Genomic DNA, 47,908 nt, shown 5'->3' with positions numbered 1-47,908 from the left:
TCCAAAGGAAGAAATTTGTATACCAAGTAACTTCAAATGGAGATGATATCCGTTGGGACTACAAAACAAACCCTATAAGATTTTCACAAGAAGGAGAAGCACGTTTGTTAATTGTTACATGTTATCCTCCTGGTAGAAAGCAAGCTGCTTGGATAACTCACTTTAAACTTGTGTCAAGTAGTGATTTTTAACTTAAAAGTGATTTTTCTATCTTCAAATGCAATTAAAAAATTAATGATTCAAATTATTAATTTATAAAACTATTTAAAAGAACCATTATGCCTATAAAAGTTATAATCCACCTAACACATCTAAAAAAAAAAGTCAATTTATAATATGGTTTTTAGTATCATTCTGTATTTTAATTAACTCAAACTGTTCGAGTTACACAATACTTATTAGTGATAAATATTTATAGTAATAACGAATATTTATCACCCATTCGATGTGTAGTTATAACACTTATTAATGAGAAGTTCCCAATAGATACATAATGATATTAATTTTAAAAAAAACCGAATCTTAGAAAACCAAAGGAGAAATAAATTAACTATCCAAAAACCAAAAAAGAGGCGTTAAAATGGTTGAAATCATAATAGATGAAGATGCATGCGTGGGATGTGCGTCCTGTGTGGAAGATTGTCCCAACGATGTGTATGAAATGGATGAAGCAAAAAATAAAACCAAAGTGGTAAATGAAGTAGACTGCATGGCTTGTCTTTCCTGTCACGAGATATGCCCTGCCCAAGCCATGGAACACCGCGATATTCACGTGGCCAAAAGGCTCTATATAGACCGTAAAGTAAATTATGCACTTAAAAGAATTATCTGAGGGATAAAAAATGGATATGAGGGAGATAACAGACACTGTAGGCACATTCAAACCAGAATTAATTCCCAAAGAAACTGGTGGAAACCTGGATGACTATGAAGATGCACTACATGTACTGATGAAATTCATGGGATCCATGTCCAGTGCACTGGAACAAGTTTCAGGAAGAGGTGCCAACGCAATTGTATACCAAGCCGGTAAGAGGATGGGACACGAATCTGCGAAAATGATGGACAAAACCGAAGATCTAGAAAAAGCCCTTTACGAACTTAGTGAAGTTCTGGGAGAGGAATTTTACTTTATAAAATGGAAACCAGACGCTCAAGACAGTTATGTTGTCCAAAAAGATAATCAGGTAACAGTGAAACTTCTTTTCATGGACTGTGTTGTAAGACAAACACTCCGAAGAACAGGTTTACCACAAAAAGGACCATTATGTTACCTATTATATGGTTACATGGTTGGAGCAGTAGAAGAAGTGATGGACCTGAAAGCGAAAGTCGACATTGACCATGTTGGACCTAACGCGTGTCTTAAAACCTTAACAATCAAATGGAGTGCGAAATAATGGTAAACATAGCAATAGAAACACTGGCTAGTTGTTCAGGCTGTGAAATATCTATACTCGACTTGCACGAAGATATTATCAAACTTCTAGATCAAGCTGACTTAGTATCAGCCCCAATACTCATGGATATCAAAGAAATACCAGACAACATTGATATTGCCATTGTAACTGGATCTGTTCGAAACGAAGAAAATAAAGAACGTTTAGAAGAATTAAGGGAAAAATCAAAAATATTGATAGCATATGGTACTTGTGCCTGTTACGGAGGCATAACTGGAATGGCTGATTTATACACACCGGAAGAAGTTAACTCCCGAAGTTTTACTGACAACCCAAGTACCGAACCTGCTGAGCTGCCAACCGAAGTAGTTCCTAAACTTTTAAGCATTGTACACCCTGCAGCCGATTTTATCAAAATCGACGGATTCATACCCGGATGCCCACCCAAAGAACAATTAACACATGATATATTAATCCCATTAATCAACAACGAAGCTCCTGATGTTCCTAAAAAAAGTGTATGTGCAGACTGCACAAATGTAATGGAACACGTGGAATTCGATGAAATTAAACGCAGAATTGAAGGTGAACCAGAACCAGGAAAATGTTTCTTAAGCCAAGGATACGTTTGTCTAGGTTCAGTAACTTTAGGACGTTGCGGTGGTCTTTGCACATCTGCGGGAGTGCCTTGCCACGGATGTGGAGGTCCATCCTTAGATGTTTTGAGGGAACCAAGCCATGACATCTACAATGGAGTTATTAAGAGAATAGCACACCTTTCTAAAATGCCAGAAGAAGAAGTTGAAAAACAACTATATGATATTGGGCACATTATTTACGGATTTGTTATTGGAAGCACCATAATGGAAGAGAAACAGGTTTCCCTGATTCCCCAATTGGTGAAAAAATAGGTGATAACATGAAAAATATTGAAATAGCCCCGGTTTCAAGAATTGAAGGCCACGCAAAGATAACTGTACAAGTGGACGATTCTGGAAATGTGTCTGACGCACATTTCCACGTAATGGAAATCAGAGGGTTTGAAAAATTCTTGGAAGGTGCTGCTGTAGAAGAAGCACCCAGAATAACACCAAGAATATGTGGTATATGTCAAACTTCTCATCACATAACAGCCGCTAAGGCAACAGACCAAGTGTTTGGATTAGAACCACCGGAAACAGCCAAAAAGTTAAGGGAATTATTGCTTCTGGGACAGTTCATAATGTCACATTCCCTGCACTTTTACTTCCTTGCCGCACCAGATTTGGTTTTGGGACCGGAATCAGACCCAGCTTTAAGAAACGTTGTAGGAATTCTGAAAAAAAATCCTGACTTGGCTATGATGGCCATCAAAACCAGGAAAATAGGGCAAGAAATCACTGCCATTGTGGGTGGTAAACCCATCAGCCCAGTAACCGCAGTTCCAGGAGGACAATCTCGAGGAATAACAACAGATCAACAAGCAGAATTATTATCCAAAGCTAAAGAAGCAACAGAACTAATTGAAAAAGGAATTGAATCAACTGTACCACTTTTCACCCAATATAGTGATGCAATTGAACTTTTAGGTCCTGTTGAAAGTCATTTTGCTGCTTTAACTAATAATGGAGATCTAAGTTACTATGAAGGAAATGTGAAGGTTATTGATTCTGAAGGAAACCCTGTAACTGAATTCTCACCAGTTGACTACTTAGACTACATTGAAGAAAAAGTCCAACCATGGTCCTATATGAAATTCCCGTACCTGAAACAAGTTGGATTCCCAGAAGGAAACTATCGTGTTGGACCATTAGCCCGGCTCAACGTGGTTGATAATATTCCAACACCTAGGGCAGCAGAACTATTCGCTGAGTTCAGAGAAAACTTTGGAATCGCTCAAAACCCACTGTTATATCATTACGCCCGCCTGATTGAACTGATGTACTCATCTGAAAGAGCAATCGAACTATTGGAAGATAACAGCATAACTGGAACCGATATCAGACAACCACTATCCGAACCATTAATGACAAAAGATGAAGCCAAAGAATCCAGTGAAACCAGAAGGGGAGTGGGAATGATTGAAGCTACTCGTGGAATACTCATACATGACTATGAAACTGATGCCGGTGGATACATTAACCGAGCCAATTTAATAGTTTCAACTAGTCAAAACAACTTATCCATGGACATTGGTGTACGAGAAACTGCTAAAAAGTTGATCCACGGTGAAGAAGTTTCTGAAGGATTGAAAAATCAGCTAGAAATGATTATTCGAGCCTATGACCCTTGTCTATCTTGTGCAACTCACGCCATAGACGGAAGTTCACCACTAGAAGTAGACATCTACGACAGCCAAGGTATACTAATTAAAAAACACCTAATCTGAGGTTTCGAAAAAACCTCATAATTTTTTTTTTGCAAAAATCATTTTATTTATTGAAGAATTATACTTCCAGATCTATACAGTTTGTAACAGTTTTTATATTGTAAAAAAATTATTACTTGTTATTAATTGTATTTCAATAAGCTGATTATTGTACCTCCTTTTTGGGGATGAAATTGTAGATTAATTAATCATATAACCAGTTATCCTCAATCTATAAAAAGCGATAAGCATAATAAATATTAGAGAAAAAAAATGTTTATATTAATAAGAAATTGATTTTATTATAATAGATTTTCATTACTAATATATTACCATAATCAGTGATCAAATGATAGACACCCCTCTGAAGACACAACTGGAAAAGGCCACATTAGACTTAGATAAAACCACCGATGTTGAAGGCATTCTAATTGTGGCTCGCGATGGCCGAATTTTACATCACAACTTAAGAGTAGATGTAGATATTAATCTATTTGGCCCTATGTCCCAAGTGATTTCCAATTCTTCACACCGCCTTTTAAGTTCATCAGGCCAAGGAGAATTAGAAAGAGTGCTGGTTGAGTCTTCAGGAGGAAAAGCACTTTTTTTAGGCTTGAAAAATGCACATTTAATCATCTTGATGTTGGATTCTGCAAATGTGGGCTTGGTTATGGTCAATGCCAAAAGAGCATCCAAACTAATTAATGAAGTAACCCAAGACCTTGAATTAGAAGTTCCGGCAGAAATTCCGGAAAAAGCCCCGGAAAAAATCCCCGAAACCACAACAGAAGAAATACCCACAGAAAAAATCCCCGAAACCACAACAGATGAAGTACCCCTAGAAGAAGTTGCTGAAATATCTGAAACTGAGACAGTGGTCGAAGAAGTTCCAGAAGAAAAGGCACTTGTTGAAGGAATAAAAGCTGAAGATGAAGCTGTTAAGATTCCAGAAGAGATAGTTTTAGAATCTGAAAAACATGTTGTAGAAGAAGTTACAGCAACAAAAGACACTGCAACTAAACTTGAAGCTCAAGAATTAGAAAAACCGGCAGTGGATGAAACAATTATTGAAGACGCAAAACCAAAAGCCATAAAAACAGAACCCCAAGAATTAAAACCACCCATACCCTCAGTTAAACCACCAATATCATTTCCATCACTGCCTAAGGATGTTCAAGTTTCTGATGAGCCTGAAAAACGTTCGGAGCTCATATTGGACATTTACGAGGCTATTTTCTTGGCAATGGCCTTAGGTGCAGCCAAAATAATGGGAGTTGCTCCAGCCAGAGGACTTACCAAACAGTTCCTACCCTTTAAAAAATGTCAGCGGCTGCTTCATAATGTTGAACTGAAAAGCAATGCCACTATTGATTTTGCCCAGATCAAAGAAAACGCTGCAGAAATACCACTCAATGAGAGAGAAAAAGTATTTATTCAGGATTTTAGTAGGATGATTGATGTTATAACTGAAAATTACGGTAGGGTAATGGGTTATGAAGCATTCAGAGGAATGGTACGTACTGAATTCTTGGAAATAAAAAAATCTTATGGTAATGCTATGGATGTGCTAAACATCAAAGAGAAAATACATCCAGAAATTGCTCAATTGTTCAATTAATCAATGAATCCAGCCCAAAAAGGTACATATCTGATTATTTTCTGATTTTTTGAACAAAATTATAATAAATTTATTTTTTTTTAAAATTTCAAACAACTTTAGATTAATTCAAAGCTTATTTAGTTTTTTTTTAAACGATTTAATAAAATTAGGAGATGTTATTTAAAAAAATGTATTAATAAGGAATAATATAAATTTCAAAACTTTTTAAAATAACACTAACATACCAACAACCAAAGAAAAATCTTATAAAAAAATAAAGAAAATGAAAACGGTGAAAACATATGAATAGACCATGGGTGGAGAAATACCGACCTCATACTCTAGATGAGGTTGTGGGTCAAGAACACATTATACAAAGACTCAAACAATACGTAAATGAGGAGAGCATGCCTAATCTAATGTTCACCGGCCCGGCAGGAGTTGGAAAAACTACCACAGCCATTGCCTTGGCCAAGGCCATGTTGGGAGAATACTGGAAACAAAACTTTCTGGAGTTAAACGCATCTGATGCCAGGGGTATCGATACTGTACGTAAAGACATTAAAAACTTCTGCCGTCTGAAAGCAGTTGGAGCACCATTTAGAATCATATTCCTGGATGAAGTGGATAACATGACTAAGGATGCGCAACACGCACTTCGTCGGGAAATGGAAATGTACACTAAAACATCCTCATTTATATTATCTTGTAATTACTCCTCCAAAATCATAGATCCCATCCAATCTAGATGTGCAATATTCAGATTCACACCAATTAAAGGACACCATGTAATTCAGAGACTGGAAAAAATCGCCAAAACAGAAAACATCCAGTACACAGCTGGAGCACTGGAAAGCATAGTCTACTTTGCTGAAGGTGATTTGCGTCGTGCTGTGAACATCCTACAATCCACAGCCTCAATGGGAACAGAAGTAACAGAAGAACATGTTCATGATGTGGTTTCCAAAGCAAAACCAAAAGATGTGCGAAGAATTATTAACATGGCACTTGACGGTGATTTCATGGGTTCGCGTGACCTTTTACGAGAAGTTATGGTAGTCCAGGGAACCAGTGGTGAAGACATGATTACTCAAGTTTATCAGGAAGTGTCTAGAATGGCCATGGACGATCTTATCAGCAGTGAAGAGTACATTTTCCTGGTGGAACACATTGGAGAATACGATTTCCGTATTCGGGAAGGTGCAAATCCCCGAATACAATTAGAATCCCTTTTAACTAAATTTTTACCAAAAGAAAAGGCAGATTAGATGTTGTGGACCGAGAAATACAGTCCCCAGAAGTTGGATGATGTTCTGGGCAATAAAAAGGCCATTGAAGAGATCGAAAGTTGGGTAGAAAGCTGGGAACATGGCGAACCAGAAAAATGTATTTTACTCATAGGTCCTCCAGGCACTGGGAAAACCACCCTGGCCCATTTAATAGCAGTTTTCTTTTCCGACCATATTGAACTGAATGCAAGTGATAAACGATCATTTGACATCATCACAAGCACTATTGGAGAAGCATCAGCCTCCACATCCCTTTTCGGGGAAGGGAAGAAACTTATAATCCTAGATGAAGTAGATGGACTTCACGGTAATGAAGATCGTGGGGGGATCCGTGCTATAAACAATATCATAAAAAAAGGCCATCATCCCATGATTATGATGGCTAACGACCCCTACAGTAAGCGTATTGCCAGTTTGAAATCCAAATGTCGAGTTATAACCCTCCGAAAAGTGCATACGAATTCTATTGTGGCTTTGCTCAAAAGAATTTGTATTAATGAAGGAGTTGAATTCGAGGAACATGTTCTTCGAACCTTGGCCAAAAGGTCTAATGGAGATCTGCGCTCAGCAATTAATGACCTACAAGTAATTGCCCAGGGGAAAAATTCTATTACCTCCAAGGATTTGGAAATCATATCTGAGAAGGATGATGTTAACAACATTTTTGACTCAGTACGTGCTGTTTTGAAAAGCAAAAATCCAAAAAGAATCAAAGATGCCTTACGTTTGGAGTCAGAACCGGGATTTATATTGGAACAAATCACTGAAAACATCCCCCGGGAATACGAAAAGCCAGAAGAAATTGAAAAGGCCTACGATATGGTTGCAAAAGCTGATATGCACTTGGGAAGGGCCTTCCATACCAGGCATTATGGATATTGGAAGTATACCTATGACTTGATGGGTGTGGGAGTGGCATTGGCCAAGAATGAAACCTACAAGAAGTTCAGCCGTTATGCTAGTTCCACATTTTACAGTAAATTATCCCGGAACCGGGCCAAGAGGGACTTAAGAGATAGAGTAGCTACAAAAATGGGGGAAAAAATGCACACTTCCCGGAAAGTGGCCATTGAACAGTTCCCTTACTTTGAGATCATGTTCCAAACCGAAGATTTGGCTCGAGATCTGGCTGATTTCTTCGAACTGGATGATGCTGAAGTAAAACAGTTCAGGAAACGAAAGATAAAAAAGAGGAAGACCAAAAACGTTTCAAAATCCAAAACAAAAGTACATAGAACTAAGTCTACTCGCACTAAGGTTTCTAAGAAGGCCAATTCGTCTTCAAAATCTTCTAAAGCTATTAATAAAGTAGATAAAAATGATTTTCCTGAAAAATCCAAATCCAAAAATGAAAAAAGTAATAAGAAAGATCATAATTCAAAATCATCATCCAAGGATAATGGGGATTCTGGAAAATCTGATGTGAAAGATAATGGTAAACAAGTTTCACTTTTTAGTTTTAAATAATAATTATGGATTTTACATTTTTTTCCTCTATTAAATTTAATTTTTTAATATTATTCTGTTTCACTAATAACAGATAAATATCCCCTCCATCCATAGTGTTTTGATGGATATGACCATGGATTAATACTAACGGGTGCCCTTTGAATCTTATATTCTGGAAATAACTAAAAATATTTAAAATTATGAAAAAAAAGTTTAGAGAGACTAATCTCCAAATAAGTAGTTTTTGGTGACAACTCAATAGTTTTTGTGGGCAGTATGTTGTGATTAAAGAGTTAATCCTAGTGTAAACATTACCATCAGCACTAGGAATGTGTTAGCCACTGGGTCGGTTATGCTGGTGGATAGTGGTATAACAATGTTGTCGGGGTCAAGACCTTTTTTGTAGGAAATAGTATTCAGATAGAATGCAATTAGTAGCATTAAAGGTGTGAGCATTAATCCGGCAGCGGTGCTGATGAAAACCATTTTACTAAGCCCCACTGACTCCACACCAATAGCTAATGATCCGAAGTACGACAAAAATCCGATTAAGGGATATATGATTACAGCCAAAATGACGATTATAACAAAGTTTCTTAATACTTCTCCAGTTGGTCTTAAAGAAGATTCTATGGATCCTATGTGTAATCCTGAAGATAACCGGGCCCCTAAAATACTAACCAAGTCTCCACTCTCACCGGAGAATAATGGCACCAATGCCAAAATACTGGGATTACTTAAAATAGTTGAAAAGCTGCTGTTTAAGATGGTACCCGCAGTAGTTCCAAAAAGTGATGATAGAAACAGTGTAGGAGTACTGTGCATTATAATCTTTTTAAGTTGACTTCCCCTTTTTATTCCATAAATAAAGCCCATTATACCCATTATGAGGAATATTACAAACAATATTGTTTCCACATATCCGTTCCTTACCCATAATAATATTTGCACAGCTAAAAGAATGGATGGAATTGTAAAAAGGTCTCCAGAAGCTGCTATTAATGGTGTTGTTACATTATCTGGATCCCATCCGTTTTCATAACTTTTAATGGATATTAGGAGGGTTGCTGGTAGAAGCACTGCACCTGAAAAAATTCCTCCCAGTACAGAAATTACTGTGAAGTCCATGATACTAATACTTTGAAAACCCAACAGGATACAAAATCCCTTAGCCGTAAATGCAAGGAAAATAGACATTATTACAGTCAAAACCATTGCTGAAATAATATTTTGGTTTAAAACAGGCGATTTTTTTAGTTCAGGAGATAAAATACCTATGTGGAGGTTCGAACCCAATCTAGACCCTAATGCGCCAAATATATTTCCTCTCATCCCAATAGCTCCGGGAATTAAAACTAAAAGCCCGGGAAGCATTTCAAGAGTGTGAGTCATTCCACTTAGCAATATACCTGCTATTAAATCCCCTATAGCACATATAAAAAGAGCTGTGAACGTTTCACCTAACACTCGTGATACTTCTTTAAAAAAGTTCGTAATAGTACCGCTTATGATGAACGGGATCTGGAAAATGTTTAAAGACCTTTTTGAAATTAGGACTGCTAATTTTACCATCCAATTTAGAATGATATGTATTAAATCGCCAATCTTCTTCAACAGTCTCCCAGTCCATTTCACCTAACCACCCGAAAATTACGGTATGGGCTGTTATAATAAACATCCTAATCAATTTATTCGATGAATGATTTAATTATATAGGTTCCTATCTCATGTGCCCATTAAAGTATAGGAATATCTTCTTTAACTCGTTCCATCACTATCATTTCAGTTAAATCTTCAACACCATCAATTGAACGGATTTTTGAATTAATCAGTTGATTTAAGTCGTCAATACTCTTTACCCAAACTTTAATTAGGATGTCATACTCCCCTGATACACTGTATACTTCTGATACTTTTTTAAGCCTTGAAAGTTCCTCTTTAACTAATTCGTGCTTTTCAGATTCAGTCTGGATAATGATAATAGAAGTTATCTCCAGACCAATTTTCTGCCAGTCAGGTATCAAAGTGTAACGTTTTATTATGTTTTTTTCCAATTTTTTTAGCCGGTTGGATATTGTTGCATCAGGAATGTCAATTTCCTTTGACATTTGAGATATTGTGATCCTGGAGTTTTTTATTAAACAACGGAGTATAGCTAGATCTACATCATCCATTTTTTACCCAACACCTTTTCATTAATACAAAAAATAGATATATCCACATATTATATAAAAGTTTGGGAATATTACCAATAATTTTGATAAAAGTTAGTATTTTTCTAAATTTACACTCGGGATTTAGAAATTTCAAAAATATTATCAGTGGACTATTGTCAAAAAATCATCAAAAAAAATAGTAAAAGTAAGGAATTTTAAAAAAAAACACTTCTAATCTTCAGTGAACTCTTCATATTCGAGATCTTCTAGTTTGGTTTCACCATTGGCAAGTTGTAGGAGTAGAGATCCGCCAGTTACGTTTCCTTTAACAATTAGTGAATCATCTGTTGAAAGTATTGTGTTTTTGTCTGGACCATAAATCCAGGACTCATTTCTCCTTATTGCAATAACTGTCATCCCAGTCCTAGTAGCAAGTAAAAGTTCACCTAACGATTTATCAGACAATTCAGAACCTTCAAGTATTTTAATTCGAGTTATAACCTCGTCTGATTCTTCCATAACCATTTTAAATACAGGATGAGGCTTTATGCCTTTTAAAACCAAGTCGGCTATATCTTTTGCTGAATCTGCTATGGTTTCTGTAGCTTCCCCCACTTCAAGAAGAGCGGTTAATTTTTCTGCATCCTCAACAGTCCTCGCAGCAAGGAGTGACTCCTTTTTAATTTGATAATTAAGTCTATTAACTTTGTTTTCAAGTTTTATAACTTCTTCTGCAGCATCTTTACTGTTAAAAAGTAGTGCAGAATACGCTAAATCAACCATCAATTCGGACATATTCTTCATTTCAATTAAAATGTCCTTAATATTCTTAGGCACCTTTCATCCTCCAAGTGTTATGATAATGAACTATTTCCAATAAATGTACTTTGCTAATTTCTATCTTTAATTTTTTATGTTTTTTTGGTTTTTTATTTAGGAATCCCCATAAGATAAACAGCCGAACGCATCATTTTCTCCCTTACATCTGGAATAAAACCCTCTAAAAACTCTAACATCTCTCGAGGAAGCTTTTTTTCCTCCTTGAAAACAAATTTCAACCCTTCAATATCAACCCAAGACTCTATCCATGACATTGGAACACTTTTTAATGGATAAATAATTTTAACGCCATCATATAAACTTTGAGAACTTAAAAGCTCTAATTTCTCTCCTTGAATCATGAGGTCCAGAATATTTTCCACCTCCCCATCCATAGTAAGGGGTAAGGCAACTGCATCAATGTTAAATTCTTTTTTGACATCATCACACATTTTTATGTCTTTGAAGTCTAATTCAGGGATAATCATAAACTCCACGCCATACTTACGGCTGTAAGGTTCCAAGACAATTTGCATGGTTTTATTAACACAATTCACCGGGCTAGGAATTAATATTATATCACCAGGAGTCAATGCATATTTTAGCACTCTAGAAGCACGAGTACAAATTCTCTGAAACACCTTAGAACGCCTCACATCATAGTGAGGATAGTTAGCCAGGAATAATTCCTCCTTTTTACGAGAAAATCGGGATAACTTAAGATTATTTACATAAACTTTCTTCCCAAGTATGCTGACAAATCTAGTTTCAACACCATTTTTTTTGAGGAATTTCAAAACATCTTGTTTTTCTGTCATGTTAATGCAACCAAATCCATTAAACTAAAAAATTTTACTACAAGAACCTTTTAAAACCAATTATTATAAATTATTTTATTCTCTAAATAGTTATAATCTCTCCACTATAATAATTATTATTCAAACCAACTAACTTGGAACGTGAAAGATATCAAAAACATGACAAATATTGAATTATTGAAAATCCCAAATATCATTTGTAAAAGTATAACATCGTAGTATCATTTCTCATATCCCCATGCTTGGGCCAGAACATAGCAAAAAAAGATGAGATTCTAAGATGATGGTTAAAAATAAGAATAAATGGTTTTTTTTTGATTAGTGAAAAAGTCAAAATGTGACAACCGATTAATCATGATATAAGAGTATAAGAGGGGGTTAAATATATGTTTAATATCTTTGGCCGTAAATCTGATGATAAAAAAGAGCAAAAATTCTTAGAAATAGATGTAACTGAACCTGTAGATTGTTTGGGTGACTTTACCTTCAACTTCCACTGGCAACATAAGGGAGAAAAGTTAGACCCGTCCTGGAAAATCCCTGGAAACGATTTAACCTTTGGTGAAGTGGTGGAACACCTTAAAAATAAGGGAAATATACGGATTAATGGTGATGCCGGACACCGCCTGGCAAGTAGTATGGGTGTGGACCTACAATACTTTGGAGGAACAGGAAAAGACATTCCGGTTGGGGATATCTATGTTGAAGGAAATGTTGACACTCGTATGGGCATCAGCATTACTAGAGGAAGTATTTATGTCAAAGGAAAAGTGAAAGAACCCATGGGTAACTTGGTGGAAGTTAAATCAGATGTTAAAGGTTACAGACAGTTTAAAAGCATAACTGACATTTTGACCAATGGTTGGCATGGAAACGAGTTGATTGGTTGTCAGTTTACTGGTCACAAAATCATAATCAATGATGGGACGGTGAAAGATACAGTAGGCGCCCGTTTAGATGTTGAAGCAGAAATTGTTAAAAAAGGAGATGTTGACCTATCTACTGGGATACTAATGCGAAAAGGAACAGTCCTCATAAAAGGAAATGCTGGTAAAAATACTGGTGCACTCTTAAATGGCGGCACTGTTATCATTGAGGGGAATACTGATGACTTCACTGCCATTGATATGATTAAAGGAAAAATTATTATAAATGGAAATGCAGGAAAATTTTTAGCGGCAAACAAAAAAAATGGAACTATTTTGGCTAAAAACGGAAGTCCTATACCTCCAACTGAAAAAAAAACTCTTCAAAGTGTAGATCAACAAGTCTTAATAGCTCATGGATTTAATCCACGTGATTTTAAGAAGTATGAATAAAATAGTTTTTTTTGATTTCCAAAAAAAAAGAATTTTCTAAAATAAAAATGGTTAAAGAGGTTTTAAGCCTCCCATTGCAAGTGGTATTTTTCAAACTGTCTTTCCAGGATGACTACCAAAAGAAAACCAAACACTCCGGCTACAATAACTGGTACTATAGAGTCCATGGTTGTAATTATTCTTTCATAAGGCAATCGGAGGGTTCCGATCATTAAACCCACTAAAAACGCCATGGTTATGGATTTGTGGTGTTCTAACAAATAATCCAGTAGACGTGAGAAGGAAAGAATGCCGATCAACGCACCTAAACAAAATGTGATAATTTCGGCAAATTTAAGCTGGTTCAATGCTGCCAACATGTATTCATATTGATTTAAAAGGAGCAATAAAAATGCTCCTGAAATACCTGGAAGGATCATTGCACAAATAGCCACCATCCCTGAAAGGAAAATGATGGGAAGAGTATGATTGGTCTGTATTGGATTTAACCCGACAAAAATTACTGCAAAAACCAACCCGATTACCAGGAAAATAACATTCTTGAAATTGAGTTCATCGACATGTTTGAAAACAAAACCTGCCGATGCCAATATGAGACCGAAGAAGAAAGCAAAGGTGAGTGCAGTGTACTCAGTAAGCATCACTGTCATGACCTTAGACATGGTTAAAACTGCAAGACCAATACCTGCCAGCAGGGGTATGAAAAGGTTAAAATCCCATTTTAGGAGTTCTTCCTTGGATTTTGCAAAATCCCCTTTCAAAGCCGCGACAATGAAATTAGCATTTATTTGACTGATAGCATGGACCAGCCTTTGGTAAATACCAGTGATCAATGCCATAGTGCCCCCTGAAACTCCGGGTATCACGTCAGCTGTTCCCATTAATAATCCACGTAGAAATATTAGAATAGTGTCCCTGTATATCTCAATTTTCCGCATAATGTTAATCTCCTGAAAATATTTAATTTTAAGTTTCTAATAGGCAGATAATCTTGTAGAATATTTAATAAATAACATCTGATATTAGATAATTTGAACTATTTGTTATAAATCAATGATCTAGTTAATTAATTGACTTAATGTTTAAAAAAAAACATTAGGTTATTCATATAATTCATTATTAAATTTTGATTGATCCCCACTATCAAGTTTTTTTAGTAACCGTGAATATATAAGAAAGTTGTAGTTAATGGTTTATTTGCTACTATTTAACGCTATTCATGAAAATATGAAAAAAGTGTATTTAATTTGAGAAAGTTTTTATTCACATTGCGGATCTGGTTTGCTACTGCATTACTTTTTGGTATTTTATATGCCATGATAACATTGATTTGCACATATCTAGGCTTTGGAACCACATTACTATTTGCCATGTTTGCGGTGGTGGTTGTGTTGGTCCAGTACATTGTTGGCCCCATAATTGTAGAGAAATCCATGGGTGTGCGCTATGTTTCACTTCAAGAGGCACCTAATCTCCGCGCCATGGTGGATGAACTAGCCATGAATGCAGGGATTCCCAAACCTAAAGTAGGTATTTCCAAAACTAACATTCCCAATGCCTTTGCATTTGGTAAAACCAAGAAAGATGGGAGGGTATGTGTGACCAGAGGTATCTTGAATATCTTGGAAGAGGAAGAAATTAAAGCTGTTCTGGGACATGAAATCAGCCATATACGACATAACGATATGGCAGTTATGACCCTTACTAGTGTAGTGCCACTGATTTGCTACTGGATTTTCATCAGCACCCCTTTTAGTGGAGATTGTGACCGTGAAGCTGGAATTATAGGTGTTGTTGCATTGATTGGATATCTTCTGGGTCAGTTGCTGGTGTTATTCGTGAGCAGAGTACGAGAATATTGTGCAGATCAGGGTAGTGTGGAGATCGGTTGTAAACCCCATGAACTGGCCAGTGCTCTTTATAAACTGATCTATGGATCTGCAAATATGGATCAAAAACAAGTGAAAGAAGTTGAAGGAGTTAAAACCTTCTTTGTAAATGATATTTCAGACGCATCCAATGAAATCAGTGATTAAAACAAATAGACCGTGATATGGATGGAGTTATAAGTGAAACAGAGCTAGCAGAATTAAAAAACACCAAAACCAGTATTGGGAAAGGCAGTAGAATCACCGAACTAATATCCACCCATCCCAACATGGTTAAAAGGATTAAAAGGCTTCCTGAGTTAAGTGATATCTAAATTATCGCTGGAAAAAGAGTTAAAACTTTTTTTATTTTTTGGTAGAGTTATTTAAATATTATTCTGGTGATAACTTGAATAGTGATGTTGATTATCTAAAAGGGATTTTTTCACAAATAAATTTTTCATAACATATTCTCTTTTTTGTCAACAAACATGGAGGATTAATATTGAGGGAAATTACAAACACTTTTCAGACTGAAGACAAACATTATGCTTCTTTTGCAGATAAAACAAAAATATCAATAGAAAAAGGGAAAGGAGTCTATGTTTACGATGAAGATGGTAAAAAATATTTAGACCTAACAGCAGGGTGGGGGGTGACTAGTATCGGTCATGCCAGTCCTGTAATTACCGAGGCTCTTTGTGATCAAAGTAAAAAAATTATACAAAATCCTAATTCCGGAGCAACATATTCCATTGAACGGTCCAAACTTATATCTCTAATGCAAGAAGTACTTCCTGATAATTTATCCCGTGTATTTTTTGTCAATAGTGGGGCTGAAGCAAATGATGCAGCAATAAAGCTTGCCAGAAAAGTAACTGGAAAATTGAATATCATTTCCATGAATAAAAGTTTCCACGGGCGAACAATTAATACAGTGTCTGCAACCGGCCAAAATAAACACAGAGATAGGTTCAACCCCTTAATCCCCAACCATATATTTGTTCCATATAATGACATCCCTGCAATTGAACGAGTTATTGGAAATGATGTTGCTGGGGTGATTGTTGAACCAATACAAGGTGAAGGTGGTGTTAACATACCTGATCCTGATTATCTTAAAAATTTATCTAACCTATGTGCAGAACATAAGGTTCTTTTGATAGTTGATGAAGTTCAAACGGGATTTTGCAGAACCGGCCCAATGTTCATGTCAAATAATGTTACAATTGACATTTTGACCATGGCCAAAGGTATCGCAGGAGGATTTCCTTTTGCAGGATTCGCTATAACTGAAAAGATTCATGATAAAATTGAAAAAGGAGATCATGGTGGCACCTACTCTGGTAACCCTCTGGGCTGTGCAGTGGCCTATTCAGTTATCAAATATATTTTAGACAATAAAATGTGGGAAAATGTTGAATATGTAGGCAAATATGCGATTACTAAACTAAGGGAATTGAAAAAAGAATATCCTCATATTATTAAAGACGTCAGGGGAAAAGGATTATTAATTGCTGTTGAATTAGCAGATGAAGATATTGCTGCATCCATCAATTCTAAGTGTTTGAATGATGGGCTTCTCTTAAATGTAATACAAGGTAATATCATTAGGATGTTTCCGGCTTTGAATATATCAAAAGAAGAAATGGCTGAAGGATTGAAAATATTCAAAAAAAGTCTTAGGTGATCATGCGAGATAGGGCTCAAAACAATCATTTTGAAAATAAAATTCATCCTAAAAATAAAAAATAATAAGACACAGTTCGTCATCTAATAATTCTTGACCACACCTATTATATTGCTTCTAGGGACCCATGTGTTTAGAGGTGTCTTTTGGATGGTGACAATCTTTTTCATTCCATTTTCATAGCTTACGTGGTTTTGTATAATTTCCACTTTCTTATTGTCACTTTCTAGATAAACTTGGTCACCATTTATTTTTCCGACACGTTTTACAATTAGTTTATAATCAGGGTGATGGGCAACAACTATGTCTCCCACCTCGAAATCATCAGTTTTCAATACTACAATTCTTTGACCATCCTTTAAAGTAGGAACCATGGATGTTCCCTTTACTGTGGCTGGCATTGGTAGTTGATCCTCACCAAATTGGGATGAAATCTTAACCTCAACTGTGTAATTATACTTTTTGGCAATGTTTTGCATGTTGGTCTTGACGGAATCTACATTACTATCTGGATCCTCCACATCAGCCCAAGCTTTGATATTCATCTCTTCAATCATGGTTTTAGGTACATCGAACCATGAAGTAGAATAAACCAACGTATCTGTACCATTAGTTTTCACTATGATTCCAATGTTATGCTGATTAGCTATTAAGTAGCTGGTAGTCCCGATTAATGCAGTTAAGACAAGTAAACTTATTATTAATCCTGTTTTCAATCTCATTAATCTCTCTCCACAATTAACTTGTCAATGATTTGTTTAGTATCTGCTATGCTTAATTGTCCAGGAGCTGATCCTCCATTTAAAGAAGCGTATGTGATAGGTGATCCAAAAAGTGATGCCAACACCCGAGTGTATCTCCCCATTTCACCCATGGCAATTCCAATGGTGTTATCTGATTGGTTAACTACTTGCAGCACATTGAGCGTGTCTTGCATATTGTTGGGGGTAACCGCAAATTTAGCTATGTTACCAAGTTTTTTTTCTTCATTGACGATTTGTAGAAGTTCATGAATCGGCGGAGTCTTTTGGAAGTCGTGGAATGATATTATTGCAGATTTAGATGCATTAATAACTTTTAACTTGTATTTAGCATCAGTATGAAGTTCTATATCAATAAAATCCACATAGTCAGCTGTTTCAAGGAGAATATCCGTTCTTTCTACTTCAGATCCTCTGAAATAACCGCCTTCCTCTCTGGTTCTATTGGTGGCAATTAATGGAAAGTTAATTTCCTCCAACAGATGAATCACCTTTTGAGGATCTGGATCCAATAGGAAATCAATTCGTAGCTCTAATAAATCTGCCCCCAATTTAATAGCCTCATTAGCTATTCTTAAAACATTTTGACGGTCTTTTTGAAGTATTGGAACACAAATTAGTGGTTTAGAAGTCATGACAAGCACATCTTTACGTTCTAAATCAAACCTTTAACTATTTCGGTTTATAGATATAGACGATTATTGGGTAGAATAATTCTTGAACATTCTCAGATTTTATGATTGTATTTCTATAATAAATATTTGATAATTTATGTTTTTAACCTTTGTTTAACATCAGATTCATAATTTGTTTTTTTAGTTAACAAGAATTTGATAAAAAGAAGACAGATAAAAATCTATAAGAACAAGTATTCACCATATCATTGCTTGCTATTATTTAATTTATGGAATTACATCTGGGCAGTAACCATAATCATAGATCCTAATTCAGGTGATTAATTGAAAATTACATCTATAGGTGCAGATATCTCAGGGAACGATGTGTCGTGTAGTAAAACTCTGATTGAAAATATCAAAAATGATATTCCGAATTTACTCAAAATAGGTGCCTATAAAGCAGATCTTACCAATATTACCGGTGATGATATGGTAATCAGTGCCTTTGTTCCTGATGAAAAACTAGCAACAGTTAATAAGGGTATTGTGGACATTTTAAGAAAAAATGCCGAAGATTTAGGAGATATTAATGGAATTTCATCTACCCCGGAAGGAGCCAGTGAAGGAGTTTCCTATGCAGAGGCTAAGATCAGGCAAGATAGATACCCTGATGCTATTATCATGGCTTTTGACACCTATGGTGGTGAATCATTTGTCCATGAAGTTGCTGATTCTGTTATGAAAGCTGCTAGAGGTATGGATCAAGTTACAGATATAGGAAGTAGCAGTTTTAACCATGGCCAGAAAATACCAGGAGTGGGATATGTTTCGGATGAAACTGATGATCCAGTGGTGGTAGTGACTGTGGAGGATATTGAAAGCATTGGTGTGATAGCTGGTGCCATGATGGGAGCTGCACTTGGAAATAAAAATGTTTATCTAGTGCGAAGAGGATCACCATCCTATGTTATTCCTGGAAGCGTGATTATGTCCATAACTGCCTATATGAATGGTAATGTAATGGATATGGCTGTGCCTCTCTCTGATAAGATGAAAATTTTGAGGGTTTAAAATTTTAAAATCAATAATAAGGTTATTAATAATTTAAATCATAATACAGTCAAAACCATAATTTGATAGGAAGTGGTATAGTGATTTTTCTTGATAAGGATACTAAATGCGTTGTTCAGGGAATTACAGGCAAACAGGGTTCTTTTCACACAAAAAGTATGCTGGAATATAATACTAATATTGTGGCAGGCACATCTCCAGGTAAAGGAGGTCAAGAGTTTGAAGGAGTTCCTGTTTATAATTCCATAGAAGAAATAAAAGAAGAAATGGATGTTAACGCATCAATTATATTCATTCCAGCCCCATTTGCTAAAGATGCTGCTTTTGAAGCCATATCACAGCTAGATCTGGTGGTTATCATCACTGAACACATACCTGTACATGATTCTATGGAAATAGCCCAGTATGCCAAACAAATGGATTGTAAAGTAATAGGCCCAAACACTCCAGGTATAATAACTCCCGGAGTTGGTAAACTTGGAATCATGCCAGTTCATATTTTTAATCCAGGCGATATCGGGATAGTATCACGTAGTGGAACTCTAACTTACGAAGTGGCAAGTCAAGTTACTAAGGCAGGTTTAGGGCAGAGTACTTGTCTTGGAATTGGAGGTGACCCTGTGGTGGGTATGGATTTTGCAGAAGTTCTGCAAAAATTCGAAAACGACAAATATACCAAGGCAATGGTTATGATTGGGGAGATTGGAGGTAATGCCGAGGAACAAGCTGCAGAATACATTGCCGAGAACATCACCAAACCAGTTGTAGCCTACATTGCTGGTAGAACAGCACCGCCAGGGAAAAAAATGGGACATGCTGGAGCTATAATTGAAGGTAATGCCGGAACAGCTGAAAGCAAAATGAAAACACTTAAAGCATCAGGAGTGGAAGTTGCAAAACAACCTTCACAGATTGCTTCCATTATGAAAGAAATACTTTAACTTGAATTATTATTTAGGATTAACCAAAGTAGACTCAGACAAATTAAAATCGATCATTTCAAAAAAATGGCTTTAATAAATAAATAAAGATGATTTTATGGCGGGAAACGAAGAAATTATAAAAAAACTAGTCAAAGGAGAATTGAAACTCCATCAAATCGACAATTACACTGAAAATACTCAAGAAGCAGTGGAAGTTAGGAGAAAATTTGCTGAAGAAATTTCAGGAGCCAATTTAAAGCATCTTTCCCAACACTCAATGGATCTGGAGAAGGCCATGAAAAGGAATATTGAAAACCCCATTGGAACTGTGCAGATCCCAGTGGGACTGGCCGGACCACTCCATATCAATGGAGAACATGCTCAAGGAGATTTTTATGTTCCCTTAGCCACTTCAGAAGGGGCATTAGTTGCTTCAGTCAACAGAGGATGCACAGTAACCAAAGCAGTTGGCGGAACCACGGTGCGCATAATTGATGACAAGATGACACGCGCCCCAGTGATAAGAGCAAATTCAGTTACTGAAGCCCTTAAAATAAAAGAATGGATTGAAAGACATTTTATTGAACTCAAAGAGGCATCGGAGAGTACAACACGTCACGGGAAATTGTTAAAAGTCGATCCAGTGGTTGTGGTAGGTCGTTACCTTTATCCTCGTTTCACCTTCACCACCGGCGACAGCATGGGTATGAATATGGTCACCATCGCCACAGAAAAAGCTTTGGAAATTTTAACCCGGGAAACAGGAGCCCATGTAATTGCCCTCAGCAGCAACCTCTGTGTTGATAAAAAACCATCTGCATTAAACTTGATTGAAGGCCGTGGCAAGACAGTTGTTGCTGAAATCATAATCCCCCCAGAAATTGTTGAAAAAAAACTTAAAACCACAGTTAAAGCTATCACCGAAGTTAATCTCGCTAAGAACATGATTGGTTCTGCTATATCTGGAAGTATGGGGTTCAACGCCCATTATGCCAACATGATCGGTGCCCTATTCCTGGCCACAGGACAGGACGAAGCCCATATTGTAGAGGGCAGTCTGGGTATAACCACTGCTGAGGAACAGAATGGAGATCTTTACTTCTCTGTAACCCTCCCTGACCTTCCCCTAGCAACTGTGGGTGGAGGAACCAGTTTAGAAACAGCCCGTGAATGTCTGGAAATTATGGGAGTATATGGGGGAGGGAACGTGAAAAAATTTGCTGAGATCGTTGGAGGAACAGTATTAGCAGGCGAACTTTCACTCATGGGTGCACTAGCCGCCGGACACCTTGCAAGGGCACATAAAGATCTGGGAAGAGGATAAAAACTGTTATTTTATGAGATCATTATTAACTTGTTTTATATGGAGATAACAGCTAATGAATATTCGTGAATTTATTGAAGAATATTTTAAAATGAGCCGTTACGTTGCTCTGGGAACTATGGATGGGATACTGGCAGTTATGGGAGTAACTCTAACTGCAAGCGGTGTGGCTGGTGCGGCTGGAATAGAAATTAGCAATTTCGCTGTGGGTTTAACTGGTCTTGCTGGAGGCATAGCCTTGGCATTGTCTAATGCATTCGGATCTTTTATTGGTGAACGGGCTGAAGAAGTGCGGACCATCCGGGAATTGGAACAGAAAATGATGTTGGATGAGGGTAAACTGGATGACACCCATATTCATCAACAAGCCAAGAAACGTATATACATGAGCATGTTCACCCATGGATTCAGCAGCTTCGCAGGTTCATTCGTGCCAGTGGTACCTTTCCTCTTAATTTCTGGTAGGGTGACTGCTATTTTATGCACCCTCATGCTCTGTTTCAGTGCTTTGATCATGCTTGGTGTATATTTAGGTCGTGTGTCCCGTGAAAGTATTATTAAAACAAGCCTTGAAATTGTGATCATCGGGATATTAATTGGTGTGGTCAGCTTCTTAATTGGTGGAGGTCATGGTTAAAATCAAATTTTTACCAATTCTTAGGGAATTAAAAAAAATTCTCGAGTTTTTTCTTCAATTTGCTTAAACTCCCCCATAATTTTTGAAATAATTCATTAACTCCAGGAAACATTTTCGGCTGATTCTACCCATGATGTCCCCTACACTAACAGTTATGTTTTTTAGGTGCGATGCATGAAATTTACACTGCCCCTTATTCTTTGATCATTTAATTTACGCACAGTCTCCAGTCTTCTTAAAGAAGAGGGTGCTAAGGGCTCAATGGTATGATAATGAGTTTGATATATTCTTAAAAAATAATGGTCATGTTAGTTACTACCCAACTAATTTCTTTGTCACGATACGATTCATCACTATTTAGGTTCAAAGGCCTTTGCTGGACAATCATCAGCGTTCATATCTGCTTTTACTTCAACACCAAAACAATTACCTGTTTTTTCATCAACTGGGTTGTAATGTTTACAATCTTCACATGTTGGCATATTGTCACCTCCAGAAACCTTTTTGAAGATTTTTTCATCTTGCTGGATTTCAAACATTAATTCATCCATTTTATCTATCTTCAAAAGGGTTAATCCTGCATTATCTCCCCTTTTTAAAACCATGAATCTGTCTCCAGCAGATATATCCAAGTTTTTCCGTATATTAGCTGGAATTACTGCTTGTCCACGTTCACTGACTGTCGTCATGCCATAGACAACTTGGTTGTAATTACAGAAACCTTTCTTTTCTTTCTTTTTGACCATACCACTTCAAAAAGTAAGATATATCTTACTTATTTTATATTTCATACTATACCATTAAATAATTCTCTGTAATTTTCATATAACTCATAGATATCTCAGGGCAATATCAAAATTAAAAATAGAAAAAAACCAAAGATATTAAATGAATAATAAGTTGTCAAATCTAATTTTAAAAAAGAAATGATCTTAATTTAAAAATCCAATTCAACATTGTAAAGCTTTGCTGGCCTTTCCACATGGATCTGGTAGGCATCTTCTTCAGTGATCAACCCGGAATTCAGCAGTTTTCGAGTTCTTCTAGGAACTGTTTTAGGACCTAAAACTGCCCCTGGCCTTGTAAGATCATCAAGGTAATCAGTTTCCATCATGAAATTCTTACCCTTCCTCAAAGCTTGTCGCATAACATCTCCACTAGCAATAAGTGAAGGTGTCAACCCATAATTTTCTTCAGGAAGGACAAGTGGTCCTGAAAAATGTTTAATAACCTTCTCTTTCTTCAAACCAGCTTTAACAGCCATTTGGGCAAATTCTTTGAACTGTTCTTCCCCAGCACTCTCAGTGTGCAACTGTACAGGGCAGTCCGCCTCACGAGCCAGTTCCATGGCAAAGATCATTAGTCGGTTGTGGGCTTCCATCTCTTCTTCCGATACTGGATAATGTGGTCGGCCTATTTCACCTATCCCCACTGCTCGACCCTCCAAAACCATGTTCTGAGCAGTTTCCAGAGCACTTCTCATTAACTCTTCCGCTTGATTTAGTTCCATTCCGGCCTCAACACGGCGGCTAAGTTCTGCTGGATGAGCCCCCACCACTGCAAAGGCTTTGACATCAGTTTCACTATTTATTTTGTCCACATACCCTATTACAAGTTCCATAGCTTCATTAAAATCACATTGCGAACTTACAGTCCAAGTGGGCTTGTTGGGAATGATCATGGCAGTTCCACCTGACCTTCCAAACTTAAGGGCAACTTCTAATGGCCCTTCACCGTTTATGGGATCTACATGGATGTGATTATCTGTGGATGGTATGTTATCCATTAAAATAACCTCTAATTTTTTAATGTCTGATCTTATGACTTACTATCTATATCCCAATCCAGTCATTAATGCCTTTTCAAATATTTCAACAGATGGAGAGATTCCAGTCCATATTTGGAATGACTCCATTCCTTGATAAATTAGCATTTTTGTACCAGTGATGGTTTTTGCACCTGCTTTTTCAGCTTCCCGCAATAAACCAGTTTTAAGTGGGTTGTAAACGATATCATTCACTATTAAATCACAGTGCATCATATCCCTAGTTAGGATGGGTTTTTGATCCTCGTTAGGATACATGCCTACTGGAGTGGTGTTAATTAATACATCAGCATCTTTTAACTCTTCATTAAGTTTATCATTTAACCCTAAACAACCAATTGAACCACTGAAATTTTTTTGAAGGTCTTCAGTTAGTTTACATGCGTTTTTCATGGTTCTGTTGGCAATTAAAACCTCACCTGCACCATTATAAAGAAGTTGGAATGATATTGCCCTTGCTGCACCCCCAGCACCCATTATAATTATTTTTTTCCCATGAATCGATGTTTTTTCTTCAATAGCTTTCACAGCACCTATACCATCGGTATTATAACCACTTATCACGGTTTGATCAAATTTTATGGTGTTAACCGCCCCTATTAGTTGTGCTGTCTGTGTAATTTCATTTAGGTAATTGATTACTTCTGTTTTATGGGGGATTGTTATGTTAAGTCCCTTGATGCCCATGGAACGGGCCCCATCAATAGCACTCTCTAGATCACCTCGTTTAACATGGAACGGAACGTATGCATAATCCATTTTAAGGTGTTTGAATGCAGCATTGTGCATGAGCGGGGATAAACTGTGTTCTACTGGATCTCCTATAATACCAACCACTGCAGTTTTACCAGTTATCAATTTCTTCACCAATACATAATTAATACATAATTATTAGGGAACATTTTATATTAATGATTTTAGAAATTTAATTATGTTAAGAGTTATCTTAGTTAAAGTAAAGATGTTAATTTAAGAGTTATCTTAAATTAAAGATAATTTGTTCCAAGTTGAAGGATTAGGGTATTATATTTTACTCCCTATCTCTAGACACGGAAAACGAGTAGTATACAATTAAATGTTTTAAATGTTTTATGGGGGTTTAATTGTGATCGCCAAACAGAGGTTCGTTTTGGATACAACTGCCTTTACTGATAATAAGTTAAGGGATGATTATGGAGACGGAGAATTACATAAAACTGTTGATGTCCTTTTGGACTTGATAGCCCGTTCCAGGATCAAACTCAACATGAGTTGCCATATGCCCCCCATCACTTACAAAGAGTTTTCAGACTACATAACTCGCTATGAATGCCCTCAGGAAACAATGATTAAAGCAGAAACTTGGATTGTTAAAAAATCTCCTAACCGTTATGACACTAAAATTCCTTCAGAGATTTTCTACGAATATGTGCAGGACATGAGGGAAAGGATGAATAAGGGTATGCGCATCTCGGAAAGTGCTGTTTGGGAGGCAGCAGTGGAATCCATGGTCATGATGTCCCGTGGGGAGAAAAAAACCCAGATAGAAATGGAAGTTATTGGAAAAGCCATTAAAGATTTCAGGAAACGTTACCGGGCAGCACTTCGTAAAGGAACCTTGGACAGTGCCCCTGATCTTGATGTGCTCCTTTTGGCCAAGGAATTGGGAGCAGGAGTTGTGGCAGCCGATGAGGGCATTAAAGTCTGGGCAGAAAGGTTGGGACTGAGATTCTTAAGTGCCAAATCATTCCCTAAAATGTTAAAAGAGTATTTGAAGTACTATGAATAATATATAACTCGTTTATACTGTTGAAAAGAAAAAAAACGGTTGTAAAATATTTTTTTCCTATGTTTGACTCTAAATCTAAGTTGTACTTATTCATGACAAAAATGAAGAATAAATTTTTAATAATACGTTTTTAAAAATAAACATTCGTGTTTAAAATCAAGGAGAATTATAATGGAACTACAAAAACCAAGAGGAACTCGTGATTTCCTCTTTGAGGAGATGAAAGAGCGAAAATTCGTTGAAAAAACAATGAAGAAGGTGTTTGAAACCTATGGTTATCAGGAGATTAAAACTCCCATATTTGAAGACCTATCCCTTTTCACTCTGAAATCAGGTGAAGGAATAATAGAAGAAATATACCACTTTCAAGATAAAGGCGGGAGAGATTTAGCTCTTAGACCAGAATTAACAGCCCCTGTAGCTAGGATATATTTAAACCAATTACAAAAATCACCAAAACCCATTAAAATGTATTATTTTGGCAGTTGTTTCCGTTACGAGCGGCCTCAAGCTGGTCGTTTCCGCCAGTTCTGGCAGTTGGGATGTGAACTTATTGGGGGCAAATCTCCAGATTGTGAGGCAGAGATCATTGCCCTGGCAAGTCACTGCTTGGAAGAACTGAAACTGGAAGATTACCAGATACACTTAGGTAACTTAGGAATTCTCAGGGGAATACTAAACCAAGAAGGTGTTTCAAACCATCAACAAGACCAAATAATGGCAATTGTAGACAAGGGCGATGTTTTAGAACTCAAAAAATTATTAAAAGAGTTTAAAATAGATGAAAAGTCAGGGAATATCCTTTTAGAATTAATTGGCATGCATGGACATCGTGAAATAATTGATGATGTGAAAAAAATAATAGCAGATTATCCTAGTGCCTTAGAATCCTTGGAAGAATTGGAAAAACTTCTCACAATGCTGGAATCCTTTGGTTTTAGAGATTACCTCGTAAATCTGGGAATTGCACGCGGACTTGATTATTATACGGGATGTGTTTTTGAGATCTACGTTGAAGGTTTGGGAGCTCAGAAACAAATAAGTGGTGGGGGCACCTATAATTTAATAGAAGTTTTCGGTGGAGAGAAAGTAGAATCCACAGGATTTGCCTTTGGTTTTGACCGGGTGATGGAAGTCTTGAAAATACAGAAAACAAAACCTCCTATAAAAAGTAGGTTGGAGGTTTTTGTCGCTCCTATATCTCCAGAAACAAAATTAAATGCCTTCGAAATTGCTCAACAAATAAGGAAAAAAGGAATTCGTACCGATGTGGAATTGGTTGGTCGGAAGCTTAAAAAGATTCTTTCCTTTGCAGATAACTCTGGGGCGCGATTTGTGGTTCTGGTGGGTGCTCGAGATCTGAAAAATGGCGAAATAACTCTTAAAGATATGAGGTCCGGAAATCAGGAACAAATACCAATTGAAACTATTGCTGATGTTCTAATCCAACGAATTAACAGTTTAAAATGATTTAATAGGATTACTCTAATTGATCAAATCTTGGATGAATCAAGTTATAATTAAGGATTGATAAAATGGATTTACCTCAACTAAACTACCGCCATGTAGTTAATGGAGAAAAATTGGTTATTGCCATAGCACAGGACCAGGAAACTGGAGAAGTACTAATGGTTGCCTATATGAATCATGAAGCTTTTATGAAGACTGTTGAAACTGGTAAGGCTCATTACTGGAGCACCAGTCGCAATCAACTCTGGTTGAAAGGGGAAAGCTCAGGACACGTCCAAGAGGTTAGTGAGATTTTTACTGACTGCGACCAGGATTCAGTGCTCCTTAAAGTAAAACAGATAGGGGCGGCATGCCATGAAGGATATTACTCTTGTTTTTTCAGGAAAATATCTGATAAGGATGGATTTAAACTTGAAATAGTTAAGAAAAAAGTTTTTACTCCTGAAAAAGTTTATGGAGATAAATAAGATGAGAATTGTTCCAGATACAAGTGTTATAGTGGATGGTAGGATCACCCGCATAGTGCAAGAAGAAGATTACAAAGGATGCGAAGTTATAATTCCAGAAGCAGTTGTATCTGAATTAGAAAATCAAGCAAATAAAGGAAGAGACAGTGGATACAACGGCTTAGAAGAACTTAAAAATTTGCAAAAACTGCATGGTCAGGGTAAAATACATTTGAGCTATGTGGGACGTAGACCAACCCTTGAAGAGATATCACTTGCCAGGGGAGGGGAAATTGATGCCATGATCCGAGATACTGCTGGAAAAAATAAAGCAACTCTCATAACCAGTGACCGAGTTCAAAGAGAAGTTGCAGAAGCCCAAGGCCTTAATGCAGTTTATCTCAAACCAGAAATGTTAGAGTACGGTGATATTGAAATAACCAAATATTTTGATAAAAACACCATGTCTGTTCACCTTAAGGAGAACGTAGTTCCTCTGGCTAAAAAAGGAAAACCTGGTAAGATAAAACTTGTTAAAATAGGATCAAAACCCTTAACACATGGACAAATCGAATATATGTCGCGCGAAATAGTCGAAAGGGCTAAAAGTGATTTTAAAAGTTTTATTGAGATAGAAAGGGAAGGGGCCACCGTGGTGCAGTTCCGAGAGTACCGTATCTCCATTGCCAGACCACCATTTTCTGATGGAATGGAAATAACCATTGTCCGACCAGTGGCTAAGGTTTCAATTGACAATTACCGACTACCAGAGAAACTTATGGATAGATTAAAAAACAGTGCCAAAGGCATACTTATAGCTGGACCCCCTGGGGCTGGTAAAACTACTTTTGCCCAAGCAGCCGCTGAATTCTACCAGAAAATGGGTGCTATTGTAAAAACCATGGAATCACCACGTGATTTACAAGTGGGAGACGAAATCACCCAATACGCGCCACTGGAAAAAGATATGGGAAAAACCGCCGATATATTGCTGTTAGTTAGGCCTGATTTCACAATTTACGATGAACTGCGTAAAACTAAAGATTTCCGTATCTTTGCAGATATGCGTCTAGCTGGAGTGGGTATGATTGGAGTGGTGCACGCCACCAGACCCATTGATGCTATACAGCGAATTATTGGCCGAGTTGAACTAGGCATGATTCCATCCATAGTGGATACCACCATCTACATTGATGAGGGAAAAGTGGCAGCAATTTACGATGTGAAACTAACAGTTAAAGTTCCCAGTGGAATGTTGGAGGCAGATCTTTCCCGACCGGTTATCGAAATAAGAGACTTTGAAACCGGGAACTTAGCACATGAAATCTACACTTATGGAGAACAAACCATTGTCATGGATGTGGGAAGCACACAATTAGAGAAGACCCCTATTCAGAAGATGGCAGAAAGAGAGATCATTAAAGAAGTTAAAAAAATGGTGAGAGGCAGAGTGGAAGTGGAAATGAAATCAGACCGTCGGGCCACTGTATGGGTGAATGAAGATGCAATTCCACAACTTATCGGTAAAAGAGGTAAAACTATTGAAGAATTAGAGGCTAAAGTTGGAATTAGTATTGGTGTGGAGTCTCTGGAATCCAAAAAAGGAAAAGCAAAACCCCGACAAAGAAGTGGTCACATCCCAGAATTGTTATCCTCAGATTACATGCTAGTTAAGTTGGAAATGTCAGGTAATTATATTGTTTTGAATTTCGGTAAAGATGTGGTTGGAACTCCTTTTGACATACTGGTGAATGAAGATTATCTTTTCACTGCCACTGTGGGTAAAAAAGGCACCATTAAAATAAAAAAGGATATTGAATTAGCCAAGATTATTATAAATGCTGAAAAAAATAATCTCCCAATTCAAGCTAGAATTAGAAAGGAATAAAATATCTTTTTTGAAAAAGTATTCCCTCAAAATGTCTTAAACATGATAATTGAGATTTAATCAAAGATTTGAATATGTTATAAACATTATAGGAGTATGATCCATGAAAATTGGAGTTTCAACACTGGCATTTTACCCCCAACCACTTGATGAAGTATTAGATTTTCTTGATACTTGGAACATTCAATACTGTGAAATTATTAATGAATATCCCTACGATGAGTTAGATGAAGATATCCTGGGATCATATCAAGTACATCTTACTGTCCATGCACCCTTATCTGACATTAACTTGGCATCTCACAACCAAGCCATTCGAAAATCATCTGTTGCCGAAGTTAAAAAGTCCCTGGACCGGGCTGTAAAGTGGAATGCGGAGTTATTGGTGGTTCATCCAGGGAGCATGCCAGTCATGGGCCGTAAGATAGCTGAAAAAATTTTCCAGTACAATTTAGAATCTTTAAAAGAACTTTCTTCCTACGCCCAGGATTGTGGGGTTTGTATGTGTGTTGAAAACATGCCAAAGATAGATGGCCTATTATTTCAGGACTTAGAGGATCTCAATTTATTATTAGAAGAAATAAATGCGTATATGACTTTAGATGTTGGACATGCCCATAATTCAGGGTTTTCAGCTAGTGATATGTTATGTTACCCCTTGATAAAGCATGTTCATCTTAGTGATAATGATGGAACTTGGGATCAACATAATGCACTGGGAACTGGAAACATAGATTTTGTTGAATTATTCAAAAGCTTGAATGATGTTAAATACGATGGCGTCTTGGTAGTAGAAGTGAAAAATACCACTGATGTTGTTAGAAGTCTGAAATTCAGTGAAAATATGATTTGAAATGTATGTAACTAGGCCACCTAAGATGTCTTCTAGGAACAAATTTAATTAAACAAGTTTCAGCCAGTGATTTGGTTAAAAATTGATTATTCTCATTACAGAATCTTTGAATCAAATTATTTTTATCACAATTACTTAATATAAAATGAAGTAAAGAAAAAAATGAATAGACGATGAATAAATAAAAAAATATAAAGGGGATGTTTTTCTTTGAAAATCGGAATAATAGGTGGAACTGGTGATCAAGGACTTGGATTGGCCTTGAGGTTTGCAAATGCTGGTGAAGAAGTAATTATCGGATCTAGAGACGTTAAAAAGGCTGAAAATGCTATCAATCTTATTAAAAATATGTTAAAGACTGAAGAGTGTGCCAATGTGAAGGGGATGACTAATCAAGAGACTGCCCTTGAAGCCGACTTGTTGATCTTAACTGTGCCATTACAAGCCCAGATGGTTACCCTTAATAGTATCAAAGACCATGTGGAAGGCATGATCCTGATTGATGCTACTGTTCCTATGGAAAGCTGTCTAGGTGGAAGTCCAGTGAAATACGTGAATGTTTGGGATGGTTCAGCAGCAGAAAGAACTGCTAATTTCCTTAAAGATAAAAATGTAAGGGTTGTATCTGCTTTCAATAATATCAGCGCTGCTAGCCTTACTAACATAGAAAAAGATATAGATTGTGACTGCCTAATCTCTGGAGATGACCAAGAAGCAAAACAAGAAGTAATGGTCTTGGCAGAGAAAATACCTGGAGTTAGGGCTATAGATTGTGGTGCACTGGAAAATGCTAGAATTGTTGAAAAAATTACACCACTCCTGATAAACCTCAACATCCGGAATAAAATCAAACTAGCAGGAATAAGAATAACTGGTCTTTAATAATTCTTTTAGAATTAGTGGATTATAAAATTAAATTGAATTTAAAGTTCGAATAACTGCCTCTTTAAAAAATAAAAGGATATATTGATATGGAATACATTAAAAAAACCGCTGAAGGAATTGCCAAACATGCATTGGAGGTTATTAGCCGTGTTGACAAAGAACAAGTTGAATTGATGGTTGAATGCATTAATGAGGCAGATTCAACGTTCATTGTGGGAAGCGGTAGGTCGGAATTGGTTGGAAAGGCATTTGCCATGCGCTTGATGCACTTGGGATTCAGGGTCTATGTGGTGGGAGATGTAACCACTCCTGCTCTCACTGATAAAGATTGTTTAATAGCCATTTCTGGGTCAGGGGAAACCAAAACCGTGACTATTGCAGCCGAAACTGCTAAAGAAGTTGGGACCAAAGTTATTGGTGTGACCACGGATATTAGTTCTACTCTTGGAAAAAATGCCGATGTTGTGGTTAACATTGACAGTAAAAGTAAAGTGCCTTGGAAATATTACACATCCCATGTTCTTAAGGGTAATTATGATGATTTAACTCCTATGGGTACTCTTTTCGAGGATAGCACCCACCTCTTTTTGGACGGTCTTATAGCATCATTTATGGTTCGATTGAACAAGAAAGAAACTGATTTGGAAAAGTTACACTCCCAAGATAGATAACCCTCCCAAGGTCATGATTTTTCTTATCCCGAATTATATAATACACAATTTAAGAGTTTTTTAAAAAAAATATTACTGGAAACAAAGATAAGAAGGTAAAAAATGGACTCGGTGTTAAGAGGAGAATTGGTTGTTATCAAGGATCATAAGAAAGCTGCCGCCCTCCATGAAAAAAGCCATTACGGTAAATTCCACCAGAATGAATTACAACTTTCACCACTGGAAGCTTTATACCTTCTTGAAAAAGGTAAGATCAAAATACTGGACAAAACACCCCATGGGAAAGTATTATCTGTAGATGAAATATGGGAAATGATCCAAGACAAAGGTCTACTATATAAATACATTGTCTTCAGAGACTTACGAAACCGAGGATATGTTGTTAAAACCGGTTTCAAGTATGGTTCAGAGTTTCGGCTATACGAAAGAGGTAAGTCTCCTGGTGATGGTCATTCTGATTATGTGGTGAAGGTAGTAACTGAAGATCAGAACATACCCATCTTTAACTTCTCCAGTTATGTCCGTGTTGCACATGGAGTTAAAAAAAAGCTCCTCATGGCAGTAGTGGATGATGAACAGGATATAACCTACTACAATGTTGAGTGGACCCGGCCATAATGCTCTTCGCAATATTCAAAACTTTATTAATTGAGCATGCCTATTAACTATAATGATATAAAGGTGATTTATTGATAGATCCATGGAGTTCAGCCATCTTAAACTATGAAAAACTCATAGAAGAATTTGGAATCAAACCATTTCACGATCTTTTAGATGAAATAGAAAGTCCTCACATTCTCATGCGCAGAGGTGTGATATTCGGACACCGGGACTACGGTAGAATAGTAAAGGCTATGCGAGAAAAAAACAAATTCGCTGTGGTAACCGGTATGATGCCCAGTGGTAAAATGCATATAGGCCACAAAATGGTTGTAGATCAATTAATCTGGTACCAAAAAAGAGGTGCCGAAATTTACATCCCCATTGCTGATATGGAATCATATTCAGCACGAGGAATTGATTTTTCAGAGGCTAAAAGGATTGCAATAGAGGAGTACATCACCAACTACATCGCCCTAGGTTTAGATCTTGATAATGATAATTTGCATATATATCTCCAATCTGAAAATAAAACTGTGGGGGATTTAGCATATAAACTGGCTAAAAGAGTTAATATGAATGAGATGAAAGCCATATATGGTTTTTCAGGCTCTACTAACATAGCACATCTATATACACCACTAATTCAAGTAGCGGACATATTACATCCCCAACTAGAAGAGTTTGGGGGGCCTAAACCTACAGTGGTTCCAGTTGGACCAGATCAGGACCCTCATATACGCCTTACCAGGGATATTGCAGAGCGATTCGGAACCCAATTCAATTTTATAAGCCCTTCTTCAACATATCACCGCTTCATCACCGGACTAACCGGGGGCAAAATGTCCAGTAGCAAACCTAAAACTGCCATATTTCTCACTGACTCAGCAGAAATGGCAGTAAAAAAGTTAAAATCCGCGAAAACTGGCGGAAAAGAAAGTTTAGCCGAACAACAAGAAATGGGTGGCATCCCAGAAGACTGTGTTGTTTATGAAATGCTACTTTACCATCTACTCCAGTCTGATGATGAGTTAAAAAAGATATACCATGAATGTAGGGAAGGTAGTATTATGTGTGGTGAGTGCAAAGCTAGGGCTGCAGAGATGATTAAAAATTTCTTTAAAGATCTCCATATTAAAAGAGAAAATGCCAAAAACAAAGCTAAAAGTATATTAAACTAGAAAAGTTTAAAAAAATAATATTCACAACTAAAAATAAAACATAAACTTCATAGATAATAGGAGTTTTAAAATGGCTAAGGAAAGATTTGAGGGCGTATTGGGTGGACTGTATAGCCGTAACGAAATTTTTCTCGTTTCATCAGCTATGATATTCATATGTTCCGTTTTTATTGGATATGCTTTTTCAGGGGTGTTAGAACCTATATTGACCAATATCTTCGGGGAATTTAAAAGTAATGTTTCTAAGGGTATTTTAAACCTTGACACTGTTTCATTGCTGACCCATAACTTGACTATTATACTGATGATGTATTTTGGAGGCATACTCTTTGGTTTGGGCACCGCATACTTCCTGATATACTATGGCCTTTTCCTTGGCTATGCTGGTTCCCAATATGAATTAGGATACTTTATTATGTCTGTAATACCACATGGTGTTTTTGAGATTATTGGATTCATAATTGTAGGTGCGTCTGGTTTCCGATTGGCCAATATACTGATTAATATTATGAAAGGTTCTTTAAAGTTGCAACCAGACTTTAACATGGCGAATCAGTTTAAATTTTTGTTGGAAGTAAACTATGACGATTTTAAGGACTCTTTAATTATGATGGGAATTGCCATAGTTTTGATCTGCATAGCTGCTATTATTGAAGCAAACTTCACCCCTGGCTGGATAGAATACATGCAAAATGTAGTATAACTACTGATCAAATTGCATGAAATGTATCTGCAAATTTAGTTAATTTTAGGGGTTTTGTGAATCCATGAAATAATATGTTTATAATAATCATTTACTTAAATAACAGTGAATCTTAATTTAAATGAAACTGACACGTTAATCTAGAAGCAATGAAGGTGATTTTATGATGAAATGCATTTCTTGTGGAGCCGAATATCCTGATGACGAAATAATATATACGTGTCGCCAGTGCGATTCAATATTAGAAGTGATCTGTCAACCAAAAGTATCAAAAGATGTTTTTCGATGCCGTAAATCTACAATGTGGAAGTACAAAGAGTTCATGCCCGTGGATCCATCCGGAATAGTGAGTCTGGATGAAGGAGGTACTCCTTTCTGCAAATGCGATAAACTAGGAAAAGAATTAGGAGTTGAACTTTACGTTAAAGTAGAAGGTTCCAATCCAACTGGCAGCTTTAAAGATAGAGGCATGAGTGTTGGAATTACCAAAGCCCTGGAATTAGGTGTGGATACAGTAGGCTGTGCCTCCACTGGAAACACATCTGCCTCTCTGGCTGCCTATGCAGCAAGAGCTGGTTTGAAATGTGCTGTTCTGCTCCCTGCAGGTAAAGTTGCCTTGGGAAAGTTGGCCCAAGCAATGTTCCACGGAGCTCAAGTTATATCAGTTAGGGGTAATTTTGACCAAGCTCTGGAAGCAATCACCACTTTAGCCCTGGAAGGGCAGCTTTATCTTTTAAACTCAATAAATCCTTACAGATTGGAAGGTCAAAAATCAATTGGATTTGAAATTGTGGATGAACTTGGATGGAAATCGCCTGACAGGATAATATTACCGGTTGGAAATGCTGGAAACATCTCTGCAATTTGGAAAGGTATAACTGAGTTTTATGAAGCTGGATTTATAGATGATCTCCCCCGCATGACAGGAATACAGGCTGAAAAAGCAGCACCTATCGCCAGAGCAGTGTGGGATGGTCGGGATGACATTATCCCTGTGGAAAATCCAGAGACAGTGGCTACCGCAATTCGTATTGGAGCCCCAGTCAGCGCCAAAAAAGCGATCAATGCTATTTATGAATCAGATGGGTTAGCAGAAACAGTTAGTGATCAGGAGATTTTAAGTGCTCAGAAATTACTGGCCCGTACTGAAGGCATTGGAGTGGAGCCAGCCTCAGCAGCATCTATTGCAGGACTTAAAAAGCTGATTAATTCCGGTAAAATAGATAGAAAAGAACAGATCGTGTGCGTAGTTACTGGTCATGTCCTTAAAGACCCTCAGGTAGCAATAAATGCATGTGAAGATCCTGTTGAAGTAGACGCCGATATCAATGCACTTTCTAAGATAATAAAGCGTGATTAATGGAGTTTGCCCCCTATTTTTTGGGAAAAAATCTGGACTATTTCTATATCCCAATTTTTTCTTCATGAGCCAAGATCATATAATTCGTGATGTGGTGTCCCAAGATCATAGGGATTATCTTGACATGCCCCAATACCATATGGATCACCAAATAATCCGTATTTTTAACGATACATATATATAGGAGTACAGCAACAGTGTATATTAACAAATATACTAAAATGAGGTGATTAATATGGAATTACCAATAGCTCCAATTGGAAGAATAATAAAAAACGCCGGTGCAGAAAGAGTCAGTGACGATGCTAGAGAAGCTCTAGCTAAAGCCTTAGAAGAAAAAGGCGAATTCATTGCTATTGAAGCTGTTAAACTGGCAAAACACGCAGGAAGAAAAACTGTTAAAGCTTCTGACGTCGAATTAGCCGTCAAAAGGTTATAAGTTAACCTTCCTTTTTTATTTTCTTTTTTAATGCCTTTTCAACCCTCATTATAACCGTTTTTTTCCACTCTCGACTTCGTTATATCTTGGAAGATTTCAGCTAATTTTAGTCAATATTTGTGCAAACACTAAACTTCATATTGATCATATCCCGGTCAATAAAAATGTTTCTTCACGGTAACATTCTTCATGAACTTTGATGTGATTAGAACTTCGTATTCGACAATATCAAGTTAAAAACTACCAGAATAACAGCCAAGTTTTTTTTGAAATAACTTGAAACACTATTTTTAGACAAATCAGTTAAAAGATGAGCAGATGGATGTGAGTATGGTAGGTTTAAATTTGGAATAATAATATTAACTAAACTGAATCCTTAAAAAATAATGGTAAAAAATACTTTAAATCAATAAATAAAGTGGAAAATAAGGTATTCTAGTCATTTTCTACTCTTACTTGTTTTTCACGAAGTATTAGAATTTTGGATCTTGGTGATATCAATAAAATCGTTTATATGAATGGGTTTTAAATTGATATTGTAAAAAAAGATTTGAAAACAATTTTGGAATTTACTTATGCAACTATGCTTAGATAAAGTATATATACTGTAATTAACTTATTTTGTTACATCTAATTTTAGAATTCTAAAAGATTTTTTTAAGTTTAAAATTAGAATTTTTAGGTCTATTCATCCAGACCAGAACTTCACATGCCTATATGATTATATACTGTGAGGTCTAAAATTAGAGTTTGCCGATGGATGGTTAAAACCAGATGAAAAAGGAGGTAAATTTAATGGCAAAAGCAATGTATGTTAAATTTGATGTACCTAAAGAGTTAGCAGACAAAGCCTACGAGGCTTTAGAGATCGCGAGAGATACTGGTAAGATAGGAAAAGGATCCAACGAGGTAACCAAAGCAGTGGAAAGAGGCGATGCTATACTAGTATTACTGGCTGAAGATGTTGATCCACCTGAAATTATCGCTCATATGCCTGTTCTCGCTGAAGAAAAGGAAATTCCATACATTTACATACCCACCAAAGATGAGCTTGGAGAAGCAGCAGGTCTGAATGTTGGAACCGCATCTGCTTGCATAACTGATGCTGGTGAAGCAGAAGATCTCATAAAAGATATCGTAGAAAAGGTAGAAGAGCTCAAGAAATAATTATTTATTAGGGCATAGCCCTTCTCACACACAAAGGTGATTAAATGGCAGAAGCAACTCCTGCAGAAGTTATTGAAGTGTTAAAAAGGACTGGTATGACTGGAGAAGTCATGCAAGTAAAATGCAGGATATTGGAAGGAAGAGATAAGGGTAGGATATTAACCCGAAATGTTATGGGAGCCATAAGGGAAGGCGACATTTTGATGCTCTTGGACACCATCAGGGAAGCCAAGGAAATCCGTACACCCTAGAATATATAAGGTGACAGAATATGAGAACATGTTCATTCTGTGGAGAACAGATACAAGAGGGTACTGGAACTATGTATGTCAAAAAAGACGGTACTATATATCTTTTCTGCAGCAGTAAATGTGAAAAAAATCGTATTAAACTCGGTAGAGTTTCCAGAAAGGTTAAATGGGTTAAAAAATGAATGAAAAAAGTTTTGTAATGTTGAAACCTGATGCAGTTCTGCGTAGGTTAACCGGGAAGATATTAACCCGCTTCGAAGACCGGGGCTTGCAAATTTTGGCAGCGAAAATGATGGTCATTCCCCGCAAACAAGCTGAAGAACACTATGCTGAACACAACACCAAACCTTTCTTTGGTGATCTGGTTGATTACATTACTTCTGGGCCGGTTCTGGCCATGGTTATAGAAGGAGATGAATGTATCAACCTAATCAGGAAGATGGTGGGAGCAACAAATCCTAAAGAAGCAGACTTAGGTACAATCCGTGGCGATTTTGCCATTCAAACCGGTAGAAATATTGTTCATGCTTCTGATTCACCAGAATCAGCTGAAAGGGAAATTGCACTGTTTTTCAAAGATGATGAAATCTGCGAGTATCAGCTTCCTGACCAGGAAATGGTATACGAAGAACCATAAACTTTTTGAGAAACATCATCATCTTAATCATCAAAGATGAATTAATCATACAATACAAAAACAATAAATCCAATTAACAAACAGGGAACTTAATTTTTATTCCCTCATACTTTTTAAGGGCGGAGGACTAGCTTGAAGATAAGATCACCTATTGTATCTGTTCTTGGTCATGTTGACCATGGAAAGACAACACTGTTAGATTTCATCCGAGGCAGTGCCATAGCCCAGAAGGAAGCAGGTGGAATAACTCAACACATAGGGGCTACTGAAATCCCCATGGAAGTTATTGATAACATCTGTGGAGCTTTCTTGGATAAACTTGAAATCAAAGAAACCATCCCGGGCCTGTTTTTCATAGACACCCCAGGGCATGAAGCTTTCACCACCCTACGTAAAAGAGGGGGTGCCCTTGCTGATTTAGCAATCCTCATAGTTGATTTAAATGAAGGATTCAAACCTCAGACCTACGAAGCATTGAACATCCTGAAAATGTATAAAACCCCTTTTGTAGTGGCCGCCAACAAGATTGATAAAATATATGGATGGCAACCACACCCAGGTGAATCTTTCTCTCAAACTTACCCCAAACAACCCTCTAACGTCCAGAACGTGCTGGATAATCAAATTTATGAGTTGGTTGGAATACTACACCAAGAAGGTTTCGAATCTGAAAGATTTGATCGGGTTGAAAACTTCGCCCGACAAGTAAGTATTATCCCCATCAGCGCGAAAAGTGGTGAAGGAATAGCAGAACTATTAACAATGCTCTTAGGACTGGCTCAACAGTATCTTAAAGAACAATTGCAGATAGAAATGGATTCCCCTGCCAAAGGAACAATTCTTGAAGTGAAAGAAGAAGTTGGACTGGGAACCACAATTGATGCTGTTGTGTATGATGGTATAATCCGTCATAAGGACACGATTGTCCTAACCACTCCTGAAAATGTTATAACCACTAAAATAAGATCACTTCTAAAGCCAAAGGCATTAGAAGAAATTCGAGAAGCAAAAAAACGTTTTGAGAAGGTGGATGAAGTAGTTGCAGCAGCCGGTATCAAGATCGTTGCCCCTAACATTGACAATGTCCTATCAGGCTCTCCCCTTCGAGTGGTAAGAGGAAACTTGGAAGAAGTTAAAAAAGATATATTACATGAAATAGAGAACATAAAAATAGATACTGATGAATTAGGAGTTATAGTTAAAGCAGACACCTTAGGATCCCTTGAAGCACTAGTAAATATGTTGCGCGACATGAAAGTTCCAATTCGTGCCGCAGACATTGGTGATGTTTCCCGTAGAGATGTTATTGACGCATCCATAGTAATGCAGGAAGATGAACTATCTGGGGTGATCATTGCCTTTAATGTTAAAGTACTGCCTTCGGCTTCCGAGGAAAATAAAAACACTGCTGTTAAAATATTCTCTGCCGATGTAATATACCAGTTAACTGAAGATTACCAAGAATGGATTCAAGAAATTCGCGAACACAAGAAAAATGAATGGTTTGCTGCCATTATAAAACCTGGAAAACTGCGAATCATACCAAAACTAGTTTTCAGACAGAGTAAACCAGCCATAGCCGGCATCGAAGTTCTCAGTGGAAGTGTTAAAAAAGGTTATGGTCTTATAAACAAGGACGGACAACGAGTAGGCGTAGTTGAGAGTATGCAAGATAAAGGAGACAACTTGCCATCAATATCCAAAGGACAGAAAGTAGCTATGGCGATAAAAGACGGAGTCTTCGGCCGTAATTTAGATGAAGGCGATGTTTTATATGTGGATATCCCTGAAAAACATTTTGAAATCTTGGAAAAAGAAATGAAATCTGATCTCAGTGATGATGAAAACGAAACACTCCAAGAAACCGTGGATATTAAAAGGAAAAATGAATCAAACTGGGGAATTTACTGATAAGTCCGATTTAGCTATAATTATATTCAATCATCATCAATAGATGGAAAACGATAAATAATATGAAACTAAAACACCAAAAATAAGATGGAGGAGATATATTGGCATTTAAATTAATTATTTCCCAAGGCGAAAACAGCCATCAATTGGAAGTGGAAGCCGCTGCATCCAAAAGATTAGTAGGAATGAAAATTGGCGAAGAATTCGACGCTGCACCAATGGGCCTTGCAGGATACACTCTTTGCATAACTGGAGGAAGCGATAAAAACGGTTTTCCCATGAAAAAAGATGTTGAAGGATCTCGAAGAATGAAAAGCCTCCTTTCAGGAGGAATCGGATTTAAACCAAGTCGAAAAGGTCAGAGAAGAAGAAAAACCGTTCGTGGAAACACAATATCCGATGACATAGTCCAAATTAACACCATAGTGGTGAAAAAAGGCTCTAAATCAATAGAAGATCTTCTAAACAGTGATGAGTAAAGATAATAGGTGTGACGAGTGAAAGTACAGTCTGAAGTTAACATTGGGCTAGTGGGGCATGTTGATCATGGTAAAACCACCCTCACCAAGGCCTTGTCTGGCATATGGACCGACACCCATAGTGAGGAAACCAAAAGAGGCATATCCATCCGTTTAGGTTATGCAGATATAACCTTCCGGAGATGTATGCAATGTCCTGAACCCCAGTGCTATACCACTGCCCTGGTCTGTGAACACTGCGGCAGTGAAACCCAGACCCTCCGCAAAGTTTCATTTGTAGATTCACCAGGACACGAAACCCTCATGGCCACCATGCTCTCCGGAGCAGCAATTATGGACGGTGCAGTTTTGGTTATTGCAGCTAATGAATCCTGCCCTCAACCACAAACCAAGGAACATCTCATGGCACTGGATGTTATAGGGGTGAAGGAAGTTATTGTTGTCCAAAACAAGATTGATATTGTTTCCAAGGAGCGAGCCCTGGAAAGTTATCACGAGATAAAAGAATTTGTGAAAGGAACTTGTGCTGAAGACGCCCCCATTATACCTGTATCAGCCCAACAATCTGCTAACGTTGATATTCTCATTGAAAACATCCAACACATCATAAGAACACCCCGGCGCTCACTTAGAAAAGCACCTCGTATGTACGTGGCCCGATCATTTGATATTAACCGGCCAGGTTGCAGTCCTAGCAAAATACAAGGAGGAGTTATCGGCGGATCTCTGATCCATGGTAAATTACATGTTGGAGATGAAATTGAGATTAAACCTGGAATACAAATAAAAAACAAGGGTAAATTAGAGTGGTTAAGTCTTTATTCCGAAATTATTGGATTAACTGGTGGAGGAGAAATCGTCGAAGAAGTGGGTCCTGGAGGACTCATTGGAGTAGCCACCAACCTAGACCCTGCACTCACCAAAGCAGATTCTCTTTCAGGATCAGTGGCTGGAAAACCAGGAACTTTGCCTGATATCTTGCACCAATTTACCATAAAAACTCACTTACTGGATCGAGTGGTGGGCACTAAAGAAGAGAAAAAAGTGGACCCCATAAAATCATCAGAACCCCTTATGATTAACATTGGCACAGCAACCACCATTGGAGTGGTCACCAGCGCCAGGAAAAATGAAGCAGAAGTTAAACTTAAGCTACCTGTCTGTGCAGAATCTGGTCAGAGAGTTGCTCTTTCCAGAAGAGTTGGTGCCAGGTGGAGGTTAATTGGTTATGGAATCATACGCTAAAGAGGCAGTCTTAGACGCAAATTTTTTATGATGTCCGCCCAGTTTTCACTGGATCTAATCGAAGAACTGGAGCGTACATTACCATCATACCATCTCTATGTTCCTTCACCAGTTATGTATGAGTTGGAAAAGATTAAAAAAAGAAGTAAAGGGAAAAACAAGATAGCGGCTTCGATAGCTCTTAAAATAGCTAAATCCCCTCCTTTTAAACTGAAAAAAGTATCACTTTTAAAGGGAGAAATGGTGGATGACGCCTTGCTCCGCATATCCCGTGTTCTGTGCACCAATGATCGTGACTTAAGAATTAAGGCAAGGAAGAAAGGAATCACAGTTGTTTACTTACGCCAACGACGATACTTGGCTGTGGATGGACATCTTAACATTTAATTTGAGTGGTAACACTGCCAAAATGAACATTTCTGTTTAAAGTCACTTTTACTTAGTGATTATCAAATAAAATCATGAAAAATAAATAAATTACTAAAGTCATAATATTAGACATTTACTTTCAAAATATTATCAATTTTTTATGTGGAGGAAATCAAGCATGAATCTCTGGAAGGACATAAAAACTGGGCCATCAGCTCCTGAAGTGGTATATGCAGTTATAGAAATACCCAAAGGATCCCGAAACAAGTATGAGTATGATAAAGACATGGAATCATTCGCCCTGGACCGGGTGCTCTATTCCCCATTCCATTATCCTGCCGAATATGGTATTATACCCCAAACTCTATACGATGACGGGGACCCCACAGATATCATGGTGATCATGGATCAGCCAACCTTCCCTGGATGCGTGATTGAATCCAGACCCATTGGAATGATGCGTATGATCGATGGCGGAGACCAAGATGACAAGATCCTAGCAGTGCCAGTGGAAGACCCACGGTATAAAGATGTGAAAGACATCAAAGATGTGCCTCAATCATTACTTGACGAAATAGCCCACTTTTTTACAGAATACAAAACATTAGAAGGGAAAAAAACTGAGGTTTTAGGATGGGAAAATGCATCCAAGGCTAAAGAAGCTATAATGCACTCTGTTAAACTTTATCAGGAACTTTAATAATTAAAAAATGATAATATGAGGGATTTGTTTGTATTTAATATCCGAAATAAATGACACGGTAAGAATCCCACCAAACCGTTTCAATGAACCTCTAAATGAGGTGGCCAGTGAAATAATAAATGAAACCTACGTTGGCAAAATTGATAAGAAAATGGGATTAATGGTTACCGTTAAAGACATTAAAGAAATTGGGGTGGGTAAAGTCATAATGGGTGACGGAGCTGCCTACCATGAAGTAGTATTCACTGCACTTTTCTTCAAACCAGAACTGCACGAAATTGTGGAAGGAGAAGTTATTGAAGTAACTGAATTTGGTGCTTTCATACGTATAGGGCCAATGGACGGTTTGGTGCACGTATCACAAGTTACTGACGATTACATAAACTATGATGGAAAAAGAGGAGCTTTAATTGGAAAAGAATCCAAAAAAACTTTGGAAGAGGGTAACCGAGTTCGTGCAAGGATCGTGGCCCTTAGTCTGAAGGGTAAATCTTCAAAAGAAACAAAAATTGGCCTCACCATGAGACAACCCAACTTGGGACGGGTAGAATGGATTGAAAAAGAAAAAGAGAAAAAAAGTAAAAAACCAAAAAAAGGTAAAAAGGAGAAAAAATAAATGGCCATCAAAGCATGCACCCAATGCCACCGACTCATGGAAGAAGATAGATGCGCAGTCTGTAATATGGCCACTTCCAAAAACTGGAGTGGTTTTCTGATTATCGTAGACCCTGAAAATTCACCCATTGCCCAAGAACTACAGATCACATTACCTGGAGAATATGCTCTGAGGGTTCGCTAGTGCTAATACTGCAAGAAAACTTACGTTCAGAATTAAAAAAACCAATAGGAGATCTCTACTCATCCCTAGATAAAGTTGAAGATTTCCTGAAATCAAAATATAAACAAGAATTATTGATATCCGTGGGCGATGTAACCACCCACAACCTCCTGAAAGTAGGATTAATACCACACTTGGGAATTATTGATAACATTGTCGAGAGAAAACCGGCAAACTATGAAATAACCTATGACAATGTAACATTAAATGCTGAAAACCCCCCTGGAGTTATAACCGACCAATTGCAAGAAACCATCAAAAAGTCCTTTCCACTGATTAAATCAGGATTCCATGTTGTAATCCGGGTTGATGGTGAAGAAGATCTGGCAGTTCTTCCCTGCATATTAACAGCCCCTTCCGGTTCTCTGGTTCTATACGGACAACCTGGTGAAGGTTTAGTGGTTTGTGAAGTTGATAAAGTAATAGATAAAGTTAAAAAGTTTAAAGATAAATTAGAGGAAAGATAAGGAGACAATATCATGGAGATAGACATTAAAGAACAGGTTGAAAATCCCCTTTTAAACCGAACTGAAATACACTTTGACTGCATTTACCAGGGAGAAGCCACTCCAAAGGTACTGGAAGTTAAAAACCGACTAGTTGCACAGTTGAACGTTGACAAAAACCTCCTAGTCGTGGATATATTAAATCCTAGTTATGGCGAAGGCCGAGCCGATGGTTATGCTAAACTTTATGACTCTGAAGAAAAACTAGTTAAAATCGAAAAACAGTACATCTTGGATAAGAACAAAGAACCTGTTAAAGAAGAAGAAAAAGAAGAAGAATAATTTAAATCACTTAAAAATCAGGAGGACAGATCAATGAAGAAATTCGAATTATACGAAGTTAAAGATAATAAGATCATCCGCAAAAACCCTGAATGTGTGCGTTGCTCCCACGGTGTTTTCATGGCAGATCACGGAGACCGTTACGCCTGTGGAAAATGCGGTTACACCCAATGGAAAGGTAAAGAATAATCATCATTTTAAGGAGTGATTTTTTTTGGATCTCCGTTCTGGAAGACTTAAAGGGAAAATGGAAAAAGAGGTTGCCGATTTCACATCTTCCCTAGGTTTTGATGTCCGCATCTTCCAGGCAGATATTCGTTGCAACCAAGCCCACACCACCATGCTCATGGAACAGGAGATCATTCCCCTGGAAATAGGGAAAAAAATCCTCAAAGCACTGAAAGAACTTGAAAAAGAAGGTATTGAAGCCCTGAAACTAGATTCAGCTGTTGAAGATATTCATATGGCTGTTGAAAACTATGTGACCAGTAAAATTGGTCCTGATGCTGGTTTCATGCACACTGCCAAGTCACGCAACGACCAAGTAGCCACCGACCTTAAAATAGCATTGAAAGAAGAAATTAATAGTATAAAGAAAGATTTACTTCTTTTTATTCAAATTATCATCCAGATGGCTGAAAAATATGTGGACACCGTTATGGTGGGCTACACCCACCTTCAACATGCCCAGCCCACCACCTTTGCCCATCATCTGCTCTCCCATGCTCAAGCATTGAAAAGAGATTATGAGAGAATTCATGACTCCTATAATAGGATGGATTTTTGCCCATTAGGATCAGCAGCACTTACTACTACTAGTTTTCCCATTAATCGGGAGCGCACTGCAGAATTACTTGGTTTTAAAGGTCCTATGGAAAATTCTATTGATGGAGTTAGTAGCCGGGATTTCATAGCCGAAACTGTATTTGCCTTGACCATGCTGGGGACCACCTTATCCAAGATATCAGAGGAACTCATTATATGGAGCAGTTATGAGTTTCAAATGGTGGAATTAGGGGATGAATTCTCATCAACATCATCTATAATGCCTCAAAAAAAGAATCCTGATGTAGCAGAGATTGTAAGAGCAAAAACCGCCCTTTTAAACGGTGAGTTAGTCACCATTCTTACTATTATTAAATCATTACCCCAGAGCTACAACCGAGATTTACAGGAAGTAACACCCCATTTATGGAAAGCAACCGACACATTACACTCTACACTGAATATTACCAGGGAGATGTTAGCATCCGCAGAGTTTAATGGTGTTCGGGGTGAAGAACTGGCACGGGCCAATTTTTCAGCAGCCACTGAACTAGCTGATCTTATGGTCAGGGAAGGAAAACTACCCTTCAGAACCGCCCACCAGATAGTGGGAAGAGCTGTGAGCATTGCTCTTGATAAGGGTATGCGAGCTGAGGATATGGATGCCCAGTTTTTAGATGAAATTTCACAGGAAATCTCAGGAAACCCACTGAAAATAGATGAGAAAATTGTAAATAAAGCTCTAGATCCAGTGGAGATTATTAAAAGCAGAAAAGTTGTGGGTGGTCCAGCCCCAGATATTGTTAAAGATTCTATTAAAGATTTAAAAAAATTTGTTGATGAAAGTATTTCTTCCTAACCATTATTCTTAAGAATTGAGAAATAAACTTAATCTTTATGATAAAATAGTAAAAATGATAATATTTAATGTACTTTCCATAATTTTTTACTAAGTTTTCGCATTTTTCGGGATTCTTTAACCTGTTTTTCTATATTATCGTCTTTTACAACTATAGATCCCTGATAATCACAAGTTTTTGCATTTCCATGTTCCAGAGTAAGGAATAAACAATTTTCACTTTTTCGGATTACATTCAGGACAGGTCCGGATTGCTGCCATTTTTAGCACAACCCTAATTTTCATTTATTGATTAAAATAGTTTAATAACTAAGAGAATCAACCACCCCTACCAATTGCTTAACCTCCTTATAGACAGTTGCATAAGGGGAATAATAATAAACTTCAAAGACTACAGCAGGAACTCCCCCTTTAATTAAGGGAATAGTAACATACTGTAGACTGGTAGGGTTAGGAGGATAAAAATAGGATAACCATGATATCTTACTTTTGATCGTCCTAGCAATTGTCTCAGCCTTTGTACCTGAAACTGGGCTGAATATAAATCTAGTTTTAGCCCAATTTCCAACATTGTTGTGAACATCAACTGTCAAAGTATACTTTTTTCTTAATATATCTGGAACAACTAGATATTTGGCAAGTAATTGACCATTCATACGTCCTTTTGCATAGTTACCTGCATCTTTAGTTACTGTAACTTGATAAACATAGTAACAGTATTTAAGGGAAGTATCCAGTTCTTTGATTGATTGTAAAAGAGCTTTGTGTGGAGATGATTCTAGTGGATGCACCCCAATTATATATGCTATTTTAGTAGCAGAATCTCTATTTCCAAATGGACCAATCTTTACAACTTTACCATAGCTTGTACTTCCTAAAAAAGTAACAGATCCCCACCATGGTCCCACACCAACTGAGCTTGGTAAATTATTATTACTGTCAATCACTACTTTGGAGAAAGTGTAAACCAGATTGTTGTATCCTAAGTAGCGTCCCAAGTTGGAATAGCTGGAGTAGTTGGGTGCCACCCAGTTACGTTCCATGTATCTTTGCACACGTCCAGCAATGTCAAAATACACAGACTTAGGAATTTCACCACTAATTTGGTTGTCTTGAGAATTTTTTGCAGGATTGCAAAAGTTATGATAAACTGATTCATCAATACCGTTTTCAATATTGCATATGGTGGTAGTTAAGATTAGTAAGAAAGAAGGCATTCCAACTTGAACACCATTGATAGTCACATAACTTGGAAGTTTATGATTATTATCCACATAATTTTTCACAGTACCAGCAGCACGGACAACTTGATCCCTACTGAACTTATCCCACGGTTTAACTGCAACAGTCGCAGGCAATGCAGATTTATATGAATCTAAAATAATACTGTAAGTATAAATCAAATTCTGATAACTTAAATAAGGTCCAAGACCAGTAGTACTGGAATAACCTGGTGCTTGTAGGTTGCGGTCCATGTACCTTTGAACTTTACCTGCAATATCAACATAAACTGATTTCGAAATAGTACCGACATGTATTTGATCTTTAGACTGTGAAGCTGGTCTAAAAATATCTATAAGCTTAGTAGATGATTGATCGTTCTTGTTGATCTTCTGGATGACTGTGGTTAATAATTGTAAGAATTCAGGCATTTCTATTTCTATTGTTAGGGGTTTTCCTTGGAGATCGATTCCACTGATCTCCACTTTGCCAGGTAGT

General features: G+C 37.2%; 52 protein-coding genes and 1 pseudogene. 42 read left to right on the top strand and 11 right to left on the bottom strand.

Annotated elements, in window-relative coordinates; translation table 11 throughout:
• From GXZ72_02240 to GXZ72_02205, 8 genes are all read left to right on the top strand, one after another.
• Nucleotides 1–191, top strand: a 191-nt coding sequence (locus GXZ72_02240; GenBank protein HHT18369.1) for a sortase, incomplete at its 5' end; no start/stop codon positions are given.
• A 389-nt stretch (nucleotides 192–580) separates the two neighbouring features.
• Complete coding sequence (locus GXZ72_02235) at nucleotides 581–832, top strand: ferredoxin family protein (protein HHT18368.1); 252 nt, start codon at nucleotides 581–583, stop codon at nucleotides 830–832.
• Between the two features lie 16 nt (nucleotides 833–848).
• Entirely contained in the window at nucleotides 849–1,400 is a 552-nt protein-coding gene (locus tag GXZ72_02230) for a hydrocarbon binding protein (contains V4R domain) (protein ID HHT18367.1), read from the top strand.
• On the top strand, nucleotides 1,400–2,311 hold the full coding sequence (locus GXZ72_02225) for a F420-nonreducing hydrogenase (protein ID HHT18366.1): 912 nt from the start codon (nucleotides 1,400–1,402) through the stop codon (nucleotides 2,309–2,311). Before GXZ72_02230 ends, GXZ72_02225 begins: the two co-directional genes overlap by 1 nt.
• Nucleotides 2,312–2,319: 8 nt before the next feature.
• Nucleotides 2,320–3,768: a Ni/Fe hydrogenase subunit alpha gene (locus tag GXZ72_02220; protein ID HHT18365.1), complete on the top strand. Its 1,449-nt coding sequence runs from the start codon at nucleotides 2,320–2,322 to the stop codon at nucleotides 3,766–3,768.
• Between the two features lie 328 nt (nucleotides 3,769–4,096).
• Nucleotides 4,097–5,365, top strand: a complete 1,269-nt coding sequence (locus GXZ72_02215) for a roadblock/LC7 domain-containing protein (GenBank protein HHT18364.1) — start codon at nucleotides 4,097–4,099, stop codon at nucleotides 5,363–5,365.
• A gap of 284 nt (nucleotides 5,366–5,649) precedes the next feature.
• The gene (locus GXZ72_02210) at nucleotides 5,650–6,615 is read left to right on the top strand and encodes a replication factor C small subunit (GenBank protein HHT18363.1); all 966 of its coding nucleotides are present in this window, start codon (nucleotides 5,650–5,652) and stop codon (nucleotides 6,613–6,615) included.
• Nucleotides 6,616–8,103: a replication factor C large subunit gene (locus tag GXZ72_02205; GenBank protein ID HHT18362.1), complete on the top strand. Its 1,488-nt coding sequence runs from the start codon at nucleotides 6,616–6,618 to the stop codon at nucleotides 8,101–8,103.
• A gap of 267 nt (nucleotides 8,104–8,370) precedes the next feature.
• Here GXZ72_02205 and GXZ72_02200 read toward each other — a convergent pair whose 3' ends face one another.
• From GXZ72_02200 to GXZ72_02185, 4 genes are all read right to left on the bottom strand, one after another.
• Entirely contained in the window at nucleotides 8,371–9,657 is a 1,287-nt protein-coding gene (locus GXZ72_02200) for a divalent cation transporter (protein ID HHT18361.1), read from the bottom strand.
• A 164-nt stretch (nucleotides 9,658–9,821) separates the two neighbouring features.
• Nucleotides 9,822–10,259 carry an Lrp/AsnC family transcriptional regulator gene (locus GXZ72_02195; protein ID HHT18360.1) on the bottom strand — a complete coding sequence of 146 codons (438 nt, stop codon included), beginning with the start codon at nucleotides 10,257–10,259 and terminating at the stop codon, nucleotides 9,822–9,824.
• A 213-nt stretch (nucleotides 10,260–10,472) separates the two neighbouring features.
• A complete protein-coding gene (locus GXZ72_02190; GenBank protein HHT18359.1) occupies nucleotides 10,473–11,078 on the bottom strand; it encodes a potassium channel family protein in 606 nt (201 codons plus the stop codon).
• Between the two features lie 92 nt (nucleotides 11,079–11,170).
• Entirely contained in the window at nucleotides 11,171–11,878 is a 708-nt protein-coding gene (locus tag GXZ72_02185; protein ID HHT18358.1) for an ATPase, read from the bottom strand.
• Between the two features lie 386 nt (nucleotides 11,879–12,264).
• On the opposite strand from GXZ72_02185, the gene GXZ72_02180 reads away from it, so the two are divergent.
• Nucleotides 12,265–13,197 (top strand): hypothetical protein, encoded by a 933-nt coding sequence (locus tag GXZ72_02180; GenBank protein HHT18357.1) that lies wholly within the window; start codon nucleotides 12,265–12,267, stop codon nucleotides 13,195–13,197.
• A gap of 62 nt (nucleotides 13,198–13,259) precedes the next feature.
• Here GXZ72_02180 and GXZ72_02175 read toward each other — a convergent pair whose 3' ends face one another.
• Entirely contained in the window at nucleotides 13,260–14,135 is an 876-nt protein-coding gene (locus GXZ72_02175) for a DUF368 domain-containing protein (GenBank protein HHT18356.1), read from the bottom strand.
• A 378-nt stretch (nucleotides 14,136–14,513) separates the two neighbouring features.
• Here GXZ72_02175 and GXZ72_02170 point away from each other — a divergent pair.
• Both GXZ72_02170 and GXZ72_02165 read left to right on the top strand, forming a co-directional pair.
• A pseudogene (locus GXZ72_02170) lies at nucleotides 14,514–15,400 on the top strand (M48 family metalloprotease).
• Nucleotides 15,401–15,570: 170 nt separating this feature from the next.
• A complete protein-coding gene (locus GXZ72_02165) occupies nucleotides 15,571–16,755 on the top strand; it encodes an aminotransferase class III-fold pyridoxal phosphate-dependent enzyme (protein HHT18355.1) in 1,185 nt (394 codons plus the stop codon).
• Between the two features lie 83 nt (nucleotides 16,756–16,838).
• On the opposite strand, the gene GXZ72_02160 is transcribed toward GXZ72_02165, so the two are convergent.
• Both GXZ72_02160 and aroD read right to left on the bottom strand, forming a co-directional pair.
• Nucleotides 16,839–17,477, bottom strand: coding sequence for a S26 family signal peptidase (locus GXZ72_02160; protein HHT18354.1), 639 nt, complete (start codon nucleotides 17,475–17,477; stop codon nucleotides 16,839–16,841).
• Nucleotides 17,477–18,151, bottom strand: a complete 675-nt coding sequence (gene aroD, locus GXZ72_02155) for a type I 3-dehydroquinate dehydratase (GenBank protein HHT18353.1) — start codon at nucleotides 18,149–18,151, stop codon at nucleotides 17,477–17,479. The genes GXZ72_02160 and aroD overlap by 1 nt, the downstream gene beginning before the upstream one ends.
• A 324-nt stretch (nucleotides 18,152–18,475) precedes the next feature.
• Between aroD and GXZ72_02150 the strand changes: the two genes are divergently transcribed.
• The 4 genes from GXZ72_02150 (at nucleotide 18,476) to GXZ72_02135 (ending at nucleotide 22,088) form a co-directional block, all read left to right on the top strand.
• Nucleotides 18,476–19,204 carry a hypothetical protein gene (locus GXZ72_02150; GenBank protein ID HHT18352.1) on the top strand — a complete coding sequence of 243 codons (729 nt, stop codon included), beginning with the start codon at nucleotides 18,476–18,478 and terminating at the stop codon, nucleotides 19,202–19,204.
• Nucleotides 19,205–19,284: 80 nt separating this feature from the next.
• Nucleotides 19,285–20,145, top strand: coding sequence for a succinate--CoA ligase subunit alpha (gene sucD / locus GXZ72_02145; GenBank protein ID HHT18351.1), 861 nt, complete (start codon nucleotides 19,285–19,287; stop codon nucleotides 20,143–20,145).
• Between the two features lie 97 nt (nucleotides 20,146–20,242).
• The gene (gene hmgA / locus GXZ72_02140) at nucleotides 20,243–21,451 is read left to right on the top strand and encodes a hydroxymethylglutaryl-CoA reductase (NADPH) (GenBank protein ID HHT18350.1); all 1,209 of its coding nucleotides are present in this window, start codon (nucleotides 20,243–20,245) and stop codon (nucleotides 21,449–21,451) included.
• 55 nt (nucleotides 21,452–21,506) lie between these two features.
• Nucleotides 21,507–22,088: a TIGR00267 family protein gene (locus GXZ72_02135; GenBank protein ID HHT18349.1), complete on the top strand. Its 582-nt coding sequence runs from the start codon at nucleotides 21,507–21,509 to the stop codon at nucleotides 22,086–22,088.
• Nucleotides 22,089–22,441: 353 nt separating this feature from the next.
• Here the strand turns inward: GXZ72_02135 and GXZ72_02130 are convergent, their stop codons facing one another.
• The 3 genes from GXZ72_02130 to GXZ72_02120 form a co-directional block, all read right to left on the bottom strand.
• Nucleotides 22,442–22,834, bottom strand: a complete 393-nt coding sequence (locus GXZ72_02130) for an AbrB/MazE/SpoVT family DNA-binding domain-containing protein (GenBank protein HHT18348.1) — start codon at nucleotides 22,832–22,834, stop codon at nucleotides 22,442–22,444.
• A 191-nt stretch (nucleotides 22,835–23,025) separates the two neighbouring features.
• The gene (locus GXZ72_02125; protein ID HHT18347.1) at nucleotides 23,026–23,874 is read right to left on the bottom strand and encodes a deoxyribonuclease; all 849 of its coding nucleotides are present in this window, start codon (nucleotides 23,872–23,874) and stop codon (nucleotides 23,026–23,028) included.
• Between the two features lie 42 nt (nucleotides 23,875–23,916).
• Entirely contained in the window at nucleotides 23,917–24,771 is an 855-nt protein-coding gene (locus GXZ72_02120) for a shikimate dehydrogenase (GenBank protein ID HHT18346.1), read from the bottom strand.
• A 247-nt stretch (nucleotides 24,772–25,018) separates the two neighbouring features.
• Between GXZ72_02120 and GXZ72_02115 the strand changes: the two genes are divergently transcribed.
• The 27 genes from GXZ72_02115 to argH all read left to right on the top strand — a co-directional run bounded on the left by GXZ72_02115 (nucleotide 25,019) and on the right by argH (nucleotide 46,189).
• Nucleotides 25,019–25,681, top strand: coding sequence for an RNA ligase partner protein (locus GXZ72_02115; protein ID HHT18345.1), 663 nt, complete (start codon nucleotides 25,019–25,021; stop codon nucleotides 25,679–25,681).
• A gap of 171 nt (nucleotides 25,682–25,852) precedes the next feature.
• The gene (locus tag GXZ72_02110) at nucleotides 25,853–27,151 is read left to right on the top strand and encodes a histidine--tRNA ligase (protein ID HHT18344.1); all 1,299 of its coding nucleotides are present in this window, start codon (nucleotides 25,853–25,855) and stop codon (nucleotides 27,149–27,151) included.
• Nucleotides 27,152–27,216: 65 nt separating this feature from the next.
• Nucleotides 27,217–27,618: a phosphoribosyl-AMP cyclohydrolase gene (hisI, locus tag GXZ72_02105; protein HHT18343.1), complete on the top strand. Its 402-nt coding sequence runs from the start codon at nucleotides 27,217–27,219 to the stop codon at nucleotides 27,616–27,618.
• A gap of 1 nt (nucleotide 27,619) precedes the next feature.
• Nucleotides 27,620–29,485, top strand: coding sequence for a Flp pilus assembly complex ATPase component TadA (gene tadA, locus GXZ72_02100; protein HHT18342.1), 1,866 nt, complete (start codon nucleotides 27,620–27,622; stop codon nucleotides 29,483–29,485).
• Nucleotides 29,486–29,588: 103 nt separating this feature from the next.
• Nucleotides 29,589–30,338, top strand: a complete 750-nt coding sequence (locus GXZ72_02095; GenBank protein HHT18341.1) for a sugar phosphate isomerase/epimerase — start codon at nucleotides 29,589–29,591, stop codon at nucleotides 30,336–30,338.
• A gap of 210 nt (nucleotides 30,339–30,548) precedes the next feature.
• Nucleotides 30,549–31,220 carry an NADPH-dependent F420 reductase gene (npdG, locus tag GXZ72_02090; protein HHT18340.1) on the top strand — a complete coding sequence of 224 codons (672 nt, stop codon included), beginning with the start codon at nucleotides 30,549–30,551 and terminating at the stop codon, nucleotides 31,218–31,220.
• An 89-nt stretch (nucleotides 31,221–31,309) separates the two neighbouring features.
• Nucleotides 31,310–31,894 carry a 6-phospho-3-hexuloisomerase gene (gene hxlB, locus GXZ72_02085; protein ID HHT18339.1) on the top strand — a complete coding sequence of 195 codons (585 nt, stop codon included), beginning with the start codon at nucleotides 31,310–31,312 and terminating at the stop codon, nucleotides 31,892–31,894.
• Between the two features lie 102 nt (nucleotides 31,895–31,996).
• The gene (gene endA / locus GXZ72_02080) at nucleotides 31,997–32,512 is read left to right on the top strand and encodes a tRNA-intron lyase (GenBank protein HHT18338.1); all 516 of its coding nucleotides are present in this window, start codon (nucleotides 31,997–31,999) and stop codon (nucleotides 32,510–32,512) included.
• Nucleotides 32,513–32,583: 71 nt separating this feature from the next.
• Entirely contained in the window at nucleotides 32,584–33,675 is a 1,092-nt protein-coding gene (locus GXZ72_02075; GenBank protein ID HHT18337.1) for a tryptophan--tRNA ligase, read from the top strand.
• A 70-nt stretch (nucleotides 33,676–33,745) separates the two neighbouring features.
• A complete protein-coding gene (locus GXZ72_02070; protein ID HHT18336.1) occupies nucleotides 33,746–34,378 on the top strand; it encodes a stage II sporulation protein M in 633 nt (210 codons plus the stop codon).
• Nucleotides 34,379–34,541: 163 nt separating this feature from the next.
• Nucleotides 34,542–35,738, top strand: coding sequence for a threonine synthase (locus GXZ72_02065; protein HHT18335.1), 1,197 nt, complete (start codon nucleotides 34,542–34,544; stop codon nucleotides 35,736–35,738).
• A gap of 235 nt (nucleotides 35,739–35,973) precedes the next feature.
• On the top strand, nucleotides 35,974–36,177 hold the full coding sequence (locus tag GXZ72_02060; protein ID HHT18334.1) for a histone family protein: 204 nt from the start codon (nucleotides 35,974–35,976) through the stop codon (nucleotides 36,175–36,177).
• 795 nt (nucleotides 36,178–36,972) lie between these two features.
• Entirely contained in the window at nucleotides 36,973–37,344 is a 372-nt protein-coding gene (locus tag GXZ72_02055; GenBank protein ID HHT18333.1) for a 50S ribosomal protein L7ae, read from the top strand.
• A 44-nt stretch (nucleotides 37,345–37,388) separates the two neighbouring features.
• The gene (locus GXZ72_02050) at nucleotides 37,389–37,595 is read left to right on the top strand and encodes a 30S ribosomal protein S28e (protein HHT18332.1); all 207 of its coding nucleotides are present in this window, start codon (nucleotides 37,389–37,391) and stop codon (nucleotides 37,593–37,595) included.
• 20 nt (nucleotides 37,596–37,615) lie between these two features.
• Entirely contained in the window at nucleotides 37,616–37,777 is a 162-nt protein-coding gene (locus GXZ72_02045) for a 50S ribosomal protein L24e (GenBank protein HHT18331.1), read from the top strand.
• Nucleotides 37,774–38,232: a nucleoside-diphosphate kinase gene (gene ndk / locus GXZ72_02040; GenBank protein ID HHT18330.1), complete on the top strand. Its 459-nt coding sequence runs from the start codon at nucleotides 37,774–37,776 to the stop codon at nucleotides 38,230–38,232. The genes GXZ72_02045 and ndk overlap by 4 nt, the downstream gene beginning before the upstream one ends.
• A gap of 132 nt (nucleotides 38,233–38,364) precedes the next feature.
• The gene (gene infB / locus GXZ72_02035) at nucleotides 38,365–40,143 is read left to right on the top strand and encodes a translation initiation factor IF-2 (GenBank protein ID HHT18329.1); all 1,779 of its coding nucleotides are present in this window, start codon (nucleotides 38,365–38,367) and stop codon (nucleotides 40,141–40,143) included.
• A gap of 101 nt (nucleotides 40,144–40,244) precedes the next feature.
• On the top strand, nucleotides 40,245–40,622 hold the full coding sequence (locus tag GXZ72_02030; GenBank protein HHT18328.1) for a 30S ribosomal protein S6e: 378 nt from the start codon (nucleotides 40,245–40,247) through the stop codon (nucleotides 40,620–40,622).
• A gap of 18 nt (nucleotides 40,623–40,640) precedes the next feature.
• Nucleotides 40,641–41,867, top strand: a complete 1,227-nt coding sequence (locus GXZ72_02025) for a translation initiation factor IF-2 subunit gamma (GenBank protein ID HHT18327.1) — start codon at nucleotides 40,641–40,643, stop codon at nucleotides 41,865–41,867.
• 27 nt (nucleotides 41,868–41,894) lie between these two features.
• Nucleotides 41,895–42,254, top strand: a complete 360-nt coding sequence (locus GXZ72_02020) for a twitching motility protein PilT (GenBank protein HHT18326.1) — start codon at nucleotides 41,895–41,897, stop codon at nucleotides 42,252–42,254.
• Nucleotides 42,255–42,414: 160 nt separating this feature from the next.
• Nucleotides 42,415–42,936 (top strand): inorganic diphosphatase, encoded by a 522-nt coding sequence (locus GXZ72_02015; protein ID HHT18325.1) that lies wholly within the window; start codon nucleotides 42,415–42,417, stop codon nucleotides 42,934–42,936.
• Between the two features lie 31 nt (nucleotides 42,937–42,967).
• Nucleotides 42,968–43,555: a DNA-directed RNA polymerase gene (locus tag GXZ72_02010; GenBank protein HHT18324.1), complete on the top strand. Its 588-nt coding sequence runs from the start codon at nucleotides 42,968–42,970 to the stop codon at nucleotides 43,553–43,555.
• Complete coding sequence (locus GXZ72_02005; GenBank protein HHT18323.1) at nucleotides 43,556–43,738, top strand: DNA-directed RNA polymerase, subunit E''; 183 nt, start codon at nucleotides 43,556–43,558, stop codon at nucleotides 43,736–43,738.
• Nucleotides 43,738–44,244, top strand: a complete 507-nt coding sequence (locus tag GXZ72_02000) for a DUF359 domain-containing protein (GenBank protein ID HHT18322.1) — start codon at nucleotides 43,738–43,740, stop codon at nucleotides 44,242–44,244. Before GXZ72_02005 ends, GXZ72_02000 begins: the two co-directional genes overlap by 1 nt.
• A gap of 12 nt (nucleotides 44,245–44,256) precedes the next feature.
• Complete coding sequence (locus GXZ72_01995; GenBank protein HHT18321.1) at nucleotides 44,257–44,565, top strand: 30S ribosomal protein S24e; 309 nt, start codon at nucleotides 44,257–44,259, stop codon at nucleotides 44,563–44,565.
• Between the two features lie 33 nt (nucleotides 44,566–44,598).
• On the top strand, nucleotides 44,599–44,754 hold the full coding sequence (locus GXZ72_01990; GenBank protein HHT18320.1) for a 30S ribosomal protein S27ae: 156 nt from the start codon (nucleotides 44,599–44,601) through the stop codon (nucleotides 44,752–44,754).
• A gap of 25 nt (nucleotides 44,755–44,779) precedes the next feature.
• The gene (gene argH / locus GXZ72_01985) at nucleotides 44,780–46,189 is read left to right on the top strand and encodes an argininosuccinate lyase (GenBank protein ID HHT18319.1); all 1,410 of its coding nucleotides are present in this window, start codon (nucleotides 44,780–44,782) and stop codon (nucleotides 46,187–46,189) included.
• Between the two features lie 302 nt (nucleotides 46,190–46,491).
• Here argH and GXZ72_01980 read toward each other — a convergent pair.
• The coding region (locus tag GXZ72_01980) for a hypothetical protein (GenBank protein ID HHT18318.1) at nucleotides 46,492–47,908 on the bottom strand (1,417 nt) is incomplete at its 5' end.

It is taken from the genome of Methanobacterium sp. (genome assembly GCA_012838205.1).
Taxonomy (GTDB): domain Archaea; phylum Methanobacteriota; class Methanobacteria; order Methanobacteriales; family Methanobacteriaceae; genus Methanobacterium.
This window is presented reverse-complemented; position numbering and strand designations above follow the sequence as displayed.

What these genes read in the sequence shown, in the direction of transcription:
- GXZ72_02235 (HHT18368.1), top strand. Translation starts at nt 581, where the DNA reads ATGGTTGAAATCATAATAGATGAAGATGCATGCGTGGGATGTGCGTCC.
- GXZ72_02230 (HHT18367.1), top strand. Translation starts at nt 849, where the DNA reads ATGAGGGAGATAACAGACACTGTAGGCACATTCAAACCAGAATTAATT.
- GXZ72_02225 (HHT18366.1), top strand. Translation starts at nt 1,400, where the DNA reads ATGGTAAACATAGCAATAGAAACACTGGCTAGTTGTTCAGGCTGTGAA.
- GXZ72_02220 (HHT18365.1), top strand. Translation starts at nt 2,320, where the DNA reads ATGAAAAATATTGAAATAGCCCCGGTTTCAAGAATTGAAGGCCACGCA.
- GXZ72_02215 (HHT18364.1), top strand. Translation starts at nt 4,097, where the DNA reads ATGATAGACACCCCTCTGAAGACACAACTGGAAAAGGCCACATTAGAC.
- GXZ72_02210 (HHT18363.1), top strand. Translation starts at nt 5,650, where the DNA reads ATGAATAGACCATGGGTGGAGAAATACCGACCTCATACTCTAGATGAG.
- GXZ72_02205 (HHT18362.1), top strand. Translation starts at nt 6,616, where the DNA reads ATGTTGTGGACCGAGAAATACAGTCCCCAGAAGTTGGATGATGTTCTG.
- GXZ72_02200 (HHT18361.1), bottom strand. Translation starts at nt 9,657, where the DNA reads ATGGTAAAATTAGCAGTCCTAATTTCAAAAAGGTCTTTAAACATTTTC.
- GXZ72_02195 (HHT18360.1), bottom strand. Translation starts at nt 10,259, where the DNA reads ATGGATGATGTAGATCTAGCTATACTCCGTTGTTTAATAAAAAACTCC.
- GXZ72_02185 (HHT18358.1), bottom strand. Translation starts at nt 11,878, where the DNA reads ATGACAGAAAAACAAGATGTTTTGAAATTCCTCAAAAAAAATGGTGTT.
- GXZ72_02180 (HHT18357.1), top strand. Translation starts at nt 12,265, where the DNA reads ATGTTTAATATCTTTGGCCGTAAATCTGATGATAAAAAAGAGCAAAAA.
- GXZ72_02175 (HHT18356.1), bottom strand. Translation starts at nt 14,135, where the DNA reads ATGCGGAAAATTGAGATATACAGGGACACTATTCTAATATTTCTACGT.
- GXZ72_02160 (HHT18354.1), bottom strand. Translation starts at nt 17,477, where the DNA reads ATGAGATTGAAAACAGGATTAATAATAAGTTTACTTGTCTTAACTGCA.
- aroD (HHT18353.1), bottom strand. Translation starts at nt 18,151, where the DNA reads ATGACTTCTAAACCACTAATTTGTGTTCCAATACTTCAAAAAGACCGT.
- hmgA (HHT18350.1), top strand. Translation starts at nt 20,243, where the DNA reads ATGGCGGGAAACGAAGAAATTATAAAAAAACTAGTCAAAGGAGAATTG.
- GXZ72_02135 (HHT18349.1), top strand. Translation starts at nt 21,507, where the DNA reads ATGAATATTCGTGAATTTATTGAAGAATATTTTAAAATGAGCCGTTAC.
- GXZ72_02130 (HHT18348.1), bottom strand. Translation starts at nt 22,834, where the DNA reads ATGGTCAAAAAGAAAGAAAAGAAAGGTTTCTGTAATTACAACCAAGTT.
- GXZ72_02125 (HHT18347.1), bottom strand. Translation starts at nt 23,874, where the DNA reads ATGGATAACATACCATCCACAGATAATCACATCCATGTAGATCCCATA.
- GXZ72_02110 (HHT18344.1), top strand. Translation starts at nt 25,853, where the DNA reads ATGGAACTACAAAAACCAAGAGGAACTCGTGATTTCCTCTTTGAGGAG.
- hisI (HHT18343.1), top strand. Translation starts at nt 27,217, where the DNA reads ATGGATTTACCTCAACTAAACTACCGCCATGTAGTTAATGGAGAAAAA.
- tadA (HHT18342.1), top strand. Translation starts at nt 27,620, where the DNA reads ATGAGAATTGTTCCAGATACAAGTGTTATAGTGGATGGTAGGATCACC.
- GXZ72_02095 (HHT18341.1), top strand. Translation starts at nt 29,589, where the DNA reads ATGAAAATTGGAGTTTCAACACTGGCATTTTACCCCCAACCACTTGAT.
- hxlB (HHT18339.1), top strand. Translation starts at nt 31,310, where the DNA reads ATGGAATACATTAAAAAAACCGCTGAAGGAATTGCCAAACATGCATTG.
- endA (HHT18338.1), top strand. Translation starts at nt 31,997, where the DNA reads ATGGACTCGGTGTTAAGAGGAGAATTGGTTGTTATCAAGGATCATAAG.
- GXZ72_02070 (HHT18336.1), top strand. Translation starts at nt 33,746, where the DNA reads ATGGCTAAGGAAAGATTTGAGGGCGTATTGGGTGGACTGTATAGCCGT.
- GXZ72_02065 (HHT18335.1), top strand. Translation starts at nt 34,542, where the DNA reads ATGATGAAATGCATTTCTTGTGGAGCCGAATATCCTGATGACGAAATA.
- GXZ72_02060 (HHT18334.1), top strand. Translation starts at nt 35,974, where the DNA reads ATGGAATTACCAATAGCTCCAATTGGAAGAATAATAAAAAACGCCGGT.
- GXZ72_02055 (HHT18333.1), top strand. Translation starts at nt 36,973, where the DNA reads ATGGCAAAAGCAATGTATGTTAAATTTGATGTACCTAAAGAGTTAGCA.
- GXZ72_02050 (HHT18332.1), top strand. Translation starts at nt 37,389, where the DNA reads ATGGCAGAAGCAACTCCTGCAGAAGTTATTGAAGTGTTAAAAAGGACT.
- GXZ72_02045 (HHT18331.1), top strand. Translation starts at nt 37,616, where the DNA reads ATGAGAACATGTTCATTCTGTGGAGAACAGATACAAGAGGGTACTGGA.
- ndk (HHT18330.1), top strand. Translation starts at nt 37,774, where the DNA reads ATGAATGAAAAAAGTTTTGTAATGTTGAAACCTGATGCAGTTCTGCGT.
- GXZ72_02020 (HHT18326.1), top strand. Translation starts at nt 41,895, where the DNA reads ATGATGTCCGCCCAGTTTTCACTGGATCTAATCGAAGAACTGGAGCGT.
- GXZ72_02015 (HHT18325.1), top strand. Translation starts at nt 42,415, where the DNA reads ATGAATCTCTGGAAGGACATAAAAACTGGGCCATCAGCTCCTGAAGTG.
- GXZ72_02005 (HHT18323.1), top strand. Translation starts at nt 43,556, where the DNA reads ATGGCCATCAAAGCATGCACCCAATGCCACCGACTCATGGAAGAAGAT.
- GXZ72_01995 (HHT18321.1), top strand. Translation starts at nt 44,257, where the DNA reads ATGGAGATAGACATTAAAGAACAGGTTGAAAATCCCCTTTTAAACCGA.
- GXZ72_01990 (HHT18320.1), top strand. Translation starts at nt 44,599, where the DNA reads ATGAAGAAATTCGAATTATACGAAGTTAAAGATAATAAGATCATCCGC.